Raw genomic sequence first — 43,249 nt, forward strand, 5'->3', positions numbered from 1 at the left:
GAACCCTCGCGCCGCTTACGCGACCTACACCCTTAGCAGGGGCGCCTCTTCAGCCACTTGAGTACTTCCCCAAAAATAAAAATGGCTCCACAGGCAGGACTCGAACCTGCGACCGATCGGTTAACAGCCGATAGCTCTACCACTGAGCTACTGTGGAATATTTTTTGGACTGTTTTTATTATAAGAACAGTCAACCATGTTGTCAAGCAAATCTCAAAACAAAAATCTACTTTTTTGACGACTTTTATAATTTATCATATCGAAACCGAAGAGTCAATATCACTTCGATAATTCCATTAATTTCCCCGAACACTTTCCACAGGCATATCTTTTAATATCTACCTTTCTTTTTCTAATATACTGCAAACCACAATTCTTACAAACATATAAATACTGCTTTGAGACTTTTCTACGTTTTACAGACTCCAACGGTTTACAGAAGCGAGGTGCATCAACTTTCTTAAGTAAGTTTCGGAAGTCTTGATCTCGATGTTTATAACCTTTACCTTCAATATGAAGATGATAGTGACAAAGCTCGTGTTTTATAATTGCAACTAACTCATCTACGCCTCTTTCTTGATAATATTTTGGATTAAGCTCTATATCATGAGATTTCAGGATGTATCTCCCACCTGTAGTTTGTAGACGGTTATTGAAAATAGCTTTGTGGCAAAATGGCTTGCCAAAAGACTCTAAAGAAACCTCTTCAACGATTTTCTGCAATTCAAATTGATCCATGGCTAATTCTCCCTCTCAAATTTAAAACGAACGGGACATTCCGCTCCGGCATAAACTATTTATAAGTAAAGCTTCATTCATTATAGTAGGAAAAGAAAAAATACACGATACTTTTTTGGCATTTACGATACTAAAGAAATCCTTTACCAATAATATTTCATAAAAGAGGAGGTTGTGCTTCATGCCAGTATGGCTTCAAAACCAAATGCAACGTGCCTACTACGAGAAAAATAGATATCAAATAAAATTATTAAACCAATGTTGGTATTTCTATAGAAAAAAACACTGCTCTTAACAAGCAGTGTTATCACTCCAATTATTGTGGCGGCAGCATTGTTAATGCTACTCTTCCCTTTTTCACATCAACATCATCTATCCAAACAGTAACCACATCTCCCACTGAGACAACATCAAGTGGATGCTTGACAAAGCTATTGCTTAATTTAGAAATATGAACTAAGCCATCCTGCTTTACACCAATGTCAACAAATGCACCGAAATCCACTACATTTCGAACTGTTCCTTCCAATTCCATCCCCTTCACAAGGTCTTCTAACTTAAGAATATCCTTTTTTAGGAGCGGACTAGCTAATTCATCACGTGGATCACGTTCAGGTCGAACTAAAGCTTCTGTTATATCACGTAGTGTTATCTCACCAATACCCAATTCATTTGCTAATTCTTCAACTGAAATTGAGGCAATAGCTTCTTTAAGCTTTTCACTGCCGAGATCACGATTACTTACATCCATCTTTTTAAGAAGCTTCTTAACCTCATTATAATTCTCTGGGTGAATCCCTGTTCTATCTAATGGCTCATCCCCATCTATAATTCTTAAAAAGCCAATACATTGTTCATAGGTTTTTGCGCCAAGTCTTGGAATATCCTTTAAATCCTTTCGATTCAAGAACTTTCCTTGTTCTTCTCTTCGTTTCACCACATTATTCGCAACAGCCTTTGAAAGACCCGCTACATACTGCAACAATGAAGATGAAGCAGTGTTTACATTCACTCCGACTTTATTAACAACCGTCTCAACTACGAAGGTTAAGGAATCATTTAATTTTTTCTGCGATACATCATGTTGATATTGTCCAACCCCTACGGATTTTGGGTCTATTTTTACAAGCTCTGCAAGCGGATCTTGGAGACGTCTTGCAATTGACACAGCACTTCTTTCTTCAACCTGGAAATTAGGAAATTCTTCTCTAGCAAGATCGGATGCAGAATACACACTAGCTCCTGCTTCATTGACAATAATGTAAAAAATTTCTCGATTCACTTCTTTTAGGAGATCAGCAACAAATTGCTCGGTTTCTCTCGATGCAGTTCCATTTCCTATAGCAACCATCTCTACATCAAATGCATCCAAAATCGCCTTAATTTTATTTTTTGCATCTTCCTTTTTATTCACTGGTGGATGGGGATAAATCACATCTATTTTTAGTACCTTTCCTGTCTCGTCAACTACAGCAAGCTTACAACCTGTTCGATATGCAGGGTCAACCCCAAGCACTACCTTGCCCTTTAGTGGTGGTTGTAGCAGTAGATTCCGGAGATTTTCCGCAAAAATATGTATCGCACGATCTTCTGCTTTTTCCGTAAGTTCTTTACGGATCTCTCTTTCAATCGATGGTTGTATTAAACGCTTGTAACTATCCTCTATCGTCTCAATAATATGTGGTGTAACAGAGGAATTTTCTTTTTTAACGATTTTTCTATGTAAGTAGCTTAAAATCCGTTCAAATGGTGTCTCGATAGCTACGCGTAAAACTTCCTCTTTTTCTCCCCGATTCATTGCTAGCACTCTATGTGGTACCACCTTATGAATAGGCTCATGATATTCATAATACATTTCATATACTTTCTTTTCATCCTTCTCTTCGTCCTTGACGGATGTTGCAATCACACCATGCTTAAAAGTTTCCGTTCGAATCCATTGACGGAAGTTTGCATCATCTGAGATCCACTCAGCAATGATATCCTTCGCACCCTGAACAGCCTCTTCAGCTGTTGTCACTTCTTTTTCCTCTGATAAAAATTGTATTGCATATTCCTCTACATTTACATTCATTGGAAATGTATAAAACCAGTCTGCTAATGGCTCTAATCCCTTTTCCTTTGCAATTGTTGCTTTCGTCCGACGCTTCTGTTTATAAGGTCTGTATAAATCTTCAACCTGCTGAAGTTTTGTTGATTTTAGTATGTCACTTTGTAATTCATCCGTTAATTTCCCTTGCTCTGAGATAAGTCGAATGACTTCTTCCTTCCTAGCTTCAAGGTTCTGCATATAATGATATTTTTCTTGGATATCCCTTATTTGTACTTCATCTAGAGAGCCAGTTAGTTCTTTTCGATATCGCGCAATAAAAGGAACAGTATTTCCCTCATCTAAAAGTGAGATTACATTAATAACTTGCTTTTCCTTCACCGTTAACTCTTTGGCGATTGTTTTAATCATCATGTCATTTGATTGCAAAGTTTGTGTCAAAATTATTTCCTCCTACTAACTCTTCTTACTGCTATTCTACCATTTAAACAAAAGGATAACCTCAAGCACCCTCTCTAATTGCTTTTCGAAGTTTCTTTATTGCTTTCCTCTGGATACGGGATACATGCATTTGGGAAATCCCTAGTAAGTCGCCTGTATCTTTTTGGCTAAGATTATTTAAATAGGTATAGTGGATGATTTTCTTTTCACGATCAGTTAGAACTTGTAATACACTCTCGATTACAAGACGTGAATTCACCTTTTCATACCCTTTATCATCTTCGCCTAACACCTCTAGGATTGTTACATCATTATTCTTATAATCTCCACTTAGGGTGCGTTCGATCGAAAGTGACCGATATCCTTGACCTAATTCTAACGCTTCTAGAATATCCTCTTCACATTCTTCTAGAAATTCAGCAATCTCACTAACTTGTGGCGAACGATTTAGGATTACCGTTAATTCTTCAATCGCATTTTTTATTTTTGGACCTAATTCCTTCACTTTTCTAGGAACATGAACGCTCCACGTTTTGTCCCGCAAGTAATGTTTGATTTCCCCTTTTATCGTAGGGATCGCATATGAAGCAAAGTTCTTCCCAACAGTAGGGTCATATCTTCTTATCGCACTTAATAACCCAACTAACCCGACCTGGACGAGGTCTTCATCATATCCTCTTCTATACGAATATTTTCGGGCGATCGTTCCTACTAAATGTTGATAAAGCTCAACTATCTTACGTTCTGCAGCTTTTGAGCCAGTTGATTGGAAGTCCTGAATTAGCTTAACCACTAATTTCTCATTCTCTAGAGTTTGAGATTTCTGTTTCATGCTTCTTCACCTACTCCTTCAACAGACGTATTTTTTACCATATACGTATACATTCGTGAAATAGTTGGTTGTTTCCTCCCTTTTAACACTTTTGTTAAATAGTTAAAATGAATTTGTAATATTAGCTTTTTACTGCACAAATGGTAAATGTTTTAGGTAATCCAATATCATGAACCTTATGGTTGGGTTCTTCCTCGAGGATTTTGACAAATAACCCTTCCGCAGCCAAAGCTGTAATAATTTCCCCCAACGTCCAGTATCGTTGAAAGACCTTTGATAGTTCTTGTTGTATTTCTGAAGACATATGTTTTGTAAAAGCAACATCCTTCGTTTTAATAGTTGGATCAAAATAATCCCCTGTTACTTTATGCTTCTTACCTGTTGAAGTAATCAGCTTTGTTGAAATAGGATGGAACTCATGTAAAATAAACATCCCATTATCCTTTAGAAGTTTCGATATCAACTCTGCGAGCGGTTTTAAATCTATATAATAATGAAGGACTCCAAGTTCCATTAAGACAATATCATTATTCACACCAAGTAAGTTAACATCTAGGGATAAAACATCAGATACATTATATTGAATGTCTACCCCAGCTTCGGATGCAACCTCATGAGCAAACCGTTGATTTTCCATCGAGAAGTCCACAATCGAAACATCAGCCCCCAACAACGCCATTGCCACACCTTTAATACCGTTCGAACCCATAAGGTGCACAATTTTCTTGCCTTGGATATCTCCCAAATATTTATTAAATGGATGGAGTTTCCAAATTGGGTTCTGTTTTACTTTTGCAGCAGCTTCTCTAGGTAATCCATATCGATTCAATAGGGCTTGATAGTTATTTTGGTTCCATGCAAATTCATTGTTATTATTTATCTCCTGTTGTTTTTCAAATAAGTATTGATGAACCTTTTCTGCATACTGATTATTTCCATTAAAAATATATGAATATAAGGATCTGCACCATACTTCATCGTCATCTACTCGTTTTAAAATCCGGTAAGGATCTGTCTTTAATGATTTATTATAGTGGCACGAAAAAATAATCGTAAGTTGATCTCGCATGAATTGAAATTCTGCTTCATTCTCATTCTTCTCCGTAATTATAGGGTCGTAGGAATGATAGAATTGCAAGAGCATATCGAACTGGTCCCATTGAAAATGAACATGAATCTCTTGTTTTTCTCGAATGGTAACCCCTTGAATGGATAAAGCCGTACCACCAGCAAATTCATATGTAATTTTCCCTTCCTGTAATTCTTGTGCAATTAATTTCACATTGTCCTTATAATGTGTGTTGACCAAATGAAAATCCTCCCGTTCATAATTCATGATGTTTAGTATATACAAAATGACAAAAGCTTAGAATAAACATTCATTCATAAAAGAGAATTCAAACAAACGTTTGATCGAATACCAAGCTCGTTGGGACGGCTGGGTTTGATGCCTAAACAAACGTTTGATTGAACCCTATTTCATAAAAACAAAAGAAGCTACCAACAAGGTAACTTCTTCATACATGAGATATAAATAATTTAAAAATCGATGAGTCCTAAACTAATTTGTAAGGCTTCATCCACTCTGTCCATCATCTCTTCATCGAGATGTGTTATCTTATCGGTTAAGCGCTGCTTATCGATTGTACGGACTTGTTCTAACAGAATAACTGAGTCACGCTCAAATCCATAACGCTCAGCGTCAATTTCCACATGTGTTGGGAGCTTTGCTTTTTGAATTTGGGCAGTTATTGCTGCGACAATGACTGTGGGACTGAACCGATTCCCGATATCGTTTTGGATGACAAGAACAGGACGAACGCCTCCTTGCTCTGAGCCAACAACTGGGGAGAGGTCTGCAAAATAAACGTCGCCACGTTTTACAATCAAATGATTACCCCCCGCTAACTAAGCGTTCTACGGTGTGGTCTGCCTCTGATTCAGCTAAAAAAGCTTCCGACGCAATGTTAAGGTTTATTTTTGCCATTTCCATGTAGCCGCGTCTCATAGACTCTGTAATTTGACGTTTCTTTCTTTCACGTAGATACATTTTTGTAGCCTGATAAATAAGTTCGTTTCGATTACCGTTCTCTTGCTTCACAAGACCGTCCAGTTCACTGATAAGATTTTGTGGTAAACGAATCAAAATTTCTGTTGTTGCGCTGGATTCAGACACAATCTACACCTCCACCAACATGCCACCAATTATTCTACTCCAATCTTAATAATACCACTATTATGTTTGGATGCAAAGCCAATTCCATCAATTCCATTATTTCTATTATATTATCTACATTTGGAAATAGATTTTATGCACCTATTCACAAATTTACCAAAAGGTACATGTTAATAACGGATTTAGAGCTTCATCTTAGTGGTTTATTAAGACAGGGTTTCTCACTTCAATTATACTCTTATTTTTCAAAAAAATACGGGGTACACGATAACTTATCGTACAAATCACTTCATAATTTACAGTACCAAGGACTTTGGCAACATCATCAACATGAATGTACTCGTTTTTTTGCCCTCCGATTAAGGTAACCTTAGTACCTCTTGCCATCTCCCTAGGAAGTTTAACCATAAATTGATCCATACAAATTCTACCAATAATCTGACAACGTTCACCGTCAACTAATACATCTGTATTTTGTAGGCTGCGAATCCATCCATCCGCATATCCAACTGGAACTGTACCGACCCACATTTCTTCATCTGCGGTGAAGGTTGCACCATAGCTGACCTTTTCACCTTCTGCAATTTTTTTAACTTGTACAAGACTACTATGGAGCGAGAACGCTTCGTGAAGGTTATATGGAAGCTGGTCCTTAATTTCTAGCGACGGGGTTAATCCATACATTCCAATTCCTAAGCGAACCGCATTAAATACCTTTTCAGGAAATCGTAAGCCTGTAGCACTATTACCACAATGAACCATCTTAGGTTTTACCGGAATCCATTCAAGCATTTGAAGAAAGGTTTGATACTGCTCTTCAAAATAAGAAGTATCAAGTTCATCTGCAGTTGCAAAATGAGTAAAAACTCCTTCGAGGAAAAAGCGCGGATCATTTTCAATCACTTCGATTAATTCAGTTACCTCACTTTTTTCTTTCACACCTAAACGTCCCATTCCAGAATCCAACTTCAAGTGAAAAGTAACAGGAAGATTCTCTTTATAAACGCTTATAGCCTCTTGTAACCATTCAAGTTGAAAAACTGTAAGGGTAAGATTGTATTTTGCAGCTAATGACATATCATTTGGTCTAACAGCTCCCAACACAAGAATTGGAGCATCAATACCGCTACTTCTTAAATGAATTGCCTCATCCAGGAATGCAACGGCTAAATAAGAAGCACCCGCTTCAAGTGCTGTTTTTACAACCTGAACATCGCCATGTCCATATGCATTTGCTTTAACTACCGCCATAACAGCAACATCATCAGGTAAAAACCGTTTCATATTCGTTACATTTTCATATATATAATCTAAGTTTACTTCAACCCATGTATCACGATAAAAATGAGATGACTCCATTACTAACACTTCCCAACTAATAATTCCATATCAATTTATATATATGTTAGATTATTTATTGTTCGAGTTTAGATGTCAATAGAAAAAAATAGGAGCCTGTTGGTACGGCTCCTATTTATCCTATTTCACTGTTTTCCCTTGGACTGTTCGGGCTATTTCATATAATTCTTCTTGAGTTAGATCAGTTGAGGCTACCATAAAGTCAACCCCTTCATGTGTCCAGGAAATTGCATTTTCTGAGAGAACACCCACTGTAAAGCCAAGATCGATTGGTTCACCACTAACTGATATCGTTGTTCCAGCTGGAGCAACCGTAGCTCGTTCTTGAATTAACGTGAAGGATTTTTCTCCACCACCAAATGTCAGGATATAACGGATGCCATCATCTGTCTTCATTTCTTTTTCTTCAACTAATTCTACACCAGGAATTACACCTTCCTCTGGATATAGGACAGCAAATGGTTTCGAATTTCCTTCACCCATTACAGGAACCTCTTCTAGCTCTAATTGTGCACTATTCATATTTTTCTCAACTTCAAACGCTGATTTATCAAAGCTAGCATTAAATTCTACCTTCTTAAAGTCGACAATTAACAACGGATTTCGATCCGGATCCATCACTTTTACTTGTACAGGGGCTAGATCCTTTTTATTAATTGTAATTTCTTGAATAGGTAGCATTTTATTATTTTTATAATTTGTCTTTGTTTCAAAGACATAGTTGTCTTTTGTAGCTGTGAACTTTGCTTCTGGATCACTTTTAATATCATTTACTAATGATTCAACGAGATAAGCTTGGCTACTGTTTTGTGGCCAATCACTTTGAAAATGGAAGCTTTTATTTAACGCAGGTGTTAATACAAATACGCCATCATCATTACGAAGTATCATTTGACTCTGGTCTTTCTCTGCATTCTTCAAATTCACACGATAATATTCTGGCTCTTTATGCCAAATCTCTACTTGATACACTTGAGGATCATTCCCGGTCTGAAGGGTCATCTTTGCATCCGCTTTATAACCCGTCATCTTTGCAACCTTCTCATCCAAGGCTTCTACTACATCCTTTTGTGATTTCTCTCCACACCCAGCAAGTGCAAGGGCAACGAGTAGCCCTAATAACAACAAAAATACATTTTTCTTCATTCCTTCAACCCCTTTGCCTCTTTTCGACGAAACTTTTAGGAGACAAAATGTGTTAAGGTGGTGAATGGTTTGCTAAAAAGGTGTCTAGCCGAACTTATTAGGACCCCCACTTTTTATTCATTCATACAATGCTTCTTACATGCAAACCAACATATCATTTATTTAAACCTTTTCACCCATCCATCACACACTTACACCTTGTCTCACCTACCGCACTAAAAATATATGAGACAAAGTTGTGTAATATGCAGACTAGCTTGACAAGCTTTCAATAATTACTTGTGCAATCGCGTAATCCCTACTGTGTGAGATGGATAAATGAATGTGATGATCACTAGGTTTCTTTACAATTGGTTTACCAAAGTCATTGGCGGCAATTTCAATATCTAAAAAGCTTAAAGCCCCTCCAATCCCTGTTCCTACTGCCTTTGAATATGCTTCTTTCGCTGCAAAACGACCAGCGAGAAACTCTACCTTTCTACGCTCTGATAAATTTGAATATGTTTCTTTTTCACCATCTGTTAAAATTCGATCCACAAACTTTTTTTGTCGTTGGATTAAATTTTCAATCCGTTTAAGTTCAACAATATCAATTCCGGTTCCGATTATCATTTTTCTTTCCCTTCTTCTAGAATTAAGTTATGTAACATAACATTGTACAAATTATTCTTTTTTGTAGTACGATAAGTAGACTAAATAAAGGAGAGTTAAGATGTTTACAAGAACAGAAAGCTTCCGGTCTTTTTTACGATTTTACCCCATTATATCAATTATTGTGGCCATACACATTATTCTCTGGTTATTGATTAATTCATCCTTGCCATTAGGGGATACACTTGCTCAACAAATGGTTGGGTTTAATTTTTTAATTGCAGAAGGTGAATACTGGCGTCTAATTACACCGATTTTTGTTCATGGTGGTTTTGGACATATGCTTTTTAACTCATTTTCTCTTATCTTATTCGGTCCGGCACTCGAGAGAATGATGGGCAAGGTGAAATTTATTGTGGCATACATATTTGCCGGAGTGATTGCCAATATCGCTACTTATTACTTTGAACCACTTAACTTCGCCCATGTAGGGTCCTCAGGAGCAATTTTTGGTTTGTTCGGTATTTACTTGTATATGGTCGTCATTAGAAAAGATTTAATCGATCAGGCGAACTCACAATTGATTATGACCATTTTAGTAATAGGCTTGATTATGACATTTATTAATTCGAACGTAAATATTATTGCCCATATATTTGGGTTTGTAGCAGGTGCAATTATCGCACCCCTGCTTCTTCCAAAAAGATCTCTATCCCACCAACCCCTATCAACCTTCAACAGGTCTGTTGGTGAAAGGAAACGAATCCAAATACCTAGAGAATTTTCACCAAAGCATATTGTTTGGCTAATTATCATTATTCTTGTAATAATCGGGATCATTTATAAATAAAAGGTGCATGTTCAAAAAGGAGAGCTGTTAGCTCTCCTTTTTCTTTGTAATATACCATTCAAACATTGTCCAGCCATCTGAATCTTCTACATCTGTCACTTGAAATCCCTTTCCAGAGACTGAAGATTTTATAAATGTTTTAACAGATGTAAGCTTCTTTGTCCTTTGAAAAGAGGATTGCTTCATGTCAAAAGATTGAATTCTTTTTTTCTGTTGCAGAAGGGTAATTTTGCTGCCAATAAATCGAAATCGTAAAGTAAGCTGTTCACCATCAATTCTCCAACCCGCATCCCGAAATCTCAAATATCCTAATAGACAAGTTAATGGAAGCAATAACAACGATAGGTATCCCCAAGGATTGAAGAAATACGAAACAGCAATTATGACAGGGATGACTGGTATAACCGCTTTTAATATATACCTACCTAATGACCTTTTAGGTACATGATTGATTTCGTCTGATAACTTGTATTCAGGTACGAAGTGCTTTAATAATTGCTCAACCTGATTTTTTTTAATCAGGGGAAATAGTACAGTTGATAATTCCTCACCTTTATCTAATGAGCCACCAGCACTTTCAATTAATACTGTTGCATAACCTAATGGCTGCCTAATTAAATTTTCGGTAAATCGAATAGCTTGTATCCGATGAAGCGGGATTGTTGATTGTCTCTTTTCAATAAGCCCTCTTGTAATAAAAAGCTCATCATCACGTTTGACCACTTTGAAATTTGCATACCTTAGCGCCATAATTAGCACACCAATGATCCATGAAATGAGTAAAAAAAGAATAACTAGTGTAATAATATATGTGAGTATCGATAGATTAATATACTGTTCTACTTTATTAAATGCCTTTTCAAACGGTACATATTCTGCAAATTGACTCAAAAATGCAAAGATAGCTGAAATTACAAACCCGATTCCTCCAGAGGTGGAGGCTAAAACGAGAAGTTCTTTCATTGTAATTTGATATGTAGGTTTTTGCTTATTTTCCTCCTCAGGCTCTAAAACCTCTGGAGCCTTTGGAATTTTAGTAAGGATAGCTCTTAATTCATTCGCTTCGGCTTCCTTTATTGCAGTTAATTCTACTTCCGCCTCTTTTCCTCCACCTGCTGTTTCAACCTGCAGCTTAACAAGACCAAATATTCGCTGTATGATTCCAGCGGTCACATCAATTGTTTGAATTCGTTCAATGGGGATAAATCGCCTTTTTCTCACAAACACACCATATTCTATGCGAAGCTCACCATCTTCAACTCGATATGTAAAACGGTACCAATGAAGAATCCCAGTTACTAAAAGACCGACAATAACAACACCTAATCCAATTAAATAAAGGGTATTAATAAGACCCGATTCTCCTTTTCCAATAAAGAAAAAAACAATGATTGGGATAATCATTTCTTTTAATTGCTTTAAGAATCGTAAAAATCCTGCTATTGGATGCATTCTGCGTGGATTAGACATCATCTTCATCCACCCTTGCCAATCTTGATATATAGTCCCGTAGTTGATCTGCTTCTTCCAAATCTAATGCAGGTATTTCGTGTACTGTTGCAGCCGTAGTTACTGAAACAGTTGCCAAATGATATTTTCGTAAAAGTGGCCCTTGCTGGGTATCAACATGTTGGACACGGTTCATTGGAATAATCGTTCTTTTTACGATAAACACACCACGTTGTAAATCAATTTCATGCTCATGAACCTCATATCTCCAACGTTTCCACTTAAGATTGGGTAGTACAAAAATTGATAAAATCGTTTCGATAACAGATAACACCAATAATCCTGCAAAAATCCAAAATGTCCAATCAAATATAATTGTTAAGACTAAAACAGCAATCGTTACTACCCACCCAATTATCGATGAAATTAATGCAGATATCTTCCAAACCGTTAAAGCACGTTCACTTATTCTATTTTTTGGGACATCTCTCATTTACAAACCAACCCCATTTCTATTTCTCCGACTAACAAAACATTATCCCCATTATACACATTATCTACAAAGGTGTCAGGCTCCAATTGAGCATAAAAAAAACAGTGTAGGGCATCCTACACTGTTTTTCAATCTATTCGATTATTGTTCGCTTTTACGGAAATTGCTTCGGCGAGTGCCACCTGATTGACGGCTACCCCCATTTGATTGACGGCTGCGATTTGAGTTATTTCCACCGCGACCACGTGCTGGTTGGTTTCCTTTGTAGCGTCCACGGTCACGACTACCACTGCGATTATCGCGCTCTCTTTTTACACGAAGTGGTGCCTCTTCAGTTAATTTCACTGGAGTTGCATCTGGTTCTTTCGTCATCATTTTAATAGCTGCTGCAACAACTGATACAGAGTCATGCTCTTCTAAAAGCTCTTCTGCAGCACGAGTGTAGTATGCCAAATTATTAGATTCAATCATTGAAACTAATTTTTCAATTGTTACCTTTTGTTGACCTTCTAAAGCCTCATCCAAGGTTGGTGGCTTCATCTTGTCCATTTTACGTTTCGTTGTGTTTTCAATATTTTTCAATTGACCCATTTCTCTTGGTGTAACGAAAGACATTGCCAAACCATGCTTACCAGCACGACCTGTACGGCCGATACGGTGAACATAGCTTTCCGGATCTTGTGGAATATCAAAGTTATATACATGAGTAACACCTGAAATATCTAAACCACGTGCTGCCACATCAGTTGCAACTAATACTTCAATCGAACCTTCTTTGAATTTACGAAGTACGGAAATACGTTTTGCTTGGCTTAAGTCACCATGAATTCCTTCAGCAGCATAGCCTCTTAATGTCAATGCTTCTGATAATTCATCTACACGACGCTTTGTACGTCCAAAAATAATTGCAAGCTCTGGTGATTGAATATCCAATAAACGAGTTAGAACATCAAACTTATTTCTTTCATGAACCTCTACATAATATTGTTGAATATTTGGTGTAGTTACTTCTTTTGACTTCACCTTAACAACTTGAGGATTTTGCATGAAACGTTCCGCAATACGTTGGATTGGACCAGGCATTGTTGCAGAGAATAAAAGTGTTTGTCTTCCTTCCTCAGGAACACCCTTTAAAATCGCTTCAATGTCTTCAATGAATCCCATGTTTAACATTTCATCTGCTTCATCTAACACGACTGTGTGAACATTATTTAGACGAAGTGTACGACGATTAATATGGTCAATTACTCGTCCTGGCGTACCAACAATAATATGTGGATGCTTTTTCAGTGAACGAATTTGACGACTGATATCCTGACCACCATAAATTGGTAAAATACGAATGCGATTAAATTGACCAATTTTATTAAGTTCTTCTGATACTTGAATTGCAAGTTCACGTGTTGGTGCAATGACAATTCCTTGAACATTATCACTTTTCACATCGATTTTCTCGATAAGTGGAATTCCGAATGCTGCAGTCTTTCCTGTTCCCGTTTGGGCTTGACCGATTACGTCGTTACCCTCTAATGCTAACGGAATTGTTTGGGATTGAATTGGAGTTGCCTCTTCAAAACCCATTTTACTAATTGATCTCATTAAATCTTGACCAATACCTAAATCTTTAAATGTTGCCAAATTTTTCATACTCCTTTTGCTAATCAGATTTGTACAATGAAAAATTGACTAATCAGACGGGAAATCTTTATAGACCACTTGGCTTACGCCTCGATAGATTACGTAGAATTCACTGGGGATATATTGGTATTCCTTCTTGATATCCAATATATCATTACCGTGAAACCTTCACATTTAATTGTGAGGGATAGGCGATCTGCTTAAGCAAACTTTGTACTTACCGAGCCATTAGGCGTGGCAGAACTTTAGTTCGGAAAAAGCAAAGCTTTTTCCTGCGATGCCTTGCTTCCGTAGAACACTCTTATGCCCTTACGCGTTTAAGAACGTAGGATACTTTCTTATAAGCCTAGTTTTCCTTTTAGATCAGAATAACAATTCTGCTTAAAAAAAGGACATTCTCCGTGAATACGGAAAAAATGCCCTAAGGGTTCACGTCCAAAAAGTTAAATTTTTAGGGCGTTTTTCTGTTAAATGACATAGCCCTTTTTAACACTGTATTTGTTATCTTACCATTTCAAAATTGGAATTGCAATAATACCGTTTTTGTAAATATTCCTATTTACATATATTATGGACAAACTTTTTAATTTTCATGTATTAAACATTTCATTTTTTACTTTTTAAAAGCTGCTACAACCTCTTCTAATTTCATTCCGCGAGAGCCCTTCAAAAGGACAACGTCATCCTTGTTAACCACTTTGCCAAGTTCAGCAATTAATTCTTCTTTATTTAAATAAGCTTTAACCCTTCCTGTTGGAAAACGCTCGACTGCCCTTTTTGAAATGTATTCACCAAGCTTCCCGAAAGTAAATACATAATCAATCTTTGTTGGGTCGAGTAAATGGCCCATTTCCTCATGATACTTGATTTCATTTTCACCAAGCTCCAACATATCTGCTAGAATCACAATCTTTCGATTGAATCCTTTCAAATCCTGAATAAGGCTAATTGCCGCCTTCATTGATGTTGGACTTGCATTATAGGCATCATTAATTAGCTTCAGACCATTTTTCCCTTCGATAAGTTCGAGTCGCATATTGGTAATCTTACTATTTTTTAATCCCGCTTTAATTTCATTCCATGAAAGATTAAAATGAAGTCCCACTGCTATTGCAGCTGTTGCGTTATTCACATTGTGCTTCCCGAGCACAGGTATGTAAAATTCTTCACCATTATTCTTATTTATCGAAAAATATGTCCCGTTACTTTCTAGCTTAACATCAGTTGGGAATAAATCATTTTTTCCAGTACTACCAAAGGTTAGCGAGGATATATTCAATTTCTTAACCTTGTCTAATAACAATGGCTCATCACCATCATAAATTAATATACCGGACTGTGCTAAGCCATCTACGATTTCAAGTTTTGCCTTTGCAATTCCATCACGGGATCCAAGATCCTGCATATGTGATTCACCAATATTCGTAATGATTGCAATATCAGGTCGTGCAAGTTTCGTTAGAAATTCAATTTCTCCAAATGCACTCATCCCCATCTCAAGTACCGCGACCTCAGTGTCCTCATTTAAACGCAGGATAGTTAATGGCAAACCAATGTGATTATTGAGATTACCTTCCGTTTTGTGAACACGAAATACGGTTGAAAGAACAGCGGTTACCATATCCTTTGTCGTCGTTTTACCGTTGCTGCCTGTAATTCCTACTACTTTTATGGATAATTCATCACGATAGTTCTTTGCAAGATTCTGTAATGCAACTAATGTATCTTCTACGTAAATAACTGGTATTCCTTTAGGTGGATTGGACTCATTCATCCCCCAAAGAACCGCAGAGGCACCATTATCAATCGCAGTCTCTACAAATTCATGGCCATTGAATGTTTCGCCGACAATCGGTATGTATAAATTTCCAGATTGAATTGTTCTTGTATCAATTGAAACCCCTTCAATGATAAGGTCTTTGTACTTCGAGTCAAGCTTCTTTCCAAATGCCATTTTTTCAATTTCAGCTAATGTTTTTTTTATCACAGGATTCTCCCCTTTACTATTTATAGAAAAGAGAAACACTATCCATTTTTCGAATAGTGTTTCTTCAGTAGCTGTACCTTAATCAAATTAATCATCTAATCTCTAAAATCTAGATTGTGTATTTGATTTTTTGCTTTTCAGTATGACGCTCGATTGCTAGTTCTACTAATTTTTCAATCAACTCTGGATATGTTACCCCTGTATGTTGCCATAAAAGTGGGAACATGCTAAAAGGTGTAAATCCAGGCATCGTATTTACTTCATTGATAATCGCCTTTCCTTCCTTCGTTAAAAAGAAATCAGCTCTTACCAAACCTGAGCAATCTAATGCTTTAAAAGCCTTAATAGCTGCTACCTGCAAGTTTTGATATTCTTCTTCTGTAATATCCGCAGGAATAATGAGGGCTGTATCACCATCCTCATATTTTGCCTTATAATCATAAAAGTCCTTTTTCGGTACAATTTCGCCGGCAACTGAACATGTTGGATGATCATTGCCAAGTACGCCCAGTTCAACCTCACGTCCAATTATCGCTTCCTCAATGATTACTTTGCGATCAAATGTAAATGCCTCCTCAAAGGCTTTCTCAAGGCTAGCTCGATCAGTAGCTTTGCTAATACCAACACTTGAACCAAGGTTAGCGGGCTTTACAAAGCAAGGATATCCTAACGCTTCCTCGATTTGTTCATAAGCAGCATCTGGCGCATCTTGCCATTCACTTCTGATAAAAGAAACATACTTGGCTTGAGCAAGACCTGCTTGAGCAAAAATATTCTTCATAATAACCTTATCCATTCCAGCTGAAGAAGCTAGTACACCATTCCCTACATAAGGAATATTCATAAGTTCTAATAGCCCTTGAACAGTTCCATCCTCCCCATTTGGTCCATGTAATAACGGAAAGACAACATCAATGGCTTCATTTTTAGTCAGTTGTTGAGCAGGAAATAAGTCGGCATTCAATGATACAGGCGAAATTGCTTTACCATCCTCTTTCAAAACAAGCTTCTTCACATCATCAACCGGTCCGCTTAACTGGTTTCCACGAACCCATTCACCTTGCTCAGAAATATAAATTGGATGTATATCATATTTATCATGATCTAATGCTTTAATAACCGCTAATGCCGTCTGCAACGAAACCTTATGTTCTGCAGACTTCCCACCATATAGTAAACCTAATTTCACTTTCATGTGTTTCCTCCTAATGAGTACATATTCGTATTCACCATTTTAACATTCTCAATTACATATTATATATCATTTATATTAAATTTCACCCTTGTCACGTGAAAAAAAGCCCTAAACAAATGTTTAAGGCTTCTTTCTCGTTATTCCATTGCACTAGCACTTTGTCCTAGAGCAAAGACTGGTTTCGGGACTGTCTTTTTAATTTCCAATGATTTAATATGGTGTCCATCCATTTCGATAATTCTAAAATCATATCCATCAAATGAAATGGTGTCACCTTGATTTACATCAATTTGCTCTGTTAAAATCCAACCACTAATTGTATCAACATCGGTATCATCTATATTTAAACCAAATAGATCATTAACTTCACCAATGAGCACTTTACCATCTAAGATTGTCGTCGTATCATTAACTTTCCTTATCGCTGGTTGCTCATCACCGTCAAATTCATCACGAATTTCACCGACAATTTCCTCAATAATATCCTCAACTGTAACTAAGCCAGCTGTTCCACCATATTCATCAATTAAGATAGCCATGTGGACACGTTCCTTTTGCATTTTTACAAGCAAATCGTGGATGGCAATTGATTCGATAACTTGAATAATTGGTCTAGTATAATCTTCAATTGTTTTACCAGATGAGTTGGTGCCCGTAACAAAGTCTGTTAATACTTCTTTTAGATTAATTAAACCAACAATATGGTCTTTATCACCATCAACAACAGGATAGCGAGTATATTTTTCGCTTGTCATGATAGTAAGAATTTCTTCTACAGATTTATCTTTATCAAGTGCAATGATTTCGGTACGAGGTACCATAATCTCTTTTGCAACTCGATCATCAAATTCAAATATATTATTCACATATTTATATTCAGATTGATTAATTTCACCGTTTTTATAGCTTTCAGATAAAATGAGTCGTAATTCTTCTTCCGTATGTGCCAAATCATGTTCTGATATACGCTTCATTCCAAACATCCCTGTTAGTAAACGAGCCGATCCATTTAACACCCAAATAAACGGAAACATGATTTTATAAAAAAGAATAAGTGGTCTTGCAACTAATAAGCTTATTCCCTCTGCCTTTTGAATAGCAACCGTCTTTGGTGCTAGCTCTCCTACTACCACATGTAAAAAGGTAATAATTAGAAAGGCAAATGCAACTGAAAGAATTGTAGAAAATGACTCATCTAAATCCAGTAATTCAAATAAAGGATGAAGTAAGCTTTCGACCGTTGATTCACCTAGGAAACCAAGACCTAAAGCCGTAACAGTAATACCTAGCTGACAAGCTGATAAATACTCATCCAAATTTGAGATGACAGTCTTAGCAGCAATTGCGTTTTTATTCCCTTCTGCAACAAGCTGATCGATTCTTGTACTTCTAATCTTTACAATCGCAAATTCAGATGCCACGAAAAAAGCGGTTAACGCAATCAAAATTGCAACCATGACCAAATTAAATATGTCCAAATAGTTTCCTTACGTCGTAATTAAACGAGTAAGGATTACACCTCCCTGAATAGGTAAATTAATAGTATTAATTCCGCGCTACTTTGTAATAAGATAAATCCAAAGTAGTGGATATTTCGCTTTATACAGAATATTTGACATGTATCTATTTTATTCTTTATAAAAATATAAATCTTTAATTCAATTAAAAAGGATAATAAGTGATTGAGCTAATGCCATGCTTTGTGGAGACATTCTATTGATGATAGATTTTTGCTCCTCTTCATTAAGTGCATCAAGCAATGGCTTTATTTCTTTTAGCTCAGCCTCAAGATGCTCCATTCTTTTCGAGAGAACTTGTGCATATTTTAGTAACTTTTCCTTTTCAACACTGCTTGTATAGTACAAAGATATTTTTTCTTTAATTTCAGCTAAAGGCATGTTTTGCTCTTTGCATTGTGATACTAAATGTAATGTTTCGATTGAATCTTCTCCGTAAAAGCGATAGTTGGATTCTGAACGCTCAGGAGTTAAGATACCTATCTTTGTATAATAATCAATTGTTCGCTTTGACACATTTGCAGCTATTGCTAGTTCTCCGATACGGTATAACTTCCCAACGACATCACCCCATCCTATCAGACTTATATACTTATATTATATTACTTTATAAGTGTACAGTCAAACGTTATGGTGTGTATTGGGTTTTAGCTAGCTACTTTTTGCTATTTGTATCACCCTTCCAAGCGTATAATCCACCCTTTAGATGAGCGATTGGTATTTCCTTATACCTTCTTTTAATGACTTTTGCCGCTTGCTTGCTTCTGATTCCCGTTTGACAATATAGAATAATTTCCCTTTCAACCGGAATATTTGTCTTTTTTCTCTTAATTTGAGAAAGAGGAATATTGACTGCCCCCTTAATATGACTAGCACGAAATTCGTTTGGCTGTCTAACATCTATAAGAGTGATATTTTTAGACTTTTTCATTCTTTCCTTCACATCTTTTTCACTTAAATGCTGAAGTCCTTTTACCGGTTTGAAATTGTCATAAATTAAGTATAGTAAAATTCCAATTAATATAATTTGAACGACCATTAATAAATCCATCTAGTAAACATCCTTTATTTATTTTTAATCCTATTATAATGGAATTCAGACTTTTATGTAATATTTCGACTTCCCTCCCTATTCACTCTATGCAATTTGTTACTTATAGTGTAAAATTACACTATATTATCAAAAAGGGGTTGACTAGATTATGAGATCAATCGGTTCAGTTTTATTCTTCTTTTTATTACTTCCAATTCTTCTTTCATTCATAGGGATTTTCACCAGCATGGTTTTTAGTTTTTTAGAGCTATTTCTTGTTGTATATGGAATTGGCGGTGGAATTGCGGGTTTTTATTATGCAAAAAACAATCGTAATGAAGGAACATCTAGAAAACAGTACTTCTTCGTATATTTGCCGTTATTTATCACGGTCTTAAGTGCTACAATTCTGATGTTGCTTACAAAAGGGTATTTTGGTCACTTTTTATGGATTATCTTTATTTTTCTTATGGTTCCGTTTTTTCCCAACACTATTTTTGCTGGTTTGATGGGTGAATTTTTAACTATTTTTCTTGTACCATTTCTTTATTACGGATTGTTTCTAATTGGATTTATAATTTCTGAGAGAAAGAGTATACATAAAGCAACATTCAAGAAAAAATCACTCAGTCTTGCAAGTGCAGCTATCCTGCTTTGTCTAACCATAAGTATTTTTGTCATGTGGCAGCGTGCACAAACTGTTCTACCTTCATATGGCTTTGAGTATGAAAATGGTTACTCTAGCGTTGATCTTGAGCCATATTACGTAACGAATCAAAATAATATCCTCCCGAAACTTGAAGAGCCGTCAACATTTACTATTGAGGAAAAAAATGACATGCCAATTTTAGATGGTGCAGAAGCAGCCTATCCTGTCTATGCTGCCTTTGCAAATGCAGTATATCGAGACATTGGAAAAGTGAATGCACAGAGTGATTATCCCGTAACTGTCAGTTTTACAAACACGATTTATGCGTTTGAACGCTTAATCTCTGGTGAGGTCGATATCTTTTTTGGTGCACAGCCGTCTGTGGCCCAGCAAAAGTTAGCAAAACAAGCCGGTAAAGAAATCGTCCTTACCCCAATCGGCAATGAAGCATTTGTTTTTTTTGTAAATGAAAAAAATGAAGTCAATGACTTAAGCACGGAACAAATAAAAAAGATTTACTCAGGAAAAATTACGCAATGGGATAAAGTCGGTGGAAAGAGCGATAAAATCCGTGCCTTTCAACGTCCAGAAGATTCCGGCAGCCAGACAATCATGGAGAAAATCATGGGAGATACACCACTTATGGATCCACTTAAAGAGGAATTAATCAGCGGGATGGGTGGCATTATGGAACAGGTTGCTGATTATCGAAATTATAAAAATGCACTTGGGTATTCATTCAGATTCTTTGCAACAGGGATGAACCCAACGGATGATCTAAAACTTTTATCGATTAACGGAATTGAACCTAATCCTGAAAATATAAGAAATGAATCGTATCCGTATACAGTTAATCTGTATGCGATTACAGTAAAAGACAACCAGAAGAAAACGATTAAACCATTTCTTGAATGGATGAAGGGACCCCAAGGCCAGAAACTTGTGGAAGAAGTCGGCTATATTTCAACTAAATAGTATGGATTTATTTCCCGACCTCATTTTTTCCATCTAATGATATGAAAGATAAATCTTATCTTATATAATTATAGATATATAAAATTAGATTGGAGAATATCGTGCTACAAGTAAAAAAATTACTAGTTGGACTAGCTTTTACAATTTATTTCTTCGTGTTAATTTATTGGATGTTTTTTGGTTTTTCTCGGACTCCACACGAAAATTTCATGTACAACCTTGTACCATTCTCAACGATTCAAAATTATTTTACGTATTATGATCATTTTCCATTAAAAATTTGGATTGTGAATATAGCAGGAAATATAGGTGTGTTTGTTCCATTTGGTATATTGCTTCCACTCTTATTTTCCAAACTTACAAATGTGATAAGATTTACTTTCACCTTCCTAGTCGGAATTATCACGCTCGAAACATTCCAATTGATTAGCAAACTAGGTAGCCTTGATGTGGATGATGTCATCCTAAATACAGTAGGTGCATTAGTTGGGTTCTTCATTTTTAAACTATTCATAAAAAGGTAGAGCAAGCTATGTGCCCTACCCTTCTTTCACTATAATTGGTAATTTGATTCTTATCGTTAATACTGAAGCCCTGTACTGATATGTTAGTTTACCATTATATTTTTTTACAAGATTAGCAATAATAAACGTTCCTAAACCCTCGTGATTCCCACTTTTTGAAGAAATATCGTATTTTCCAAAAAGATTATCTAATACCTTAGTGTCTTCAAATTGAGCATGATTGCTAATTTCTAAAATATAGATGCCGCCATATTTATGTGTAATCACTGTAATTCGAGGTGAGCTGCTTTTAAAATCAAGTGCTGCATCAATTGCATTATCTAAAAGATTTGCAATTAACTTGATTTGATCAACTGCCTCCATTGGTAGACCAGATAATGGCACCCCTAGGTCATACTTCAATTCAATTTTATTATTTTCTGCTATACGTATCTTTTCTAGTAAGATTCCCGCAACATGCCCATCTTCACCTTTAATCGAACCATTTATCTGTTGATATTCTTTTAATAGACTTGAAAAATACTCTTTTGCTTCTGATTGTTCTTCATTTGTAAGTAAATAATCCACAACACTCACATGCTTTAGAAAGTCGTGCCGTTGTGAGCGAATCTCTCGAAATGATGTATTCACTTTATCTAATTCTTGCTGAAGTGATTTGAGACTATTTTGATCATGAAATAGCTTTGGTAGTTGAACCAGCCGGATAAATTCAACGATTAATATGCCACTCCAACAAATAAGCAAGGTAGCTGATGACAAACTAAAGATTAACCCAAGCAGAAAAATGATTTGGATTGCTACATAATATCCTGTTAAGTTACCTGGCATTGCAGCAAGTAATAGAGGTAACCCCTTCATTTTCTTTCTAGTTAAAATAATGAACAAGACGGTAACTACAATGATAATTGCAATATTCACCCTAGTCATCAAAAAAAGGATCGATAAGATATGAACAAGTAATATAAGTGCGATATGAAGGTAATATTTCACATTAGATCTCCTAATTATAAAATTCACTTTGCAATTTATCGAGATTTGGCTTTGTAATCATTGCAGTTTGTTCCGTACCTTGAAAATGAACGACATATGAGTTTTTTGTATATAGTGAAAAGTTTTTCACATATTGAATATTTATGATAAATCCTCGGTGCGCACGCAAGAAATTTGTTGCTGTTAATTCTTCCTCTAATTCTCCTAATGATAGATATGTAGAGTATTCTCCTTCTGATGTAACAATTGTCGTTGACCGTCCTGTTCTTTCAACATAAATTATTTTCTTTTTTTCTATGAAATAAATATCTGCTTTTTGTTTCAAGACGAGCTTGCTTTTATCTGTTGTTTCCTTTTTCTTTTGAAGTCGCTGAATCCCTTTTAATAATCTTTCCTTTGAGAAGGGCTTCATAATATAATCAAGAACATCTAATTCAAAGGCATGGACCGCATAACCACTAGATCCAGTCACAAAAATGACCTTAATATCCAGTGCATAGCTACTAATAAAATCTGCTAGTTCATAGCCAGACAGCTTCGGCATTTCGATATCAGTAATCAATAAATCGATTGAACTTTTCTTCAATAGCTCATATGCTTCCTCAGAATCATTTGTTGAAAAAATGATTTCTACATTCTCCTCCTTCGATAGAACAATATTTAATTTTTCTAAATCATATTTTTGATCATCAACGAGGCCTATACGTATCAAAATATCCCCATCCCGTACTTTATTGTCAATATAATACCATGTTTAGGATGAAAAATGGTGTTTTCGCGACATAAAAAGGACGATTCACGACATAATCGATGTCAGCAATATTAAAATCTCTTATGATAATGCCATAGGAAAAAACAAGGGAGATGTTTTTAAATGATCGTTATTCAAGATGTTTCTAGAAGCTTTAAAGATAAAAAGAAAACGATTCACGCCGTCAAAGATGTTTCAGTTGAAATAAAAAAAGGTGAAGTTGTTGGGCTATTAGGAGAAAACGGTGCAGGAAAAACAACATTGTTACGAATGATTTCTACTATTCTAGAACCTTCTTCAGGGAAAATCCTAATTGATGGAATCGATATTCATAAAGAGCCTATGAAAGTTAAATCAAAAATTGGTGTTTTATTCGGGAGTGAAACAGGCCTCTATGATCGATTGACTGCTCGAGAAAACTTAACATATTTCGCAAAAATGTATGGTATGAGTAAGCATGAAACAAAGGAACAAATTGACTATTTAGCGGTTCGATTTGGAATGAAGGATTATCTTGACCGAAGAGTTGGTGGCTTTTCAAAGGGAATGAGACAAAAGGTAACCATTTCAAGAACATTAATCCACAATCCAGATGTTATTTTACTTGACGAACCAACAACAGGACTAGATATTACCTCAGCGAATATGTTCCGCGAGGTTATTCATCAATTACAAAGAGAAGGCAGAACCATCATATTCTCAAGCCACATCATGGACGAAGTGAAGGAATTATGCCAATCAATTGTAATGATCCATAAAGGTCAAATGATCTACAGTGGAAGCAAAGCAGATTTATATCGTGAAGAGGAAAGTGAAGATTTGAATTATATCTTCATGTCTCGATTAGTTAGGGGGAATGAATAATGACTTGGCATGTTTATTTGAAGGAATTAAAGGATTCATTACGGGATCGTAAGACGATATTACTTAGTGTCATGCTACCAATTTTATTTAATATTGCAATTATCTTTTTCATGGATAATTTTATGATGAATGACTCAGTTGATCAAGTTAATGTAGCAATTTCAAAATCGACAGAGGCACAGGTTATTGAATGGATTGAAGACATTGAAGGTATTGAGATTTCTACTACATCTGATCCTGTAAAAATGGTCGAAGATGGAGAAGCACTTGTATCCGTTTCAGTGGAAGAAGATTTTATTAATAAAATTGAAAACCATCAATCACCACAGATAATCATTCAAGCAGATCCAACAAGTTCAAAAGCAAGTGCGGCATCTGATAAATTAATTAATATTCTAACTGTAAAGCAACAGGAATATGTACAAACACATTTAACCGAACAAAATATTGACCCAAGTGTCTTAGTTCCTTTTGGTGTTAGCTTGGAAAGTATTAGCGGCGACGATGACATGTCCTTGTATATGGTATCAATTTTTGCACAGATGATTATTGTCTTTGCCGTACTTATGGGTGGATTACCAGCTGCAAACGACTTATTTGCTGGAGAAAAAGAACGAAAAACAATGGAAGCTCTCTTAATGACACCAGTAAAACGAATCCATATTGTTATTGGTAAATGGCTTACGATTTCAACCTTAAGTATGATGAGCGGTATATTCTCAGTTATTACCTTTGTTCTGTATGTTACCCTTTTCACTGACAATATGGCGGACGCATTAAAATTAGAGGATCATATTGGATTTTTCACAATCAGCCTAGGTGTTGGTATTATCTTCTTCGCCTTACTTGTAGCAAGCATCCAAATGATTGTTAGTTTAATCGCTGACACGATAAAAGAAGCAGGAAACTATATATCACCTATAACGTTTATTGCGATGATTCCATATTTCATCTTGATTGGAATCTCAGCAAATGAACTATCAACTGTACATTTCCTAATACCATTCTTCAATATTTACGCACTCATCAAGCAATTAATTTACGGAATCTATGATATTTCAAGCATCCTGCTTGTAACTGGAAGTTCGTTGGTATTTATTATCTGTTCATTCTTGATTGCATTAGTAATGTTTATGAAGAGCAAATGGGTTTTAGGAAAATCATAAGAGAAAATAAAGTGGGAGATTGCACGATGCAATCTCCTTTTTGATTTAACGTAGTATGGATGAGGCCATTCTTACGTACGTATGTCTTCTTCCTCTAATAACAATTGAATATGTCATGATATTTTCTGGAACCGCAATCCCATAAAAACCTGTATCACCGATGTGATGGATATCTGCACCTGCCATTTTACTGTTAAGGGCAATTTGGCGAATCGTTGCTTCATCAGCACCTTCTTGACTTGTGCCAATCGTTAACATGACAAGCGCTCCCTTAGAATGGACAAAGCGTACATGTTTTTCCGTAGCCTCAAGTGTAATCCCTGGGACAGTTCCAGGTGAAGGCATTAAGATTACATCTGCTCCTGCTTCGATAAAACTGGATAGTGCTGCTTCTGAAATAATACTGCTTCCAGTCTCATTCGCAACCCCCGCACCATGCATTTTTCCGGCAATGATTAATCCTTCAGAACCAAAGGCTTCTCGTGCCTTCTTAATAGCTAGAAGAATTTCATCATTTGTAACACCTGTTTTCGGGTTTCCGGTTAAGCATACAAAATCAAAACCTAACTTTTTGGCTTCTCTTAATGATTCGTCCGTTGCCATTCGTCCTTTTGGCAACTCGTTCAGTTTTTCAATCTGTTGTGCATTTGGGTCTACAGGTTCCAGATTAAGCCCAATAGGACGGCCTGTTATTTGCTTCATTTTTTGTACAATTGATTCATTCTCTTCACATTCTATTCCCTCTATATAGGGATTAAAGACATCAAATACATTTAGCAATAATAAGTCGGCACCAAATGCTGCAGCTAATTCAGCATTTGTAACACTCGGATACAACGGAGGGACAGAACCAAACGTTTCTGAAAGCATCACACGTCCTTCCGATGCCCTTATCGCTTGTTTTAAATCTTGTCCATTCATTTTTTGAAAATCAGATGCAGTACAGTCCAGTAGTCGTTTCACAGAAGTCCTCCTTTTTGAACTTGTATTAAGTGTCCTTCTATCGAACCATTTCAACCTTATATTTATATCGATCGGCACGATAGAATGATTGTACAAATTCTAATGGTTTTTCTCCTTCGATGATACTCTTTTGTTGAATATAAAGAACGGGTGCACCTTCGTTTATATTAAGTGCCTCTGCTTCTTCTGGATATGCAACAGTTGCCTCAAGCTCTTGTACACCCGAAACAATGTGGAGCCCAATGACATTTTCAACAAATTGGTAGATTGAATGCTCCGCAATTTCTTGTGTTAGCCCTGGTACTAAATCCACTGCCATATAAAAAATCTCGTAGGCAATCGGCAATTTATCCGCTAATCGAAGTCTTTTTATTTGATAAACTGATGCATCTTCTCTAATTTCAAGCTTCGATGCTATCAAGCTATCCGCATTTATGATTGCAAAGTCAAGAACCCGCGTTTCGGGTTCTAGTCCTCTAGATCGCATATCCTCTGAAAAGCTTGTTAAGCCTTTTACATTCTTCTCAAATTTCTTCAGAGCAACAAAGGTCCCTTTTCCACGTTCTCTTTGTAGCAGACCTTCATTAACAAGATTATTTAACGCTTGTCTAACCGTCATTCTGCTTATCTGATACTCTTCCGCATACTCACGTTCGGATGGAATCATGTCTCCAGGCCTCAGCTCTTTACTCTCAATTTGCTTACGAATCTCTTGTTCAAGCTGATAATAAATCGGCACAGGAGAACTTTTATCGATCATTATGAGAGCACCTTCTTTTTGTCATCCTCCACCAATGATAGTGCTTCTTCGTCAGCAATAATCGTTACATTTGGATGATTTTTCAGTGCAGATGCCGGATTTGACTCATGCACTTCACCATTAATAAAATTATAAATCGCTTCTGCTTTAGACTTTCCTGAAGCTAATAATAGGATTTGTTTACTTTTTAAAATCGTTGAAATTCCCATTGTCATTGCATGTGTTGGTACCTCATCAATGCTATCAAAATAACGCATATTTGCATTCCGAGTTGATTCTGTCAATTCAACTTTATGTGTGATTGAATCAAAAGACGTACCTGGCTCATTGAAGGCGATATGACCGTTTTGGCCAATTCCAAGTATTTGTAGATCTACTCCACCTAATTCAGCAATTGCCTTTTCATATTCTTGGCACGCCGCATCAATATTTTCTGCTAATCCGTTAGGAATAATAACATTATCTGCTTGAATATCAATGTGAGAGAACAATTGATCATTCATATAATAGTGATAGCTTTGTTGGTTTGTATATTCCAGTCCTACATACTCATCCAGATTGACGCTATGAACTTCTTTGTATGATGTATTATTCTTTTGATGATCTTGGATTAGAGCTTCATACATTCCAATTACAGTACCACCAGTTGCTAGTCCTAATACTGTATTTGGCTTTTCTTTAACTTGATTAATAATTACATCCGCTGCTTTATTACTCATTTCTTGATAATCTTTCGCCATTATAAGTTTCATTACATTTCCTCCTGACTTGAATAAGCAAGTTTTCCACAACAATAAGTCATGATTACTTCTAACTTTTCATTTACAATTACAAAATCTGCATCTTTTCCAACTTTTATACTTCCTTTTTTATCAAACATATTTATCTGTTTAGCTGGGTTTGCAGCTGTCATCTGGGTAATATCCCAAAGTGTACATTCAGAAAACTGCATCATATTGCGGACAGCATCATTTAGTTTTAAAATACTTCCCGCTAAAGTGCCATCTTTCAATGTAGCTCTTTCTTCATCAACATTTACTTCTTGGCCACCTAAATCATACACACCTGTTCCTAAGCATTTTGCACGCATAGCATCTGTGACGAGGATAACCCCATCATTTCCTTTTACTTTATAAGCAAGCTTGACCATTTTAGGAGCAATATGAATGCCGTCGACAATCATTTCACATTTCACTTCATCATGTAAAAGAACTGCTCCCGCTACACCTGGTTCACGATGATGAACCCCACGCATTCCATTGAATAAGTGGGTCGCATGTGTCACACCAGCTTGAATCGAAGCTTCTACCTCTTCATACACAGCATCGGAATGGCCGATTGATGCAACAACACCTGTCTCTTTTAAATAAGTGGTTAATTCAAGACCACCTTTTTCTTCTGGTGCTAACGTTACTAACCTGATATTATTTCCAGATAATTGTTGCCATTGTTTAAATAGCTCTACATCTGGTTCAATAATATTATCTGGATGCTGTGCACCTGCTCTTTTTGGTGAAAGGAATGGTCCTTCAAGATGAGCTCCCAAGATTTCAGCTATCCCACCATTTTGTTGGGAAGGTATATATTCTCCAATATTTTTAATTGCTTCATATATATCTTCACGAGATTTTGTCATAGTTGTCGCCAAAAAGCTCGTTGTGCCCTCTTTTGGCAAAGCTTGTGCAATTGTACGTAATGCGTCTGGAGTTGCATCCATCGCATCGGCACCTGCAGCACCGTGAATATGTAGATCAATCATCCCAGGAATTAACGAATAATGATTATCCAACTTAATTACATTTTCATTGTCAATTTGTTCAAGTTCATCTATTGAACCAATTCGTTTTATTTTTGTATCCTCAAACTCGATAAATCCGTTTTCGATTATTTTGTCTTCTGCATAAACCTTTACATTTGTAATTAGCATTTTAAAGACTCCTTTATAATCATATCTACCTATCTTATTTTACCACAAATAAGCTAGTTGTCTATACCACTAAATGGTTTTGTAGTATGAGTAATTTCCCCTCTTCAATATCTAAATATTCCTAAAGTAAAAGCTGCCAGTTTCCTTGGCAGCTCTCACATATTATTTATTAGTTTTTACGAATTTTAGAAATTTCATCCGCAACGAATTGTACATTTGTTCCAACGATAACTTGGATACTGTTTTTACCTACAACATTAATTCCTGGAACTCCTGTTGCTTTAATTTTCTTTTGATCAACTGCATCCATATTTTTCACTTCAAGACGTAGACGAGTAACACAATTGTCAACAGATGTAACGTTTGCGTCTCCACCTAATCCTTCATAAATTTGAGCAGCCATAGCAGCGAATCTTGATTCTCCGCTAGCTTGAGCATCTCCAGCTACTTCATCATCATCTTCACGACCTGGAGTTTTAAGATTAAATTTAGTAATTAAGAAACGGAATAGTACATAGTATATTACCGCTACTACAAGACCCTGTACAACTAGCATCCAAGGGTGGTTTGCCATTGGATTACGAAGACTTAAGAAAAAGTCAACAAAACCTGCACTGAATGCAAATCCAGCAGTCCATTGGAATGATGCAGCGATAAATAGTGAGATACCTGTAATAGCTGCGTGAACAACATATAATGCTGGTGCTAAGAACATGAATGCAAATTCAAGTGGTTCTGTAACACCTGTGAAGAATGCCGCAAATGCAGCTGCCATTAATAATGATGCAGCTTGTTTCTTTCTTTTTGTTTTTGCAGTATGGTACATCGCAAGTGCTGCTGCTGGTAAACCGAACATCATAACTGGGAAGAAACCTGCTTGGTATCTACCAGTAATACCCTTTTCACCAACACCACCTAAGAAATTGTTAATATCATTAATTCCAGCTACATCGAACCAGAATACAGAGTTTAATGCATGGTGAAGTCCTGTAGGAATTAATAAACGGTTGAAGAATCCATAAATACCTGCTCCAACTGCACCTAAATCAATGATTGCTTCACCAAAGTTTACTAATCCAGTATAGATTATTGGCCACACAAAGAATAATACTAATGAAACAACTAACATTGCAACAGATGTCATAATTGGCACTAGTCGTTTACCACTAAAGAACGCCAAAGCATCTGGAAGTTGCACTTTACTAAAGCGATTATACATAACAGAAGCTACAATACCTGATAAAATCCCGATAAATTGATTGCTGATTTTTCCGAAGGCTGCGTTAACTTCCGTAGGGTCTACACCTTGTAGCATTGCTACTGTACCCGTACCAAGTAAAGTTGTAACTGTTAAAAAGGCTACCAATCCACTTAGAGCAGCAGAGCCATCTTTATCTTTTGACATTCCCAAAGCTACACCAACTGCGAATAGAATTGACATATTATCAATAATAGCGCCACCGGCTTTAATTAAGAATGCTGCGATTGGGCTACCGCCACCCCAACCAGAAGGGTCAATCCAATAACCGATACCCATTAAGATAGCTGCCGCTGGTAAAACAGCAACCGGAAGCATTAATGAGCGTCCAAGATTTTGAAGATATTTCATAACCATCTTACATTCCTCCTAATGATTTTTTATGATTTATGATATAAACGTTTCCACTATCTCGCTTTCATGAACGGACAAATTGAGATTAGATATAATTGCGATACATTTTTTCCGAAAATGAAGGTAAGATGAAAAAACGTATTATCCAAATGAATATGTTGCTTTAGCTCTTTAATCTTGTTTCCTTAATCTTTCAATATGGAGTGTAATATAACCTAGTTCATGCTCTGGTAGTACGATTCCATGTTCTAGCAATACTACCTTTGCAACCTTAGCCGCACAGCTATATGAAATCGGAAACTTTGTTTTTAACATCTCAAGCATTTCATCATCCATCACATGAAGCTCATAGTGATTAACCCTTGTAAGAGCAAATCTCAAATGTGTGATGAGACGCTGATAAGAGATGTCATCCTCTTCCACGTGAATATTCAAAGTTTCAGTAATGGTTTGAACCATGTCTCTTACAATTGATGTCTGTCTAACCGTTTCGTGCATATCACCTCCTTGAAGTTTCATTGTATGGATATGAAGAGCGATAAAGGCAGCTTCATCTACAGGCATTTCAATGTTGCACTTTTCTTTAATATGCCGAATGGCCCAAAGTCCAATCTCATACTCTCTTTTATATAAAATCTTGATCTCATTTAATAGTTTATTTTTAAGTTGTATGCCTTCTCGTTCTCTTTGTATGGCAAATGAAATATGGTCAGTGAGAACGATATGGATATGCTCATTAAGCTTTACACCCATGAAATTTTCAGCATAGCTTATAATTTCTTCTGAAATGACAAAATGCTCTTCAGGTATACGACTTAAAAGTTGTTGCAGCTTTTCGTTTTCCTTCATAACAAAGAGCTTTTCAATTTTGTGAACATTTACAATATCATTTTTTCTCTTATTGAATGCGATTCCAGGTCCTACTGCAATCTTCTCCTCTTGACCATCTGTTACGACAACCGCATTATTATTTAGAATCCTTGCTATTTTCATACCCACACACCTCCTTACAACTAATAGATATGAACCAACCATCCACTACTATCTATATTTTTTGTCAATCTGTTGATTTTATCCAAAAGGAAGCCTTTTCATATAAATGAAAGAAAAAGTTAAAGAAGTAAAAAAGGCATGGAGGTATAGAGCAGGAATTTAGACCTACTATTTTACCACCATGCCTGATCGTATCAGTCACATGAGATGCATATTTATTACTATGAATTAATCATAACATCAATTATTTTTATTGACAATATATTTTAATCAGGAAAAATATTTTCCAGTAAAGGAGAATGTATGAAACTAGAATATCGTAACTATTATCTATTACTTTACGACTAAAGTGGTATAGAATCAGTTAATTTTCTATATTAAAATAAATATACATCCTTAAACAGGAGGGTTTCATTTGAAATTAGGAGATAAGGTACTTTATAAAAATGATTTGTACGAGATCCTGTATGTTTATGATAATGGAATGTTTGAAATCAAAAAGATTGAGATGTTACATAAAGTTGAATTAGTATATGAAGACGATATTGTATATTATGTCTAGAAAAACATTGTTAGCACCAGTAACAATGTTTTTCTTTATTCATTTAGGTTCTTAAAATCGCTCTTACCGGACTACCATCTCCACCTACAATTTTAAGAGGTAGTGCAATTAGCTCATAGTCACCTGGTGCTACATGATCTAGTATAATACCTTCCAAAATATGAATCCCATGCTGGTGAAGACTATGGTGAGCATATAACTCCTTACTATCTAATGGGTCGACTGAATGCACATCTACTCCAACAAGCTTTATTCCTTTATCGGCTAGAAATGGAGCAAGCTCTGGTTGAAGGTATGTGATAGTCTTTGGAAACTGACGACGGTCTGTCCATGATTTTGTCCGTATTAAGAGTCTCTCAATACCCGCAAGATCATAATCCTTTATTTCCTCAATTCCTATTCTTTCATGGCCTGAAACTTCTATTACCCTCGCCTTACCCACATATAGCTCAAGATCCAGTTCATGAACCCTTTTACCTTCATTATCAAAATGAAACGGTGCATCAATATGGGTACCCATATGAGTGCTCGTCACCATTTTTCCAACATTAACCGACAAAGATTCCTCCATCGTCCAGTTAATATTAAACTCAAATGGAGTATCCCCTGGCCACTCAGGTGTATTTGTATCTAATGGTTGTGAAATATCAATGATTTTCATCACTCTGCCCCCCTTTTTATTAACCTTTTTATCATACCTTCTACAAGAGTTGGTACTTCTTCAAAAGCACTTTTCATATGGAGACGCTCGGTTCGTCGATGTGCATCCTTTCCGAATGGACCAATATTTAATACCGGCGCCTGAAGTTTTCTCATATCATCAAAAGGGATGCTATAGCTATCTTTCCAAACTGGAGTATTCCGTACAAAAGACGTCCACCCTTCCTGCACATCATCATAGTTCACATAGCTTAAATCACTAATACCATTAAAATAATGAATTTGTTGAACTGGTAATTGGTACATCGTACGCCCTTGTTCTTTAACATATTCCACGCACTTAGTTACAAGTGTATGATCAGACGAATTAACAGCGGGATAATAAGGTGGTGCAAAAAGCAGGACAATCGCTGGTGCCAATTCCTGACATTGAATCATGATCGTGTCTGTAATTCGAAATGATTTCTCTCGTTCATCCAATTCAGCACTCGCTTGAACAGTCTCTTTTATTTTGTCGATTTCAGAGGTACCCAATTTAGCAATCGCATGTTTTAGTAAATCCTCATAACGAATAACCTTTACCGCTCCAACTGGTTGTATCGACTGATCAGTACAAATCCTTTTATATGCATGATTACAGGCTTTTGCTGCATCCATAGCGACCTCTTCGAAAATATCCATTACATCTGCTGCATTTTTCCTCATTAAAAAAACATTATATAATGCAGTTGCCCGATAAGGTGTTTGAGCAGAGTATTCCATTTTCAAATCCTTCTGTTGGAGGTTAACAGGTAGTGGAGTAGACTCATCCATTTCAGTTTCCTGGAATTTTTTATTCCATTCCATCCGTTGTGTCAAAAATGAAGCAATATAATTTGCTGTTATCCCACCTAAGGGCTCCCCAACATGAGTTTCCTTACCATAAAAGAGTGCAGACGGCATTATTTTTCCAATTGAGCCTGAGTATATATAAAAATTCGAATCACCTGGATTCCGTGCAAAAACAGGTTCTCCATTTAAGAATAATTTATAGGTTAGACTATAATCATTTTTCATTTCCAAAAGCTTCGTTACCGCAGTTCTCATCCCATAAGAGTTAACCTCTTCATCCGGAACGGTTACTAACAGAAGATTAATCGGCCATTTTTCAACAGTTGCCTTTTCAAGCAATCCCATATGCATAGCAAGACCCATCTTCATATCCATTGTCCCACGACCGAATAAATACTCCCCTGATAGTAAATCTGCTGCAGCATCCTCTGGTAATTCTTCAACTCGATCATGGAGTAATTGCGTTAGTTTCTCCGGATTATAGGCGTATGGTTCCAAATCTCCATACTCCTCAGTATTCACCGTATCAAAATGACTTATCAACACAATCGTTTCACTTGTATTTGTACATCTATACAAAGCTGACAAAAAACGTCGACCCAAATTGACATCATGAAGACTTACATATGCAGGATGCTCCTGAAAATATTGTAACTCCCTTAACTTATTTTCAAGTTTTATTGGGAACTCACACTCACCTTCAGTTAGTGTCATACTTTTCCAACTCACTAGTTCACACAATAAGCTTTTTAATGCATCTGGAGTTCCCCATTTAAGCTGTGACATTTAACTGATCCCCTTTTTCCATTCTTACTCTTATCTTAATCGATGAAAATTAAAATGAACATATAATTTCCATCAATACTTTATTTGAGTACGAGACAAAATAGATAGTGAAAAGGAGGTTTTTAATTTGAAAAGAATTGCTCAAGTTAAAATGATTTTCATTAGCTTCTTTTTAATACTGCTAACAGCATGTGGCGGTAACAACGATGCCAATGAAGCTCAAAATACTAATAATGATAATGAGAATAAATCAGCTGGCGTTCAGCAACATAAGAATTCGGATAATCGCACTACAGCAATTAAAAAGGCCAATAACGGTTATATAACAATTGAGCCTTCCCGTACTTCAACACCTAGTAAACATGGAGCACATACAAATAATTTTCCAGATGGCGCGAAATACCGTCTTATTCAAAAACGGATAGTTGTTCAACCTAATGGACAGCAAATGAATGATCAGTTTATGCCATCACAACCAGGAAGACAATTAAATCGACAAGCACCACCTCCTCCACAGACGGAGATGGAGCCGACTAGAACTCAGCCGCAAAAACAAGCACCTGCAAAAAATAATACAAATGCAAATACAAATCAACCAGCAACTGGAGCTAGTCAATTTGAGGCAAAAGTAATCGAACTTACAAATGCACAAAGATCGAAAAATGGGCTGCCCGCTTTAAAAACTGATTCAGCATTAAGTAAGGTCGCACGTGCTAAATCAACCGATATGCAACAAAAGAATTACTTTTCACATACCAGTCCAACATATGGATCACCATTCGATATGATGAAACAATTCGGTGTCACATATCGAACTGCCGGAGAAAATATCGCTAAAGGCCAACCATCTCCGGAGCAAGTAGTCAATGCATGGATGAATAGTGCTGGCCATCGAAAAAATATTTTAAGTAAAGATTTCACTCACATCGGTGTAGGCCACACATCAAACGGAAATTACTGGACACAGGAATTTATTGGTAAGTAAACATAGGGGATAGCCATGATTTTTCTATGGCATCCCTTTCCGATTGATTCAACCCATTTAATACCTAACATATTTCAGTATTTCGAGAGGAAAATATGTTTGTGCATTACTATATCATTTTCGGGAGGCTATAAAATGGCAAATCAAATCGACGTTAATAAGTTAAAACAAGCCGAAGCTACATCATCTATTGCAAAGGATCTAATTACTCAGGCAATTGAACAGTCAGCCGCAAATCAGGTTCTTGCGCAAGAAGCATTAAAAAAGGCATCTGAAGAAATAGCTCAAACATTGTCCTTAGTTAGTCAGGTGGAGACAACCTTAAAGGCTCAATCGTCTCAATCCGAATAAGAAAAGACGCCCTTAAATGGGCGTTCCAGATTGTCGACAAAAGGCATCGTGAGGACTCCCTCTCGGTGTCTTTTGTCATTATTGGATGGTATTGCGGTAAAAATACGTTGATTTCCACTCCAAGTGCTTGCTTTCCGGGGGGCGGGCGGTGAGCCTCCTCATCGCTGGTCGCTCTTGCGGGGTCTCACCTGTCCCGCTATTCCCCCAGGAGTCAAGCACCCTCCGCTCCAATCCACTAGTTTGGCTCCCACTCAAGTAGGTTGCCAAGTCCAAGTAGCCATTTTCTTTAAATTCATGGCAGTAAACGTAAGCATCGCCTGCATAGACAATTTTTTAAGACCTCGTAAGGTTGTCCATCGCATACCATGCTTTTCCTTCGCATCAGCAAAGACACGTTCAATAGTCTCCTTACGTTTTGCGTATATCTGTTTGATTTCATCGTTGTGACGTAGATGTTCTGCCTCTTCTAAGTAAGCTTCCCAAATATGACGTTGTATAAGCTTTTGATGGTTTTTACTTTCCGTGCACTGGGATAGAAACGGACATTCTGCACAAACCGATGAATTTGATTTATATTGCCGATATCCTTCCTTCGTTGTCGTCGTGTACTTTAAGACCTGCCCTTGCGGGCAGAGATAACAATCATAATACTCATCATACACATAATCATGCTTTCGGAAGAAACCATCTTTCGTTTTTGGACGAGTGTAAGGAAGGACAGGTAACATTTGATTCTCTAGTAGAAAGTTCGTGATCGCGGGTGTTTTATAAGCTGCATCAGCAGCGACTGCAAGTGGCTTCTTTACTTTTTCTATAACCTTCTCGACAAGAGGCTGTAACATATGACTATCATGTACATTTCCCGGAGTCACTAGCGAGCCTAAAACAAATCCTTTTTCATCTGTGGTTGTATGGAACGAATACGCAAACTGTTTGGTTCGTTCATCCTTCACATAATAGCCACTTTCAGGGTCTGTCGTACTTTCCTTAATTTCTTTCCATTCTTCTTTCTCAAATTTATCAGGAGGAAATGGCTTTTTCCCGTGTTCTTCTCGGTCTAAATTGAGTTCTAGTTGAAGTTTTTCTTCATAGGCGCGAGTTTCTTTACGAACGACTTTCTTATCATACTTGCGTTTATTAGCACTGGCTTTTACATGTGTGGAATCTAAGAAAATATGGTCAGCAGACAACAATCCTTTATCCATAATCTCCTTTAAAATATGATAGAAGATGTCCTCGAACACATCGGTATCGTGAAAGCGACGCTCATAATTTTTACCGAAGGTAGAGAAGTGAGGTACTTCTGTGTAGAAACCAAATCCTAGAAACCACCGATAGGCAATGTTTGTTTCAATTTCTTTTATAGTTTGGCGCATGGAACGTATGCCAAATATGTATTGTATGAAGATCATCTTAAATAAAACAATTGGATCGATACTTGGACGACCAATCCCTGAATAGAGGTTTTCAACCAAGGGATAGATGAACGAAAAGTCAATGGCCGCCTCTAGCTTGCGTACTAAATGGTGTTCAGGAACTAATTGATCAATTGTCAGCATTTCTAATTGTCCACGTTCATTTGATTGGTTTCTCGTCATCATGATACGTCACCTCGAAAAGTATTTTATCCAATGTTTTAACAAGTTGATGTTGATTGGAACGGAGGGTGACGACTCCTGCGGGAAAAGCGGGAAAGTCGAGACCCTGGACTGAGCGAAGCGAGGGAAGCGGCTCGGCCCCGCCCGCGGAAAGCGTCCACCCGTAGTGGAAATCAGCCTACACTATCTATCTATTTCTATTTTAAAAGAAAAAAGACTGTAGGCAAACTCGAAAATCTTCGAGTTTGTCTACAGTCTGAGACGCCCTTAAATGGGCGTTCTTTAACCTTTTATTAATTTTACAAATTTACGTTTACCAACCTGGACAATCATTTCATTAATGACAACTACTTTTAATTGTACATCATCCACTTTTTCACCATTGAGTTTAACTCCACCATTTTGAATCATTTTACGCGCTTCTCCTTTTGACTTTTGAAGCTCTAACTGAACAAGTAGATCAATAATCGATAGTTGTTCCTCCCCATTCCAAATAACTTCAGGAATATCAGTTGGGAGTACACCTTTTTGAAAAACCGTTTTAAAATGTTCTTCAGCTTGTTCTGCAGCGTCTGCACTATGATACATTTTAACGATTGTTCTACCTAGCAGCATTTTTGCATCACGTGGATGAAGGATTCCATTTTCAAGATCTTCTTTAATTTGAACTTTTTCTTCTACTGATAAATTGGTAACAAGATCAAAGTATTTACCCATTAAATCATCATGGATTGACATCGTTTTGCCGTACATTTCATTCGGTGCCTCGTCCACTCCAATATAATTTCCTTTTGATTTAGACATTTTTTCAACACCATCAAGTCCCTCGAGTAGCGGAAGGAGAATAACAACCTGCTTCTCCTTATTAAAATGCTCCTGCAAATGTCTACCCATGAGCACATTGAAATGCTGATCATTTCCTCCTAATTCAATATCACTTTCTAATTCGACAGAATCATATCCCTGCATGAGCGGGTAGAAAAACTCATGTAATGAGATCGGCTTACCTGTTGAGAGTCGCTCTGAGAAATCATGTCTTTCCAGTAGTCGAGCTACTGTAATACTTGCCGCTAAATTAATAATATCCTCAAGATTCAAGGTTGAAAGCCACTTGGAATTGTAGTATAACTCGACCTTCTCCATATCAAGAACTTTCCCAAACTGTTCAAAATAAGTTTCCGCATTATGCTTAACTTCTTCATCTGTTAGCTGTTTTCTAGCAACTGATTTTCCTGTTGGGTCGCCAATTTTACCTGTAAAATCACCGATAATTAACTGGATGATATGACCGTTTTCTTGAAATTGCTTCAATTTATTTAAGACGACAGTATGTCCTAAATGTACATCTGGAGCGGATGGGTCAAGTCCTAATTTTACTTTTAAAGGTGTTTTCTGAATAATTGATTTGGCAATTTTATTTTTTAATTCCTGTATTGGTACGATTTCTTGTACACCATTAGAATAGATTGCAAATTGCCTCTCTAATTCTTGTTTTTGAGTTGGTGTAAGCTGTTCAATAAAGTTTTCCATCGGTTTTTCCTCCTGTTGTGTGTATTTTTATGGTTTGTAGTGAGAATCTCTTTGATTCAGTTAACAAAAATTTTGGTTTACGGGCGTTATTTTTGATTTACGGACGTTATTTCGAAAATACGGTCATTATTTCAGATTTACGGACGTTATTTCAAAAATACGGTCATTATTTCAGATTTACGGTCATTAGCCTAATCTTAAATTGAACGCAAAAAACCACGCCCCCTAAAAAAAGGGACGTGGTTAACTTGCACGCGGTACCACCCTTGTTGAAGATTCAAATCTTCCGCTTAATTACGAATAACGGCTCGTTCTCCGTTCTTTGCTACTAAATGATTGTTCACAAAGAAAGCTCAAGGAGGTAATTCGCACTTATCTTTGTACCGATTCACACCAACCATCGGCTCTCTTGAACATTGAGATAAGATACTACTAATTCCTGTCATCACTACAAAAGGATGTTCAAAAAGTCCGGTAAAAATGACACATCGAATTTCTTCGTTGGCTTGCCTTTCCGCTGCTCACGTATTAACTACATACGTTCCGCTGCTCAAAGCTGCGCCGCCTCGAACTTCTCGGTCCTTTTTATCCTCCTTTTTGAACACAGATTATATTATATATTAGGCCTATTTTAACGAATAAGATGAATGATTACAAGTGAAAATTTCAACTGTACAATCTACCTCTAGATCCACCCTTTTTCCTCCGCAATCGAGATGGCTTCAATTCGGTTTTTCACTTCTAATTTATTTATGATTTCTGACATATAATTTCGAACGGTACCCGGAGATAGAAAGAGGATACTTGATATCGCTTTAGATGTTTTCCCTTCTGCAGCAAGTCTTAAGACTTCACGTTCTCTTTCCGTTAACGGATTATCCTCTTTCATGCTTCCAAAAATTAATTCTGGAGCGAATTCACGTTTTCCTCTCATAACACTTCGAATCGACTCTGCTAGCTCATCACTCGATCCATCCTTCAGCATATAACCATGGACCCCAGCTTTAACAGCCCTCTCAAAATAACCTGGACGCGCAAAGGTAGTTAAGATAATGATTTTACAAGAAGAGCCTTGTCTATTCAGCTCCTCTGCAACCTCTAACCCACTTTTAAAAGGCATTTCAATATCAAGTAAACACACATCGGGTTCAAGCGATTGAATCAGCTTCAAGGCCTCTCTCCCATTAACTGCCTGACCAACCACTTCTATGTCGTCCTCAAAATCAAGAAGGGACCCAAGTGCACCCCTTAGCATCCCTTGATCTTCTGCAATTATGATTCTAATCATGAAACTACACCTGCCTTTGCCTCTTTCACAATGATTGGAATTGTAATAACAAGTTGTACCCCTTTGCGAGAATGAATAGTGACAGACCCATCAATCAATGCAAGCCTTTCATGAATTCCCTTCAATCCATTACCTTGTTTGCCTTGATTAACAAGACCAATTCCATCATCTTCAACTTCCAATACAATTTCACCCTCTTCTTGAATAAGGTGAACAGAGCAATTATTCGCATTACTATGCTTCACAATATTTGTGACTGCTTCACGCAAACACATACTAAGAATGTTTTGGGTCAAACTGGGTACTTCTTCAAGCTTTGGATCTCCAAATAATTGAAAGGAAATTCCTGCTGTTTGTAAAATGGATTCAACCTCGATTAGTTCCTCCGCAACCGTAACTGCTCTCATATCAGATACGAGCTCTCTTACTTGCCTTAATGCTGAACGCGAGGTTCGCTCTATTTCCTTTGTTTCAATCTTTGCCTTTTCGATATCCTTACTTAAAAGCTTGCCAACCAACTGACTCTTTAGCGTAATCATGGATAAAGTATGACCTAATGTATCATGAAGATCTCGAGCAATCCTCATTCGTTCATCACGCTTTACTAGTTCTTTAATCTGCTCATTCGCTTCATCAAGCTTTTTTTCCAGCTCCATCTTACTATTCATGGAACGGATTCCAAATGGTGAAATAAGCATAACAGCCACAAAGACTAATAAAGTAAGATTCCCCTCACTGAATAAATGATCGGAGTGAATAAAAATTGGTGATATGATGGCAATAGCGAATAAAATAAGAGCCCGATTAAATATCTTTTTATTCGCATACCAGCCTATAAAATTAGCTGGAAAAAATCCTAAAAAAATATTAAATAAATTATAAAAGATTGCCAGAATCATAATGATCCCAACCTGAATGATAAGCCAAAATGTAAAGGTCTTATTATTGGGTGAGTTATAAAGCTGTCTATAGGTCACAAGAAATAGTAGCAGCAATCCATAACCGGTAATCAACCTCCATCCTGTAGTACCTGCCATATAATAGGCAGGCATACAGAGATAGATAAGGAATACATATGGAAATAAACCGTATTTAGCGGGAAACACTCTGAATCTAGGTTTACTTTTCACAATAAGTCACACCGTCGCTTCCTGTTTTCTCCTAATATAACTAGATAATAGCATGAACAGGAAAAGATATCCTATTAATATTAGAATATTTGCTAAATCAGGGCTACCTCCGCGAATAATTTCCCATGCTCCGCTTCCAAAATTATAAGATGGTAACCATTTCCCAATCTTTTGCATGATATCAGGTAAAATCTCCATCGGCATCCACATTCCACCTGTAATCGCAAGTGCCATATAAATTAGGTTTGAAACACCAGAAGCTGTGTCTACTTTTTTCATCGTACCAACTAATGTTCCTAACGCAAGAAAAGCAAATGATCCTATTAAAATCCATAGACCACTCATAATCCATTCCAAGGCAGAAAGGGTTACACCATTTATTATCGCACCTGCTGCAAATATGACGATAATCGAAAAAACATGAATCACAGTCTGCCCGACCATTTTTGCAAAGAAATAAGCTGTATCAGATAATGGAGTAATCCTCATAAACAAAGACCATCCTTGTGTTCTTTCCTCAACAAGTCGTATTCCTAGGACCATGATTGCTGAACCCATCACACTAAAAGTAGTCATTGACATTAAATAATGGGCATGCCACTCCTGCCTGTTATCTATACCTGTATTAAAAACCTTAGTGAACAGAAAATAGAAAACGATTGGCATGAACAAGGACCAAAATACAAAATATGGATTCCTTAATATCCGTAAAATCTCCATTTTACATTGCATTAACACAGGTTTCATATTAGATAGCCTCCTTATTTTCCGTTAATTGCTCAAACGCATCGTCCAATCTTCCACGTTCAACCTGAATTCCACTAATACCTAGCTTTTTCTCAAACAAGATAGCTAAAATGTCATCAGTATTCTCCGAAATGATATACATTCGACCTTCCTTTTCGTACACATCAGACACACCTGGAATCTTTCTTAAATCACCTACAGAAACCGCTGAATGAGCATTAAATGATACAGATTGCTTCGTTAACTTCTCTTTGATTTCTTTTGGAGTTCCATCCTCAACGATTGAGCCATTGTGAAATAAAATGATTCTTTCTGCCACATCATCCGCTTCCTGCAAATAATGAGTTGTGAAGATAATGGTTTTCCCTCGTTTTTTCAATTTGTTTATTGTTTCCCAGAACAGCTTCCGGCTTGAAATATCCATTCCAACGGTCGGTTCATCAAAGAATAATAAATCCGGGTCGCCCGCTAATGCGAGTGCAAAACCAAGGCGTCTTTTTTGACCACCGGATAGCTTATTTGCTCGCTTTTTAATATCCCCTTCACCTAAACCAGTTAAGGAAACAAGCTCTTCAAATGTCATCGGATTCGGATAATAACTTCTAAAAAGCTGAATAATTTCCTTCACGCTTAACGCGTCAATCACACTAACCTCTTGAAGCATTGCACCTATTCTTTCCCGAACCCTCTTATCCTTCGGCTGCATTCCGAATACTTCGACCGCTCCACTTGTTGGCTCAAGCAATCCAAGCATCATCATAATTGTCGTTGTCTTTCCAGCACCATTTGGACCAAGAATTGCAACAACCTCACCCTTTTTTATCGAAAAAGAAACCGCATCAACTGCCTTCTTATTTTTAAACGTTTTCGTTATATCTTTTAATAAAATTGTGTTTTCCATTTTCCCACCTCCATATGTTCTACCCTTATATTATTCCTTAGGAAGAATGTGGATTAGTGGATTATGTCATGAATTTCAAATGACATTTGTCATGCGGGACATTGGAACTGATACATTACCCCACCGCTTATTGGAAATAAATTAAGATAACTTCCCAAATCGAGTAGAGTGAACGAATCGGAATTTTGATTCGTTCGACCCTCTCACACCA

At 36.7% G+C, this 43,249-nt stretch carries 42 protein-coding genes, 1 tRNA gene and 1 other annotated feature; of the genes, 9 read left to right on the top strand and 34 right to left on the bottom strand.

Going from position 1 to position 43,249, the window contains the following annotated elements:
* Positions 1-82 precede the first annotated feature (82 nt).
* Together MJG50_RS18080 and MJG50_RS18085 are read right to left on the bottom strand one after the other, a co-directional pair.
* Positions 83-157, bottom strand: a tRNA-Asn gene (locus MJG50_RS18080).
* Between the two features lie 122 nt (positions 158-279).
* Positions 280-738, bottom strand: coding sequence for a SprT family protein (locus MJG50_RS18085; protein WP_240257168.1), 459 nt, complete (start codon positions 736-738; stop codon positions 280-282).
* A gap of 181 nt (positions 739-919) precedes the next feature.
* On the opposite strand from MJG50_RS18085, the gene cmpA reads away from it, so the two are divergent.
* Entirely contained in the window at positions 920-1,033 is a 114-nt protein-coding gene (cmpA, locus tag MJG50_RS18090) for a cortex morphogenetic protein CmpA (RefSeq protein ID WP_240257169.1), read from the top strand.
* Positions 1,034-1,054: 21 nt separating this feature from the next.
* Here cmpA and MJG50_RS18095 read toward each other — a convergent pair whose 3' ends face one another.
* The 8 genes from MJG50_RS18095 to acpS all read right to left on the bottom strand — a co-directional run bounded on the left by MJG50_RS18095 (position 1,055) and on the right by acpS (position 9,354).
* On the bottom strand, positions 1,055-3,202 hold the full coding sequence (locus MJG50_RS18095) for a Tex family protein (protein ID WP_240257208.1): 2,148 nt from the start codon (positions 3,200-3,202) through the stop codon (positions 1,055-1,057).
* An 88-nt stretch (positions 3,203-3,290) separates the two neighbouring features.
* Positions 3,291-4,061 (bottom strand): RNA polymerase sigma factor SigB, encoded by a 771-nt coding sequence (gene sigB / locus MJG50_RS18100; RefSeq protein WP_240257170.1) that lies wholly within the window; start codon positions 4,059-4,061, stop codon positions 3,291-3,293.
* A 121-nt stretch (positions 4,062-4,182) separates the two neighbouring features.
* Positions 4,183-5,370 carry a class I SAM-dependent methyltransferase gene (locus MJG50_RS18105; protein WP_240257171.1) on the bottom strand — a complete coding sequence of 396 codons (1,188 nt, stop codon included), beginning with the start codon at positions 5,368-5,370 and terminating at the stop codon, positions 4,183-4,185.
* A gap of 230 nt (positions 5,371-5,600) precedes the next feature.
* Positions 5,601-5,951, bottom strand: coding sequence for a type II toxin-antitoxin system endoribonuclease NdoA (ndoA, locus tag MJG50_RS18110; RefSeq protein WP_240257172.1), 351 nt, complete (start codon positions 5,949-5,951; stop codon positions 5,601-5,603).
* Positions 5,952-5,955: 4 nt separating this feature from the next.
* On the bottom strand, positions 5,956-6,237 hold the full coding sequence (locus MJG50_RS18115) for a CopG family ribbon-helix-helix protein (RefSeq protein ID WP_240257173.1): 282 nt from the start codon (positions 6,235-6,237) through the stop codon (positions 5,956-5,958).
* 195 nt (positions 6,238-6,432) lie between these two features.
* Entirely contained in the window at positions 6,433-7,596 is a 1,164-nt protein-coding gene (alr, locus tag MJG50_RS18120; RefSeq protein ID WP_240257174.1) for an alanine racemase, read from the bottom strand.
* Positions 7,597-7,716: 120 nt separating this feature from the next.
* Complete coding sequence (locus MJG50_RS18125; RefSeq protein ID WP_240257175.1) at positions 7,717-8,742, bottom strand: LolA family protein; 1,026 nt, start codon at positions 8,740-8,742, stop codon at positions 7,717-7,719.
* A gap of 252 nt (positions 8,743-8,994) precedes the next feature.
* Positions 8,995-9,354 (bottom strand): holo-ACP synthase, encoded by a 360-nt coding sequence (gene acpS, locus MJG50_RS18130; protein ID WP_240257176.1) that lies wholly within the window; start codon positions 9,352-9,354, stop codon positions 8,995-8,997.
* 100 nt (positions 9,355-9,454) lie between these two features.
* On the opposite strand from acpS, the gene MJG50_RS18135 reads away from it, so the two are divergent.
* Entirely contained in the window at positions 9,455-10,183 is a 729-nt protein-coding gene (locus tag MJG50_RS18135; protein WP_240257177.1) for a rhomboid family intramembrane serine protease, read from the top strand.
* A gap of 27 nt (positions 10,184-10,210) precedes the next feature.
* Here the strand turns inward: MJG50_RS18135 and MJG50_RS18140 are convergent, their stop codons facing one another.
* The 8 genes from MJG50_RS18140 to MJG50_RS18175 all read right to left on the bottom strand — a co-directional run bounded on the left by MJG50_RS18140 (position 10,211) and on the right by MJG50_RS18175 (position 19,513).
* Positions 10,211-11,653, bottom strand: coding sequence for a PH domain-containing protein (locus MJG50_RS18140; protein WP_240257178.1), 1,443 nt, complete (start codon positions 11,651-11,653; stop codon positions 10,211-10,213).
* Positions 11,646-12,125, bottom strand: a complete 480-nt coding sequence (locus MJG50_RS18145) for a PH domain-containing protein (protein ID WP_240257179.1) — start codon at positions 12,123-12,125, stop codon at positions 11,646-11,648. The genes MJG50_RS18140 and MJG50_RS18145 overlap by 8 nt, the downstream gene beginning before the upstream one ends.
* A gap of 141 nt (positions 12,126-12,266) precedes the next feature.
* Positions 12,267-13,763, bottom strand: coding sequence for a degradosome RNA helicase CshA (gene cshA, locus MJG50_RS18150; RefSeq protein ID WP_275695659.1), 1,497 nt, complete (start codon positions 13,761-13,763; stop codon positions 12,267-12,269).
* Positions 13,764-14,376: 613 nt separating this feature from the next.
* Positions 14,377-15,750, bottom strand: coding sequence for a UDP-N-acetylmuramoyl-tripeptide--D-alanyl-D-alanine ligase (locus MJG50_RS18155; protein WP_240257181.1), 1,374 nt, complete (start codon positions 15,748-15,750; stop codon positions 14,377-14,379).
* Positions 15,751-15,859: 109 nt separating this feature from the next.
* Positions 15,860-16,945 carry a D-alanine--D-alanine ligase gene (locus MJG50_RS18160; protein WP_240257182.1) on the bottom strand — a complete coding sequence of 362 codons (1,086 nt, stop codon included), beginning with the start codon at positions 16,943-16,945 and terminating at the stop codon, positions 15,860-15,862.
* A gap of 137 nt (positions 16,946-17,082) precedes the next feature.
* On the bottom strand, positions 17,083-18,402 hold the full coding sequence (locus tag MJG50_RS18165) for a hemolysin family protein (RefSeq protein ID WP_240257183.1): 1,320 nt from the start codon (positions 18,400-18,402) through the stop codon (positions 17,083-17,085).
* A gap of 201 nt (positions 18,403-18,603) precedes the next feature.
* Entirely contained in the window at positions 18,604-19,041 is a 438-nt protein-coding gene (locus MJG50_RS18170; protein ID WP_431307301.1) for a MerR family transcriptional regulator, read from the bottom strand.
* Between the two features lie 76 nt (positions 19,042-19,117).
* On the bottom strand, positions 19,118-19,513 hold the full coding sequence (locus tag MJG50_RS18175; protein WP_240257185.1) for a rhodanese-like domain-containing protein: 396 nt from the start codon (positions 19,511-19,513) through the stop codon (positions 19,118-19,120).
* Positions 19,514-19,664: 151 nt separating this feature from the next.
* Between MJG50_RS18175 and MJG50_RS18180 the strand changes: the two genes are divergently transcribed.
* Positions 19,665-21,119, top strand: coding sequence for a substrate-binding domain-containing protein (locus MJG50_RS18180; protein WP_240257186.1), 1,455 nt, complete (start codon positions 19,665-19,667; stop codon positions 21,117-21,119).
* Between the two features lie 101 nt (positions 21,120-21,220).
* Positions 21,221-21,643, top strand: coding sequence for a VanZ family protein (locus MJG50_RS18185; protein ID WP_240257187.1), 423 nt, complete (start codon positions 21,221-21,223; stop codon positions 21,641-21,643).
* A gap of 15 nt (positions 21,644-21,658) precedes the next feature.
* On the opposite strand, the gene MJG50_RS22355 is transcribed toward MJG50_RS18185, so the two are convergent.
* Together MJG50_RS22355 and MJG50_RS18195 are read right to left on the bottom strand one after the other, a co-directional pair.
* A complete protein-coding gene (locus MJG50_RS22355; RefSeq protein WP_240257188.1) occupies positions 21,659-22,633 on the bottom strand; it encodes a sensor histidine kinase in 975 nt (324 codons plus the stop codon).
* Positions 22,634-22,643: 10 nt separating this feature from the next.
* Positions 22,644-23,345 carry a LytR/AlgR family response regulator transcription factor gene (locus MJG50_RS18195; protein WP_240257189.1) on the bottom strand — a complete coding sequence of 234 codons (702 nt, stop codon included), beginning with the start codon at positions 23,343-23,345 and terminating at the stop codon, positions 22,644-22,646.
* Between the two features lie 162 nt (positions 23,346-23,507).
* Between MJG50_RS18195 and MJG50_RS18200 the strand changes: the two genes are divergently transcribed.
* Together MJG50_RS18200 and MJG50_RS18205 are read left to right on the top strand one after the other, a co-directional pair.
* Positions 23,508-24,248, top strand: coding sequence for an ATP-binding cassette domain-containing protein (locus MJG50_RS18200; protein ID WP_240257190.1), 741 nt, complete (start codon positions 23,508-23,510; stop codon positions 24,246-24,248).
* Complete coding sequence (locus MJG50_RS18205; RefSeq protein ID WP_240257191.1) at positions 24,248-25,414, top strand: ABC transporter permease; 1,167 nt, start codon at positions 24,248-24,250, stop codon at positions 25,412-25,414. Before MJG50_RS18200 ends, MJG50_RS18205 begins: the two co-directional genes overlap by 1 nt.
* Before the next feature lie 45 nt (positions 25,415-25,459).
* Here the strand turns inward: MJG50_RS18205 and MJG50_RS18210 are convergent, their stop codons facing one another.
* The 6 genes from MJG50_RS18210 to MJG50_RS18235 all read right to left on the bottom strand — a co-directional run bounded on the left by MJG50_RS18210 (position 25,460) and on the right by MJG50_RS18235 (position 31,669).
* Entirely contained in the window at positions 25,460-26,377 is a 918-nt protein-coding gene (locus tag MJG50_RS18210) for a DUF7916 family protein (RefSeq protein WP_240257192.1), read from the bottom strand.
* Between the two features lie 37 nt (positions 26,378-26,414).
* On the bottom strand, positions 26,415-27,137 hold the full coding sequence (locus tag MJG50_RS18215) for a GntR family transcriptional regulator (RefSeq protein ID WP_240257193.1): 723 nt from the start codon (positions 27,135-27,137) through the stop codon (positions 26,415-26,417).
* Positions 27,137-27,889, bottom strand: coding sequence for a glucosamine-6-phosphate deaminase (gene nagB / locus MJG50_RS18220; RefSeq protein ID WP_240257194.1), 753 nt, complete (start codon positions 27,887-27,889; stop codon positions 27,137-27,139). The genes MJG50_RS18215 and nagB overlap by 1 nt, the downstream gene beginning before the upstream one ends.
* On the bottom strand, positions 27,889-29,064 hold the full coding sequence (gene nagA, locus MJG50_RS18225; protein ID WP_240257195.1) for an N-acetylglucosamine-6-phosphate deacetylase: 1,176 nt from the start codon (positions 29,062-29,064) through the stop codon (positions 27,889-27,891). Before nagA ends, nagB begins: the two co-directional genes overlap by 1 nt.
* Before the next feature lie 169 nt (positions 29,065-29,233).
* Positions 29,234-30,679, bottom strand: a complete 1,446-nt coding sequence (gene nagE / locus MJG50_RS18230) for an N-acetylglucosamine-specific PTS transporter subunit IIBC (RefSeq protein WP_240257196.1) — start codon at positions 30,677-30,679, stop codon at positions 29,234-29,236.
* A 168-nt stretch (positions 30,680-30,847) separates the two neighbouring features.
* Positions 30,848-31,669 carry a PRD domain-containing protein gene (locus tag MJG50_RS18235; RefSeq protein ID WP_240257197.1) on the bottom strand — a complete coding sequence of 274 codons (822 nt, stop codon included), beginning with the start codon at positions 31,667-31,669 and terminating at the stop codon, positions 30,848-30,850.
* A gap of 415 nt (positions 31,670-32,084) precedes the next feature.
* Here MJG50_RS18235 and MJG50_RS18240 point away from each other — a divergent pair, with 415 nt between their 5' ends.
* On the top strand, positions 32,085-32,231 hold the full coding sequence (locus MJG50_RS18240; protein ID WP_240257198.1) for a hypothetical protein: 147 nt from the start codon (positions 32,085-32,087) through the stop codon (positions 32,229-32,231).
* 43 nt (positions 32,232-32,274) lie between these two features.
* Here MJG50_RS18240 and kynB read toward each other — a convergent pair whose 3' ends face one another.
* Both kynB and MJG50_RS18250 read right to left on the bottom strand, forming a co-directional pair.
* The gene (gene kynB / locus MJG50_RS18245) at positions 32,275-32,892 is read right to left on the bottom strand and encodes an arylformamidase (protein WP_240257199.1); all 618 of its coding nucleotides are present in this window, start codon (positions 32,890-32,892) and stop codon (positions 32,275-32,277) included.
* Positions 32,892-34,508, bottom strand: a complete 1,617-nt coding sequence (locus MJG50_RS18250; RefSeq protein WP_240257200.1) for a M20/M25/M40 family metallo-hydrolase — start codon at positions 34,506-34,508, stop codon at positions 32,892-32,894. Before MJG50_RS18250 ends, kynB begins: the two co-directional genes overlap by 1 nt.
* Positions 34,509-34,635: 127 nt before the next feature.
* Between MJG50_RS18250 and MJG50_RS18255 the strand changes: the two genes are divergently transcribed.
* Together MJG50_RS18255 and MJG50_RS18260 are read left to right on the top strand one after the other, a co-directional pair.
* Entirely contained in the window at positions 34,636-35,493 is an 858-nt protein-coding gene (locus tag MJG50_RS18255) for a CAP domain-containing protein (protein WP_240257201.1), read from the top strand.
* A gap of 135 nt (positions 35,494-35,628) precedes the next feature.
* The gene (locus MJG50_RS18260) at positions 35,629-35,844 is read left to right on the top strand and encodes a hypothetical protein (RefSeq protein WP_240257202.1); all 216 of its coding nucleotides are present in this window, start codon (positions 35,629-35,631) and stop codon (positions 35,842-35,844) included.
* Between the two features lie 251 nt (positions 35,845-36,095).
* Here the strand turns inward: MJG50_RS18260 and MJG50_RS18265 are convergent, their stop codons facing one another.
* From MJG50_RS18265 to MJG50_RS18290, 6 genes are all read right to left on the bottom strand, one after another.
* The gene (locus MJG50_RS18265; RefSeq protein WP_240257203.1) at positions 36,096-37,445 is read right to left on the bottom strand and encodes an IS1182 family transposase; all 1,350 of its coding nucleotides are present in this window, start codon (positions 37,443-37,445) and stop codon (positions 36,096-36,098) included.
* Between the two features lie 279 nt (positions 37,446-37,724).
* Complete coding sequence (gene tyrS, locus MJG50_RS18270; protein ID WP_240257204.1) at positions 37,725-38,972, bottom strand: tyrosine--tRNA ligase; 1,248 nt, start codon at positions 38,970-38,972, stop codon at positions 37,725-37,727.
* 230 nt (positions 38,973-39,202) lie between these two features.
* Positions 39,203-39,427 (bottom strand) — a binding site (T-box leader).
* A gap of 230 nt (positions 39,428-39,657) precedes the next feature.
* Complete coding sequence (locus MJG50_RS18275) at positions 39,658-40,260, bottom strand: response regulator transcription factor (RefSeq protein WP_240257205.1); 603 nt, start codon at positions 40,258-40,260, stop codon at positions 39,658-39,660.
* Positions 40,257-41,366, bottom strand: coding sequence for a sensor histidine kinase (locus tag MJG50_RS18280; RefSeq protein ID WP_345893253.1), 1,110 nt, complete (start codon positions 41,364-41,366; stop codon positions 40,257-40,259). Before MJG50_RS18280 ends, MJG50_RS18275 begins: the two co-directional genes overlap by 4 nt.
* Positions 41,367-41,396: 30 nt before the next feature.
* Positions 41,397-42,137: an ABC transporter permease gene (locus MJG50_RS18285; protein ID WP_240257206.1), complete on the bottom strand. Its 741-nt coding sequence runs from the start codon at positions 42,135-42,137 to the stop codon at positions 41,397-41,399.
* Between the two features lies 1 nt (position 42,138).
* A complete protein-coding gene (locus MJG50_RS18290) occupies positions 42,139-43,038 on the bottom strand; it encodes an ABC transporter ATP-binding protein (RefSeq protein ID WP_240257207.1) in 900 nt (299 codons plus the stop codon).
* Positions 43,039-43,249 lie beyond the last annotated feature (211 nt).

This window comes from Fredinandcohnia quinoae, from assembly GCF_022427965.1.
Lineage (GTDB): Bacteria > Bacillota > Bacilli > Bacillales > Bacillaceae_L > Ferdinandcohnia > Ferdinandcohnia quinoae.

Coding starts and splice junctions, on each gene's coding strand:
- MJG50_RS18085 (WP_240257168.1), bottom strand. CDS start 738: ATGGATCAATTTGAATTGCAGAAAATCGTTGAAGAGGTTTCTTTAGAG.
- cmpA (WP_240257169.1), top strand. CDS start 920: ATGCCAGTATGGCTTCAAAACCAAATGCAACGTGCCTACTACGAGAAA.
- MJG50_RS18095 (WP_240257208.1), bottom strand. CDS start 3,202: ATGATGATTAAAACAATCGCCAAAGAGTTAACGGTGAAGGAAAAGCAA.
- sigB (WP_240257170.1), bottom strand. CDS start 4,061: ATGAAACAGAAATCTCAAACTCTAGAGAATGAGAAATTAGTGGTTAAG.
- alr (WP_240257174.1), bottom strand. CDS start 7,596: ATGGAGTCATCTCATTTTTATCGTGATACATGGGTTGAAGTAAACTTA.
- MJG50_RS18125 (WP_240257175.1), bottom strand. CDS start 8,742: ATGAAGAAAAATGTATTTTTGTTGTTATTAGGGCTACTCGTTGCCCTT.
- acpS (WP_240257176.1), bottom strand. CDS start 9,354: ATGATAATCGGAACCGGAATTGATATTGTTGAACTTAAACGGATTGAA.
- MJG50_RS18135 (WP_240257177.1), top strand. CDS start 9,455: ATGTTTACAAGAACAGAAAGCTTCCGGTCTTTTTTACGATTTTACCCC.
- MJG50_RS18140 (WP_240257178.1), bottom strand. CDS start 11,653: ATGTCTAATCCACGCAGAATGCATCCAATAGCAGGATTTTTACGATTC.
- MJG50_RS18145 (WP_240257179.1), bottom strand. CDS start 12,125: ATGAGAGATGTCCCAAAAAATAGAATAAGTGAACGTGCTTTAACGGTT.
- MJG50_RS18160 (WP_240257182.1), bottom strand. CDS start 16,945: ATGAAAGTGAAATTAGGTTTACTATATGGTGGGAAGTCTGCAGAACAT.
- MJG50_RS18165 (WP_240257183.1), bottom strand. CDS start 18,402: ATGGTTGCAATTTTGATTGCGTTAACCGCTTTTTTCGTGGCATCTGAA.
- MJG50_RS18175 (WP_240257185.1), bottom strand. CDS start 19,513: ATGGATTTATTAATGGTCGTTCAAATTATATTAATTGGAATTTTACTA.
- MJG50_RS18180 (WP_240257186.1), top strand. CDS start 19,665: ATGAGATCAATCGGTTCAGTTTTATTCTTCTTTTTATTACTTCCAATT.
- MJG50_RS18200 (WP_240257190.1), top strand. CDS start 23,508: ATGATCGTTATTCAAGATGTTTCTAGAAGCTTTAAAGATAAAAAGAAA.
- MJG50_RS18205 (WP_240257191.1), top strand. CDS start 24,248: ATGACTTGGCATGTTTATTTGAAGGAATTAAAGGATTCATTACGGGAT.
- MJG50_RS18215 (WP_240257193.1), bottom strand. CDS start 27,137: ATGATCGATAAAAGTTCTCCTGTGCCGATTTATTATCAGCTTGAACAA.
- nagB (WP_240257194.1), bottom strand. CDS start 27,889: ATGAAACTTATAATGGCGAAAGATTATCAAGAAATGAGTAATAAAGCA.
- nagA (WP_240257195.1), bottom strand. CDS start 29,064: ATGCTAATTACAAATGTAAAGGTTTATGCAGAAGACAAAATAATCGAA.
- nagE (WP_240257196.1), bottom strand. CDS start 30,679: ATGGTTATGAAATATCTTCAAAATCTTGGACGCTCATTAATGCTTCCG.
- MJG50_RS18235 (WP_240257197.1), bottom strand. CDS start 31,669: ATGAAAATAGCAAGGATTCTAAATAATAATGCGGTTGTCGTAACAGAT.
- kynB (WP_240257199.1), bottom strand. CDS start 32,892: ATGAAAATCATTGATATTTCACAACCATTAGATACAAATACACCTGAG.
- MJG50_RS18250 (WP_240257200.1), bottom strand. CDS start 34,508: ATGTCACAGCTTAAATGGGGAACTCCAGATGCATTAAAAAGCTTATTG.
- MJG50_RS18260 (WP_240257202.1), top strand. CDS start 35,629: ATGGCAAATCAAATCGACGTTAATAAGTTAAAACAAGCCGAAGCTACA.
- MJG50_RS18265 (WP_240257203.1), bottom strand. CDS start 37,445: ATGATGACGAGAAACCAATCAAATGAACGTGGACAATTAGAAATGCTG.
- tyrS (WP_240257204.1), bottom strand. CDS start 38,972: ATGGAAAACTTTATTGAACAGCTTACACCAACTCAAAAACAAGAATTA.
- MJG50_RS18275 (WP_240257205.1), bottom strand. CDS start 40,260: ATGATTAGAATCATAATTGCAGAAGATCAAGGGATGCTAAGGGGTGCA.
- MJG50_RS18285 (WP_240257206.1), bottom strand. CDS start 42,137: ATGAAACCTGTGTTAATGCAATGTAAAATGGAGATTTTACGGATATTA.
- MJG50_RS18290 (WP_240257207.1), bottom strand. CDS start 43,038: ATGGAAAACACAATTTTATTAAAAGATATAACGAAAACGTTTAAAAAT.